A 57161-nucleotide genomic window follows, 5' to 3' on the forward strand; every position below is an offset into this window, starting at 1 on the left:
ACCCGGTGGCGGCGCGGGACTTCCGCAAGCTCATCGTCGAACTGCGGGACGAGGGCCGCACGATCCTCATCACGACGCACGACATGGACGAGGCCGAAGAGGTCTGCGACCGCGTGACGCTGATCGACAAGGGCCGGGTGCTCGCCACCGAGTCGCCGCGCGGCCTGGCCGAGATGTCCGGCCTGCACCGCTGGGTCGAAGCGGAGACCGCGCTCGACGTCACCGGCATCCCCGGCGTCGTGGACACCGAGACCCGGAACGGGCTGCTCCGGGTCAAGACGACCGACGACCGGGCGGCCCGCGCCGTGCTGGACTTCCTGCTGGACAACGGCGTGCGCTCGGTCCACGCCGTGCCGCCCCGGCTGGAGGACGTCTACCTGGACCTCATCGGCCGCCGCGGCATGGAGGTCTGACCGTGCGCCTGTTCCTGTCCGGCGTCCGGACCCAGTTCTGGTTGATGGGCAGGCAACCCGACGACCTGCTGACGCTGTGCACGATCCCGTTCACCGTGGTCATGCTGCTGTCGATCGTGATGCACGCGGCCCGTCCCGACCTGGTGGCCAACGCGTTCCTCGCACCCACCCTGATCGGGTTGTGGGGCTTCTCCACGGGACTGGCGGCGGAGGTGCTGCTCGGCGAGCGCTGGAACGAGACGCTGAAGCTGGGCATGGCCGCGCCCGGCGCGCTGCACCCCGTCTACCTGGGCCGGATCACGGCCGTGATGGCGCTCGGCGTCGTCCCGCTCGGCGAGACGTGGCTGCTGGGGAAGCTCCTGTTCGGCGTGACGCCGGCGGTGCACCACCCGTGGGTGTTCTGGGCGGCAATGGCGGCGTCGGTGTTCGCGATGACCGGGACCAGCCTGCTGCTGGCGACGTCCATGCTGATGTCCAAGAACAGCAACCACTACCTGAACTTCCTCAGCTTCCCGATCTACGTGCTGTCGGGCGTGATGGTGCCGGTGCACCACCTGCCGGAGTTCCTGCAACCGTTGTCCCACTTCATCTTCCTGTCGTGGTCGGCTGACCTGATGCGGGACTCGATGGCTGTCGCGCCCGTGGCGGACATCGTCTGGCGGCTGCTGGCGATCGTCGGCCTCGGCGTCGCCGCGCTGGTCGGCGGCCGGTTCGTGCTGGCGGTGGGCCTGCGCCGGGCGCGCGAGCTGGGGACGGTGACGTATGCGTGACCAGTTACGGGTGCTCAAGCACGGGCTGATCGCGTCGTGGACCATGTACTCGGCGTTCCAGACGTGGAAGACGTGGACGTTCACCTGGCTGTCCCGGCTGCTGGTGCAGGCGTGCTTCTACGCGTTGATCGGCCGGATGCTCGGGTCGCAGCAGCAGGTCGACTACCTGCTCATCGGGAACGTGGTCGCGATCATGGCCATCGACGCGACCGTGGTCATCCTGCTGGCCGTGGGGGAACGGCAGTCCGGCACGCTGGCCCTGATGGTCGCCGCGCCGTCCACGCACCTGACCGTGTACTTGGGGCGGGGTCTGGTGAACCTCGGGTCGGGGGTTGCGGCGTCCACCGTCGCGTTCCTGGTGCTGCCGCCGTTGTTCGGTGTGCGCCTGCCGTGGCCGGCGGCTGTTTTCGTGCCGTTGATGATTTTGATCGTGGGCTTGTCGTGCTACTGCTACGGGACATGCGTCGCGTCGTTCGTGCTCGGGTTCCCGTCGGCGCGGTGGCTGGCGCTGAACTTGAGTTATCTGGTGCTGATGACGTTCTGCGGGGTGAACGTGCCGACGTCGTACTGGCCGGATTGGCTGCGCGCCATCACGTCCGTGCTGCCGATGACGCACGGGCTGGCGGCGATCCGGGCGTTCATCGCGGAGGGTCCGGCGTCGACCGTGCTGATGGAGCTCGCGCTGGAACTGTGCGTGGCGGCGGGGTGGTTCGCGGTGGCGGCGCTGAGCTTCAACCGCATGGTCCGCCGTGGCCGCCGTGACGGGACGATCGAGTTCAGCGGCTAGGCATCACACGGCGCGGTGCATGCAGACCAGGTCAGGGCGGTCGTCCCACGAACTGGTGATCGTGAAGCCGAGCCGCTCGTACAGCGCGATCGCACCTGTGCGCCAGCTCCACACGGACAGGCGGACGGTGGTCACGTCGGTGCGCGCGAGGTGGTCGAGGGCCTCGGTGATCAACGCGGTGGCGATGCCGTGGCCGCGGGCGGGCGGGGCGGTCCACAGGCGCTTCACCTCGGCTGCGCCGTTGACGGGCGCGGTGACGACCAGGCAGCCCACCGCTGTGTCGTCGGCGCGGGCCAGCAGCACCACGTCGTCGGCGAACGCGCTGCGCGGGTCCGCGATCTCGGCCCGGTAGCGCTGCGGCAATGCCTCCGCGTCGGCCACGGGCGCGCCCTTCTCCTCCTCGGTCCGCAAGTGGTACGCGGTGAGCAGTGCGGTCAGTCCAGGCTCGTCCCGCCAGTGCACGACATCGGTCATGGTGGAAGGATCACACGGCGGTGTGACACTCCGGCACCGTGCCCGATTCGGGGAAGGAAATTGGATCAGCCCTTTGTCCGCCCGAACCGGGAAAACAGCCTGCGGTGCTCGTGTCGCATCCGCCAGGCCTGCCACCACGTGGTCCAGGTTGGTTTGGGGGCGGGGACGCCGAGGGTGTTCGCCATCGGCTGGAGTGACGAGCCGATGCGGTCCAGGTGTCTGGGCCGGCGCTTGCGGAGAGCTGCGGAGAGCGTCGCCTCGATCAGTGCATCCCTGGCCGATGGATCAGTCAACCCCCACCACGCGACGACCACTGCGGCGACGTGGTGTGGCGGTGCGCCGGCGAGGTGGTCTTGGGCCGCCTGCTGATAGGCGGGCAGGAAAGCCCGACCGTGCTTGTCCAGCACACGGTCGAGCAGATCGCGGTGCAGTTCCGGGGCCGCGCGCAGAATGAACGACGCGACGGCGGCCAGCAGCCGGTCGCCCACGTCGTTCCGCAAGGCCACCGCCGTCGACACATGGGACAGCACGACCTGCTCGCTGCCGCCGCCGGGCGTCGACCCGTCCAGGTACGCGATGCTCTCGGCCGCCTTCAACCCGTCCCGGTCGCTCTTGCGCAGGTACGCCGCGATGGGTGACCGCAGCAGCGCTTCCACCAGCTTGGCCTCCGTGCCGCCGAACTCGTCCCCGCCCGCGAGGTCGAGTGCCCGCGCCACGATCCGCGTGCTCATCCTGCTGTCCACCAGCACCTGCTCGGGAACGTGCCGGAGCAGCCGGATCGAGTCCTCTGTGGACGGCTCATCCGGCCACAGCACCGACCCGAACTGCCGCCAGTCCGCGGTGAGGCGGCGCGACGGGTCGGCCATCACGCCCACCTTGTCCAGCGCGCCGTGCCGGGCCGCCGCCAGGTCGGTGAGCAGCCTGACCCGCTCACCACCCCGACCTTCCAGCAACCGCACGGCCGCCGCCGGCAGCACGGTCGCCAGCCGGGCGATCTCCCGCTGGTCGACCAGCCTGCGGTCCAGCACCCGGACCAGCGCGTCGACCAGGGGACGCTGCTCGGCCAGCCGCTCCAGCACCGCGGGAGCCGCCCCGGTCAACGCGGGCAGGACGGCGTTCTCCGCCATGTCCTCCAGCTCCGCCGGCGGCAGGTGCGGCAGCCACAGTCGTTCCGGCTCGGCCAGCGCGGCGATGACGTAGGCGCCGAAGAGCTTCGCCGGCACGGGCTCGCCCTGGTGCCGCGCCGTGCGCAGGACCGCGGACCAGGCGACCACGTCCACCGGGCCGCCGCTGTCCCGCACGTGGTCCGCGATCCGCGCCCACGCGTGCTCGGGCAGGCACCGGCGCATCCGGTCCACGGCCAGCCGCACGGCGGCGAGGAGCAGCTCTTCGCCCGGCGGGGCGGCCACCGGCAGGTCGGCCATCATCTCCAGCAGCACCGCGAACGTGTCCAGCTCCGCCGGGGTGAGGCGCGGGTCGGCACGTGCCGCGAGGTCCAGCGCGGCGGGCACGGCGTCCCGGTCCCACAGTTGGGCGAGAGCCGACGCGTACCGGGTGCTCTCGGCGTCCCGCGGCCGGTTCGTGGTCAGGTCGATCGTGGTGAAGTCACCCCGGGTCGGCAGCCGCACGTCCGGGGTCGTGCAGCTGACGAGCAGGGCCGAGTCCTCGGGCCGCGCGGTGTACGTGGTGAACGAGACGCGCAGACCCAGCGGGTGCGGCAACGACCGGCTGGTGGCGGCGATCCACAGCGCGGCCGACCGGTCGTCCGGCACCACCAGCACCAGCCGGCCCCGACCGGACACCAGCGCCCGCTGCGTCGCGCCGAGCACCCGCTCCAACGCGGCCGTCGCGCCCCGGCGGCCCAGGAACCGCCGGGTGCTCGCCAGGTTCGTCCCGTCGCCGGGCGCGAGCGACTGCAACTCGGGCAACGCGGTGGCGTCGACCCTGCCGTGCGCCCACGTCGGGCTGCCCCACAGGTCGATCGGCAGCACGTCGCCGAGGTCCCGCTCCACGTCGTCGAACAGCAGGGCGTGGGTGAAGTAGTTGCCCAGCCGGCCGGAGAAGTCCGCGCCCGCGTACCGGCTCTGGAACACCGCCGCCGCGTGACCGGACGCCACGTAGCCGAACGTGACGGGGAACCCGGTGAGGTCGCGGTCGGCCAGGCGTCCCACCAGGGCCGGACCCGGTTCGTAGACGCTCGACCTGACCGCGAGCTCGGCCAGGGGGCGAGGGGCGCCCGGCGTCATCGCGCTGACCTGGAAGCCCTGGATGCCGCCCAGGCCGTCCTCGCACGACGTGTAGTGCAATTGGCGGACCGCCACCACTACCCCCTCGCCCCGCTGCGCGTCATCGTTGCGCAGACGGTAACCAGGTCAGGGCGACACCGCCTCCTGCACGCCCGTGCAGAGGGACTCGATCTCCCGCGCGGACCCCCAGGACTGGCTGACGCCGAAACCGCTGTGCCCGTAGCAGTGCACGATCCGGCCGGCGGGCCGGTGCTCGACTTCGAGCCGCGCCTTGTTCCTGGCCGCACGCAGGCCGACCCGGTGTCCCAGGACTTCGGCGTCGCGCAGCCGGGGCTCCGCGGCGGCGCAGCGCTCCAGGATGCTCGCCGCGTCGGCGGGGTCGGGCAGCAGGTTCCAGTTGTGGTGCTGGGACACCCCGGCGAGCAGCACCTTGTTGCCGTGGGGGAAGAAGCCGGTCCAGAAAGGACTCTCCACGCCTTCCATGTACCAGTGGTCGATACCGGGGTTGCGTACCACCACGTGCTGCCCGCGGACCGGGAACACCTCGTCGTCGTCCGCCAGGTGCTTGGCGCCGACGCCCGTGCAGTTCACCACGAGCGGCGCGGCTTCGAGGCACGCGGACAGGTCGTCCACGTGCCGCTGGACCAGCCTGCCGCCCGCCTCGTGGAACCGGCGCGACAGGTAGGCGAGGTAGCGCGGCATGTCGATCAGGGGAACGGTCGACCACCAGCCGAGCGGGAACCTGCCCCGCAGCTCGGCCTGGTCCACCAGTTCCAGCTCCGGCAGGTGGTCGTGGAACTCCTGCGGGGCGTCGAACAGGTCGGTCACGCCCAGGCCCCGGGCCAGGCGCACCCCGGTGTGGTCGTCGTCGAGCAGCGCGGTGAACTCGGTCAGGCCGACCAGGCTCCAGCGCAGCTCGCGATCGGAGGTGTAGCCGGGCACCCAGAGCCCGCTGGCGGCGGCCGACGTCGACTGCAACGGGCCGCGTTCGGCCCATATCGCGACGTCGAGACCGGCCTCGGCGAGGCACACCGCCGTCGTGAGGCCGATGACACCTGCCCCCACTACCACCGCGTCCGTCATCTTCACTCCCGCTCTCTCGTTCGGTGGCCAGGGATCCGAAACCCGGTGACCGGCTCAGCGGCCGGCGGCCGGCGCGGTCGCCCGCTCCGCGGTCCCGACCTGGTACACGGTGGGGTCGAAGGTCTTGGTGCGCCTGCGGTAACGCCCCGACCGCTGCGGCCAGTTCGTCACCACGCGACCGGCGGCGTTCGTGTACCAGTTGCTGCAACCCGACGTCCACGGCGTGTTGCGGAAGTTCCGCTCGACCCAGGCGACGAACTCGTCGTGCACGGTGTCGCGCACCGTCAGCGAGGTGCCGGCGGGCAGCTCGGCCAAGTGGGTGACGGCCTGCTTGATGTACCGCATCTGGCTTTCGAGCATGTAGGGGATCGAGCCGCTGCCGAGGTCGGTGTTGGGGCCGTAGACGAGGAACATGTTCGGGAAGTGCTTGACGCTGATGCCCAGGTAGGCCTCCGCCCCCTCCTTCCACGAGTCGGCGAGCAGGCGCCCGTCCCGGCCGGTGATCTCGATGTGGCCGAGGATGTCGTCGGTGCGGAAACCCGTGCCGTAGACGAGGACGTCGTGGGACCGCGACTGCCCGTCCGTCGTCGTCACGCCGTCGGCGGTGATCTCCTCGATCCCGTCCACCAGGACTTCGACGTTCGGCTGCGTCAGCGCCGGGTAGTAGCGGCTGCTGAACAGCACCCGCTTGCAGCCGACCTGGTGGTCCGGGGTCAGCTTGGCCCGCAGCTCGGGGTCGGGCACCTGCTTCTCCAGCTGCTTGAGCGCCATCGACGCCATCATGTTGCTGATCTTCGGCGAGCGCGAGAAGGCGTACTGGCCGACTTCCATGAGGGCCCAGTAGCCGAAGCGGTCGGCCAGGCGCATGAACCGGGTGCCGAGGAAACGCTTGAAGCCCTTGTCGTACGAGTAGTTGTGCATCGGCATGACGTACGGCGCGGAGCGCTGGTAGACGGTCAGCTTGCGGACCTGGCGCTGCAAGTGCGGCACGAACTGCAACGCGGAGGCGCCGGTGCCGATGACCGCGACGTCCTTGCCGTCCAGGTCGACGTCGTGCTGCCACCGCGCGGAGTGGAACGCCGGTCCGGTGAAGTCCTCCCGGCCGCGGATCTCGGGCAGCCTCGGCCTGGCCAGGGTGCCGACCGCGGGGATCAGCACGTCGCAGTGCCGCCGCTTGCCGTCCTCGGTCAGAACCTCCCACTGCCCGAGGTCCTCGTCGAACGTGGCCCGGACGACCCGGGAGTCGTACTCGATCTTGTCCGTGACGCCGTGTTCCGCGGCGACCCGCCGCAGGTAGGACTGGATGTCCTTCTGCCCCGGGTACCGCATGGAGAACCCGGTCTGCTTGGCGAAGCTGTAGGAGTAGAGGGTGGACGGGACGTCGCAGGCCACACCGGGATACGTGTTGTCACGCCACACCCCGCCGAGGTCCGGACCTTGTTCCAGGATGGTGACGTCCCCGATGCCGGCATTGCCGAGGTTCACCGCCATCCCGAGACCACCGATACCACTGCCGATGATGATCACCCGCGGACCGCGGGTCGGCTGCCTGCTCTGCATGGTGTCCTTTTCTCGCTGGATGGATGCGATGCCTTCCACCCGCCGCGGACTCCCGGATCAGATGACGACGACCAGGCCCAGGACCGCCAGCAGGACGCACAGCGGCGAGTAGACGAGGCGATCCAGGCGCTGGTAGTCCGGGTTGGCGGGCTTGAAGATGTAGAAGATCGGCTCGGCGATCCCGCGCAGGGCCATCACCCCGACCACGACCCACAGGCCGAGGACGTAGAGCCAGTCGGCGACGAACGGCAGGCGCAGCGACGTCCAGACGCCCGCGAGCGCCAGGTAGGCCGCGCCGAGCAGCGCGGCGCCGACGCCGAGCGTCGCCACCGTCGGCGGGAGGGCTTCGGCGTCGGAGAAGACCTTGCGCAGCAGGTCGCGCTCGTCGCGGAACGGCCACATCACACCGGCCGCCCACATCAGGTGCAGGACGGCGGCGACGGTGAGCAGGACGGCGAGCAGGATGCCAGAGGCAACGATCACGGCTGGTGGCTCCGATTGTGCTGGGTCGGGTGGATGTTCAGCCCGCGGGGGCCGGTGTCCGGACTGTCGCCCGGCGCCGGGCCCGAAGCGTGCTGTACGCCAAAGGGTCCCACCCGTCGGGGCGGTGGGGCAGGAGGGACGGGTCGCCCACCACCGCCCCGGCGTACACCTCGTGCATCAACGGCCGGTCGAGGATCTGGCCGGCCGCGGCCACGCCGCTGCACATCACACCGGTGATCCCGCTGCCGTACCTCGTGCTCTGGCCCACGACCCACAGGCCGTGGACGCTGGTGGCGGTGTCGGGGCGGGCGCCCGCGCGGCCCCAGGTCGCGACGCCGAACGGCGTGCCACCGGTGGACAGCGTGTAGCGCTCCTGCGTCAGCGGCGTGCCCAGCTCGATGTGCGTCGCACGGTCGCGCAGCGGCCCGAGGACCCGTTCGCCCGCGTCCACCACGGCGTCGGTGAAACGCTGCTTCTCCGCCAGGTACCGCGCGGACCTGCGGTAGTCGTTCCCGGCGTCGGTCGGGCCGTCCTCGACGCCCCACACCTTCGGGTCCAACGGGCACAGGGTCATCAGCTCGATGCAGGACTCGCCCGACGGCGCCAGGTGACCGTCCTTTCGAGACCCCATGGAGACGAAGAGGAACTCCACCTCGTCCGGCTGCTCACCGGCGAGCAGGCGTTCGTAGTACGCCTCGATGTCGTCGCTGCCGTACCACCAGACGTTCGCCTCGTGCCGGTCCGCCAGGTCGTCCTTGAGCGCGACGTACACCGTGGCGAACGGCAGGCCCATGCGAGCCTCGCGGGTGAACCGGGTGATCGGGCCGGGCAGGTGCTCGGCGCCGACCATGTCCAGCATCGTCCGGCGGTAGTCCGCATTGGACACCACGATGTCCGCGGTGATCGTCTCGCCGTCGGTCAGCCGGACGCCGGTCGCCCGGCCGTCGGTGACGTCGATGCGGTCGACCCGCGCCTCGGTGCGGAACTCGCCACCGTTGGCGCGCAGGACTTCCAGCAGCGTCGCGGCCAGCATCTGCCCGCCTCCCAGGGGGAAGTAGGCGCCGCGGATGTAGTGGTCCGTCACCATGGCGTGCATGCCGACCGTGGCGGTGGCGGGCTCGATGCCGTAGTTGGGGGACTGGGCGGCCAAAGCGGTGCGTGCGGCGGGTGACAGCCCGCACGTGTCGAACAGCGCGCTCAACGTCCGGTTGTTCCACAGGCGCACGGCTTCCGAACCGGCCGGGTCGGCGGCGGCGGAACCGGCCACGAGCACGGCCCGCTTCGCCTCTCCCACCGCGCGCACGACGTCGATGAACCGGTCGATCCCGTCGGCGTCGGCGGGCAGCATGCGGCGCAGTCGTGCGCGGTACAGCTCCCAGTCCGCGGGCACGTCCAGCGTTCCGCTGGGGGTGATCACCCGGTCGAAGCAGTCGGGATCGAGCATCCGGAGCGGCACCCGGTCCCGCGCGCCGAGGCCGGAGAGCACCGCTGGGATGACGCCGTCCTCGCCGCAGTCGCCCAGGTAGTGGACGCCCGCGTCGAAGAGGTAGCGGCCCCGCCGGCGGAACGCGTGGCTGTTGCCGCCGGCGACGTCGTACTGCTCCAGCACCAGCACCTGTCGTCCCGCCGCGGCCAGGTACGCGGCGGCGGTGAGGCCGCCGAGCCCCGAGCCGATGACGATGACGTCCCAGTGCCGGTCCACCGGGCTCACCTGGTCCCGGTGTCGGGTTCGGCGGGCAGCAGGCCCACGTGCCGGGCGCGCACGCCGAGCTGGAACCGGGAACGGATGCCCAGCTCGCGCAGCAGGTCCGCCACGTGGCGGCGGAACGTGCGCACCGAGACGCCCAACCGGGCGGCAGCGGCGTCGTCCTTGAGGCCTTCGGCGAGCAGGGCGACCACCTGTGCGGTCAACGGCCGTTCCGCGATCCGCGTCAACCGCTCGTGATCGGCCTGCGAGATGCCCTCCGACCAGCGTTCCTGGAACAGGGTGCGCACCAGGTCCGAGGTGTGCGGGCAGTCGCTCATCATGGCCCGCCCGCCCTCCTGGCTCGGGCCGCTGAGCACCCTGTGGTCGTCCACGATGAGGAGGTCGCGCCCCTGTGCGGGCACGATGCGCAGCTGCATGCCGGGCTGCGCGCACAAACTCGGCGCGTGCCGCGCGAGGTCCGCTTCCGCGGCGGCGAGGACCGACACCGAGATCCCGTGCCGCGTCTCGCCGACCGAGCCGACGACCTTGGCGAACTGCGAGGTCGCGACCATGCACCGAACCGACTTCGTGGCGTTGGAGAGCAGAGCCCGGGTCGCCTCGCGCAGCGCGGCCACAGTCGGCAGGGGGGTGACCCCTCGGGTCGTGTTCCGCGTCACCGCGGAATCGACAAGTTGGCGTACTTGCAGCAGGACCGACGCGGCGTCGAGCTCTTGCTCTACGGGGCTCAGTTGGCCAGGGGGCATGCGAGGTGAATCCTCTTTCGTCCGACCGCGCCCGGCGATTGCAGCAGGGCATGAGGTACGTGAGTGCGGGCGCTTCGGTTGCCGCCCTGATGTCATCACCACTCTATTGGCACCTCTCGTCGGGGAAGAGTTGCGCATGTGAGGCATTCTCGTGGGCCCCGGTGCACAAACAGGAATCCGCCACGCTCGGCCGGACGGGTGTAATGACCTTGGCCGGACAGCCTAATTAGGAAGCCGACGGCGCACGGAGTGCTACCAAAAGTTCCATTGGACGCCTGATCACGATGCCCCGATCGACCGTCAGGGTCACATTGTTGTTCACACAAGTTCTGCCCGAAAGGACCATGGTGTCGCTTTGCGCCTTGTCGATCCGGACCGTGTGCACCATTGTGTCGCCGGGTGTCACCGGGCGGCCGAGCGTCACGTCGCCGTAGCTGCCGAGCATGGGCACCCCGACCTGCCGGACGGTCGTCGGCCGGTCGGCGGCCTCCTCGGCGGCCCAGGTCGCCAGCACCAGCACCGCGGCGGCCTGGTTCCACGACTCCAGCAGGAGCGGCAGGGGATAGGCCAGGTCAGGGCCGGTAGAGCCGCGGTACCAGGGCTCGGTGTAGGTCACCGCCTTGATCGCCTCGACCGACTCGCCGGGCGTCAGGGCGGTGACCCGGTCGATCAGCAGCATCGTGTCCCGGTGCGGGATGACGCCCTCGATCCACCCGATGTCGTGCCCACTCACGGCGTCGACTCGGCGGGCTCGTACCGCAGCCGGACCCGGGCGCTCTCACCGCGCGGATTGCCGACCACGGCCCGGCAGCGCCAGGCGCCGTCACGCCGCTGCCAGGACATGTCGACCGTGATCACGTCGTCCGGGTACACCGGCTGGAGGAACCGCGCCGTCTCAATAGCGGCGAGCCGGTGTTCGACGGTCGCCCGTTCCGGGTGGGTGGCCAGCGCACTGCGGTGGACGCTTTCGATGACGCAAACGCCGGGCAGGATCGGAAAACCCGGGTAATGGCCCTCGAAACAAGGTTCGTCGGCGGTGATGTGCAGGCTGGTTCGGGATCCCGGAGTTTCGGCAGTGGGATCTGTGTCCACCAGCACATTCACCGCCGCCCGGACCGCGCGAACTGACAGGTCGTTCACGACCGCGCCTCCGCCTTGGCCGAGACGAGCGCCCAGACCTCCGCGAAACTGCCCATGCTCGCCGTCTCCTCCTCGGCGAGCTTGATCCCGTATTCGCGCTCGATCGACACCATCACTTCGAGTGACAGCAACGAGTCGACGCCGAGGTCTTCGACGAAGCTCGCGTCGTCGGTCACCGAGGCGACCGGGACGTCGAGCGCGTCGGCCACGATCTCGCGCAGGCCTTCTTTGTCCACGTTCTGGGTGCTGGTCATCGTGTCCTCACAGGAGTCTCGGGTGGACGGTGTCGGGGTGGTGGCAGGTCAGGAAGTCGGCAGCGGCCGGAGCAGCGCGCAGCCCACCGCGCCGGTCGGGTCGATAGCGGTGATCAACGCGATCCGGCCCGCCGCGGCGTCGTCCTCGGCGGCGTGCACGAGCGCGGCGACGACGGCGAACATGGCGGCGGCGGCCGAGGTGTCGCCCAGCAGGTCGTCACAGGTGTGGGTGCGGAAGTCCGTGCCGAGCACGGACGTCACGGCCTCCGACTCCGTGCCGCCGGACCGGCTGGGCAGGTGCGCCCACACGTCACCGGGGGCGACGCGGGTGTCGTGCAACGTCCGGCGCACGCAGTCGGCCAGGACCTCGTGGGCGTCTGCGGGCCGCCGTGCCACGCCGAAGCGCACGCCGAGGATCTCGGCCAGGCCGGGACCGCTCTCCGGACCACCCTCGGGGCCGCCGATCTCCACGACCGCGCAGCCCTCGCCCAGGCGCGTGGTGTCATCGGGGTCGGTCAACGCCCGCAGGTCCGCGCGCGCGGTGGAGTGCTCCTCGGCCGCGCCGCACAGGACGGTCTCCGCGCGACCGGTGAGCAGGAGCCGGCGCGAGTAGTTCAGCGCGTGCAGGCCCGCGACCCGGCCACCGCCGACGGTCGCGTTGGGGCCGCGCAGCTGGAACCAGATGGCGGCCCGGCCGGCGGCGCAGTTCATCACCGTGTTCGGGAACTTCGCGGGGTCGACGAAGAACGGCTTCTCCCCGTCGAACGTGCTGCGGGTGAAGTCCATCATCGACTGGGCGCTGCCGGTGGTCGTGCCCAGCACGAGACCGCGATCGGCGACGGGCGAGTCGGCCTCGAACGGCGCGACGTTGGCCGGGTCGCCGGTGACCAGGCCGCCCACCGTAGCCACGGCGAGCGCCGTCACGCGGTCCAGCGACCTGGTGCCCTTCTTGCCCAGCAGCGTGCGCACGGGGAACGAGGGGATGACCGCGGCGCGTCCACCGTGCTCGGTGGCGAAGGCGTCGGTCGGGTCGGCCTCGGGCAGGGCTCGCGTCAGCAGGCCGGACCGGTGCGCGTCGGGTCCGATGCCCAGGGTGGAGATGGCCGACCAGGATCGGATGACCGGTGTGCGGGCGGGGCTGCTCACGACTCGTACCTTCCCAGGATGACGACGGAGTTGTTGCCACCGAAGGCCAACCCGTTGTTCTGGACCACTCGCAGGTCCGCGGTGACGGAGTGATTGGGGACGCAGTCCACGGCGCACTCGGGGTCGGTGTGCTTGTGGTTGATCGTCGGCGGGATGAAGCCGTGCTCGATGGCCAACGCGCAGCCGATCGCGCCCAGGGCGCTGGCCGCGCCCATCGAGTGGCCCAGCATCGACTTCATCGACACCGTGCGCGGCATCTCCTTGCCGTAGACGTCCCGGATGGCGCTGGACTCGGTGACGTCGTTGGCCGCCGTGCCGGTCCCGTGCGCGGAGATGAGGTCGACCTCGCCGGGCTTCACGCCCGCGTCGGAGAGCGCCAGTCGGACGCAGTCCGCGATCCGGTCCTGGAACGGCGCCACCGGGTGGTGCGCGTCGCAGTTGAGGCCGTACCCGAGCACCTCCGCGTGGATGCGGGCGCCGCGCGCGAGCGCCGAGTCCAGGGCCTCCAGGACCAGGATGCCGCCGCCCTCGCCGGTCAGGATGCCCTTGCGGTCGACGTCGAACGGCTGGCACACCTCGGGCGCGATGGTGCCGAGCCGGTAGAAGCCCGCGAAGGTCTTCCGGCACACGGCGTCCGCGCCACCGCACAGCGCGATGTCGGCCTCGCCCAGGCGGATCGCGTCCAACCCGTAGCCGATCGCGTAGTTCCCCGCGGCGCACGCGGTCGCGATGGTGATCGTCTCCGCCTGCGACAAGCCGAATTCCTGGGCGACCGCGGCGGACAGCGTGCCGACCGGCACGCGGCGGGCCATCGTCTCCGGCGAGTCGGCGACCGGACGGCCGACCTCGTGCTCGACGATGCGGTCCAGCTCGTGCGCCTCGCCGTCGGTGGTGCCCACCGCGATCAACGTGCGCGCGCCCGCGAGGTCCGCCGACGACAGCCCCGCGTCAGCGGTGGCGAGCCGGGCGGCGGCCAGCGCGAACTGGGTCGCCCGACCCACGTCCCCGACGGCGACTTCCCGCTGCCAGCGGGTCGGGTCGAAGTCGGCGACCTCGCACCCGTTCGAGTACTCGAACCCCTTGGTGTCGAACAACTCCATCGGGCGGGCGCCGCTTCTGCCCGCACGCAGACCGTCGAGGAAATCGGTGACGCCGGTGCCGATGCTGGACACCGGGCCGAGTCCTGTGACGACCACTCGGCGCGCGGTGCCGCCGTGACCATCGCTCATTTTCGGGCTCCCGGAGGCGTTCTGGACGGGCCGCGCCCGCGATCGGACGCGCCGGACGTGCAAGCCGCACAGTAGGGACCGCGCCGGGTCGGAACCTAGCGATGTGCCCGTCCCTCGCATGAAGCTGCTACCCGGCGACGTGCCGCGCTGCATGATCTTGACAACCTTGGGGCGCGGTGGGGCCAACTCGCCACCGGCGCGTCTACGGTCGGCCTTGATGCGATTCCGCTCCTTCTCCGAGTCGAGGTAGGCGATGACGAGCACTGTCGACGGCAGCACAGCGGCGTTAACCGGGGATGCCCCCGGACCCGCCGCTCCCGCTTGGCGTTTCGGGGAGTTCGCCGAGGGTCTGCGTCAGATCGGCCTGGGCCACATGCCGCACACCGAGGGCATGTCCGGTATCCCCGAGGTCATGATGGGCGGGCGCAAGCTCGTCAACTTCGCGCCCGTGAACTTCCTCAACCTGCACAGCCGCGAGGACGTCATGGGCGTCTTCACCGACGCGGCGCGCACCTACGGCCTGGCCACCGGCGGCGCCCGGATCAGCCAGGGCGTCACCAAGCCCCACGTGGACATGGAAGCCGAGCTGTGCCGCATCCTGGGCAAGGAGCGGGCCGTCGGCTACGCCACCGGCCTGGTGGCGAACATCGGCTTCATCCACGGCATGTCCAAGAGCATCAAGTGGACCGACGGCCTGGAGATGGACCACAGCGACGTGGTCTTCGTCTACGACCGCGAGAGCCACTGGAGCCTGTGGAAGGCCGCCGACCACCTCAAGTACGGCGAGCGCCTGTTCTCCTTCAAGCACAACAACGCCGAGGACCTGGAGAAGGTCCTGCAACGACTCCAGGGCAAGCGGGTCGTCGTGGTGTTCGAGAGCGTGTACTCCCTCGACGGCTCGGTGGCGCCGATGCACGACATCGTCGACGTCTGCGAGCGCTACGGCGCGCTGTCCTTCGTGGACGACGCGAACGGCTTCCTGGTCTACGGCCCCGCGCACCGGCCGTTCGCCGAGGAGTACGCGGGCATGCTGCGGTCCACGTTCATCATGGTGTCGCTGAAGAAGGCCGTCGGACTGGAGGGCGGACTGATCGTCGGCCCCAGCGACCCCATCTTCTCCCTCGAACTGCTCGGCATGACCTCGGCGTTCACAGCGCAGGTCCAGCCTCCCACCGCGGCCACCGCCGCCTACGCGATGCGCCTGCTCACGCAGGACGAGCCCAAGATCGTCGACAACTACCTCGAACGGGTCGAGAAGTTCCGCGGCCTGCTGTCCGAGGAGGGTGTCCGCCTCTACCCGACGCCGTCGATCATGACGTCGCTGCACGTCGGCTCCGAGGAGAAGGGCATGCGGCTCAAGGCGAAGTTCCTTGAGCACGGCTACCGCATCCCGATCTACGTCTTCCCGGCCGCCAAGAAGAACAACAGCGTCATGCGGCTCATCCTGAACGCTTCGCACACGGACGAGCACATCGACGGCTTCATGACGCTCCTGCGGAAGTTCAAGGGCGAGTTCGACCTCTGAACCCTGCCCGTCCCCCTTTGGAAAGCACTACGGAAGGAATACCCATGACCGCCAGCGTCGAGCAGCGAGTGGACCGCATCAAGGAGATCGTCTGCGACATCCTCGAACTGGAGCACGACGAGGTCACCGACACGGGCCTGTTCAAGGAGGACTACGGCGCGGACTCGCTGCTGTCGATCGAGATCCTCTCCTCGCTGGAGAAGGAGTTCGGCGTCGTCATCGACCAGGCCGAGATGTCCCGCATGGTCAACATGGAGGGCGTCGTCGAGGTCGTGACCGAGGCGATCGACCGCAAGTGACGTCAGGCGCGGCCCAGGGTGCTGCGGCGGTCCACGCGACCGCGCCGAACGAGTGGAGTTGGCGTGTGATGACCAGTTCTGTGGCAGGCGGACCGCGGTCGATCCGCGATGACGACGTCGTGGTCACCGGGATCGGTGTGATCTCCAGCATCGGCACCGGTGTGGCCGAGTTCGCCGCGGGTCTGCGCGCCGGGCGTAGCGGTGTCTCACCGATCACCGCGTTCGACACCTCCGGATTCGAGCACGCCAACGGGTGCGAAGTGACCGACTTCGACCCGGGCCCGTGGGTGCGCACGCTCGACCCCGCGTCCCTGGGCCGGGCCGCCCAGTTCTCCGTCTCGGCGGCCAGGATGGCCGTCGAGGACGCCGGCATCGACGCGGCCGAGCTGGCCGCCAAGCGGATGCTGGTGTCGATCGGCACCACCGATGGCGAGTCGTCCGACCTCGACCGCGTCGTCGCGGCGGAACTCGCCGGCGGCCCCGAGGCGGTCGACCCCGTCGTGGCCGGCCGCACGTCGGCGAGCAGGCTCTCCGTCGCGGTGGCCCGTGAGCTCGGCCTCGTGGACGTGGAGGCGATGACCATCGCCACCGCCTGCGCGGCCGGGAACTACACCATCGGCTACGGGTACGACGCCGTGCGGTCGGGCGAGGTCGACATGGTGCTCTGCGGCGGCGCGGACGCGTTGTGCCGCAAGACCTTCGCCTCGTTCTACCGGCTCGGCACCATCGCCCCCGACGTGTGCCGGCCGTTCGACGCCGACCGCCAGGGGATCCTCACCGGCGAGGGCGCCGGCGTGCTGGTCCTCGAACGGTGGGCCGACGCGCGCAAGCGGGGCGCGCGGGTCTACGCCCGCATCCTCGGCTACGGCCTGAACTGCGACGCCACCCACCAGGTGGCCCCCGACCAGGACAGCGTGGCGCGCTGCATGACGTTGGCGCTGGAGAACGCGGGCGTCAAGCCGGACGAGGTCGACCTGATCTCCGCGCACGGCACCGGGACCAGGGCGAACGACCTGACCGAGGCCGGCGCCATCCGCGAGGTCTACGGCGGCAAACCGCCCCGCACGATCTCGATCAAGTCGATGCTCGGCCACGCGATGGGCGCGGCGAGCGCGCTCGGCGCCATCGCGTGCGCGCTCGCGATCCACCGCGGGTTCATCCCGCCGACCATCAACCACCGCAAGACCGATCCGGAGCTGGGCATCGACTGCGTTCCCAACACCGCGCTCGACGTGGCGCCCGCGATCGTCCAGAACAACGGCCTGGCCTTCGGCGGGAACAACGCCGTGGTGATCCTGGGCAGACACGAGGAGGAGAACCCGTGAGCAAGCGATGGGCGATCGCCGGCGTAGGAGCCCTGTCCAGCGTGGGGCGGACCGCCGAGGAGATGTTCGACAACCTCTGCGCGGGCAAGACCGGGCTCGGTCCCCTGCGCGCGTTCACGCCGGAGTGGTACACCGCGCAACACCTGCACGAGATCGACGACCTCGACGCCTACCCGGACGTCGAGGGCCGGGCAACCCGCTTCCTCCTGGACGCGATCGGCCAGGCGCTGGACGACGCCGGGATGCCGCACGACCTGGCGGGCGTGCCCGTGCTGGTCGGCACCGGGCTGCGCGAGCTGCGCAGCGTGGAGCTGTGGGCGCGTGGCCAGACCAAGGCCGACGAGCGTCGCCTGCACTTCGGCGCCGCGCTGCGCGAGCGGTTCGGCGCCGACGACACCCACACGTTCTCCAACGCCTGCTCGGCGTCGCTCTACGCGCTGTCGCTCGCCGTCGACCTGCTCGACTCGGGTGAGCACGACACGGTCGTCGTGGCGGGCACCGACTCGATCACCGAGTCGATGTTCGGCGTGCTGGACCGGCTGCAATCCGTGCCGCCCGAGCGGTTGCGCCCCTTCGACGTCAACCGGAAGGGCACCATCCTCGGCGAGGGCGCGTCGGCGATCGTGCTGCGGCGCGAGCCGGCCGGGTCCGGTCAGGTCCGGGGTTGGCTGCGCGGTGTGGCGATCAACTGCGACGCCTTCCACGCGACCGCGCCGGAGGCGGGCAGCATCGCCGAGGTCATCCGGAACGCCCACAGCGCCGCGGCGGTCCGTCCCGACGAGGTGGACCTCGTGCTGCTGCACGGAACCGGCACCATGGCCAACGACACCGGTGAGGCGACGGCGATGGCCGAGGTCTTCGGCACCGAGGTCAAGCACCCGGTGATGACGGCCATGAAGTCGATGACCGGGCACACCTCGGGCGCGTCCGGCCTGCACTCGCTGATCATGGCGCTGACGAGCATCGCGCAGGACCGCGTCAGCCCGACGCTCCACCTCGAGGATCAGATCCCGGTGGCCGCGGACTTCCGCATCGCCACCCGGGAACACGTCGGCGAAGGGCCGATGGTGGCCCAGGTCAACGGTTTCGGCTTCGGCGGCGTCAACGCCGTCGCCATCGTGGAGGGAACGCGATGACCGCGGTACAGGAAAGCGCCGACGTGAAGGAACGCGCAGAGCAGGTCGGTTCTGGGCAGGTCGTCGTCACGGGCGTCGGCTTCGCCCTGCCCGGCGTGGCCGAGCCCGGCGAGGTGGAGCGCGGCCGTGATGCCGCCGCCGAGCCGGTGGACCCCGCCGCCCACCTGGGCAAGAAGGGCCTGCGGTACAAGGATCACGCGACCCGCCTGGCGCTGGTCGCGGCGAAGGCCGCGCTCGTGCGCTCCGGGCTGTGGAACGAGACCGACGGGCTGACCGTCGACCCGCGCGACGTGGCCGTGCTGGCCACCTCCAACCTGGGCAACCTCGACTCGGTCGCCGAGGTGGCCGCGCTCATCGGGCGTGAGGGCGGCACGCGGCTGGTCAGCCCCATCGCCACCCCGAACCTCTCCAGCAACGTGGTGTGCGCCGACATCGCCATCCGGTTCGGCCTGCGCGGGCCGAACATGATGGTGTGCAACGGCGCCACCTCCGGGTTGGACGCCCTGCGCTGGGCCGCGACCTGGCTGCGTTCCGGGCGGGCACGTCACGCGCTGGTCGTGGGCGTCGAGCCGGACAACGACGTGAGCCGGGCGTACGCCGGCGGTCAGGTGCTCGACGGCGCGGTGGCCGTCGTGATCGAGCGTGACGACAGCACGGCCGGGCGTGCGGTGCTCGGCGAACTCGGCCCGGTGGCGCGGTCCGGTCGGCTGGACGAGTCCGTCGCCGCCGCGGGCGGGACCGACGCCGGCTCGCGGGTGTGGTTCGTGCCCGAGGGCGACGGGATGTCCTCCGTCGTGCTGCCCGAGGCCGAGCGGGTGGACGTGTCCCGCGGTTGGGGTCGCACGTCCGGCGCGCACGGGCTCCTCCAGATCGCCGTGGGCACCGCACACCTGGCCGGCGGTGCGTCGAGCGTCGTGGCCACCTGTGGTGGACCGGCCGACGACGCGATCGCCTCCGTCGTCCTTCGCGCGCCGCGGAGCGAGCCGTGCCCGGCCTGACGGCCACCCGACCCGGCGTCGACAACCACACCCCGCTGATCCTGCTGCCGCGGACCAAGCCCCCGGGTGCGCCCAGAGTCCTGCTGCTGCACGGCATGGCCAACAACGGCAACGTGTGGCAGCCGGTGTGCGAGGAGGCCGGGGAGCAGTGGGAGATCTGGTCCGCCGAGCTGCCGTGGCGCAACGAGGGCGTCGGATCGTGGGCGCACGAAGAGGATTCCGCGCGGTGGGTGGCGGAGGCGCTGACCGGCGTCACCGACTCCGCGGGGCCGATCGACCTCGTCGTGGCGCACTCGTTCTCCGCCTCGCTGCTGCTCCGCGTGCTCGCCGAGGTTCCCGCTTCGAGCCCGCGCGCCGCCGTCCTGGTGTCGCCGTTCTACAAGCCGTCCCCGGACGACTTCGACTGGTCGATGCTCACCGGCCTGGCGACCACGTTCGTGGACGCCATGCGGGAGGGCATCCGGGTGGCCGCGGCCGGACGGGGCAACCCGGACCTGCACGACGCCGCGGCGCTGCGGGTGTGCGAGCGGATCGGTCCGTACGCGTGGACCAGGTTCCTCCAGACCTACCTGAACTCGCCGTGGGTCGACCTGGACCGCCTCGACCTGCCGTGCCTCGTCCTGGCGGGGGAGGACGACCTCATCGCCCCACCGACCGACGCGATGTCCCTCGCGGAACGGCTGCCGTCGGCGCGGCTCGAACTGCTGCCGTCGTGCGGTCACTTCCCGATGGCGCAGGAGGCCGGCGCCTTCACCAAGAAGGTCGCCGACTTCCTCGCCACCCTCCCGTCTTTGCCCTGACCCCGAACCCGTGAAACGGAGACGAGAACCGAGATGACCAGCATCGCGGTCAAGACGCTGCTGTCGGAGACGACGAGCGTCACCTACACGCCCGGCTACGAGGGCGCCAACATCGGCACCATCATCGGCTTCAAGCACGTGAACTACCTCGTGGAGAAGGCGGTCATCGAGCACTTCCGCCGCAGTGGGCTCGCGGTCGGCGCGCTCTACGAGAGCACTGGCGTCGGCTTCGACATCATCGACATCAAGACCAAGCTCAGCGCCGCGCTGCTGGTGGATGACGACGTCGACGCCGTGGTGACGCCCACGACCGGTGACAGCGGGAACGTCGCCTCCTTCTCCGTGGAGCTGACGGTCCAGCGTGACGGCGCGCCCAAGCGCGCGGTCCGGTCCAAGGTGCAGGTGCAGTTCCGCCGTGACGGGGACGAGCGCCGCATGACGAAGCGCGCGCCGCTGCCCGAGGGCTTGGACCGCTTCGTGGTCGACTACATCGGCGGTTCCGAGCCCGGCGCGGCGATCACCGAGTTCGGCGCGCCGCTGATGTCCGGCGCCTCCAGCGACGACGACCCGGTCAGCCGCAAGCTGGTCGAGGGCCGCAACGCCTACGCCTGGCGGTTCAAGGTCCCGTACCCCTACATCCACTTCTTCGAGCGCCTCCAGATGTCGGCCTACCTGCGGCTGATGGAAGAGGCGAAGTCCCGGTTCGTAGAGGCGCGGGGCTGCTCGATCGGCGGCATGCTCACCGAGCGCAACTGGATCCCGGCGGTGTCCGCGAACTCGGTGACGATCATGGACGAAGTCCTCATGGAAGAGGACCTCTACATCGTCTACTCGGTCAAGGACATCTTCAAGAACATGCTCTACACGGCGACGATGGACTGCTACGTCGTCCGTGACGGCAAGCTCGTCCAGACCGCCACCGGCGAGATCACGCACTGCTACGTGATGGTGGAGAACGGCAAGGAGGCCGTCATGGTCCCCTGGGACGAGCGTGTCGTGACCGCCTTCTCCTCCGCACCCGCGCAGGCATGAACGCGCCGGTCATCACGGCCTGGTCGGCGCTGTCGCCCTTCGGCGGGGACACCGCCGCCTTCCGTGACGGCGTCCTGGCCCTCCCCGCCACGTCCGCCGGGGAGTCGGGCCCCCTCGTGGTCCCGGGCTTCGACGTGAAGCAGGCGTTGGGACGGCGGGGGACCCGCGCCATGGACCGGGCGACGGCCCTGGCCGTGGTGGCCGTGCGCGACCTGCTCGACTCCGTCCCCGACCGGCGCGAGCGCGCCACGGGCCCCACCGGCGCGATCGTGCTGGGGACGACGACGGGCAGCGCGGCGTCGGCGATGCAGATCACCCGCGACTCCCTCACCGGGGAGAAGCCGTTCTACGTCGAGGCCGCGCGCGTCCCGAACGCGATCATGAACTGCCCGGCCGGCCAGAGTGCCATCTGGCAGCAGGTCAAGGGCCCCAACACGACGCTGGCGGGTGGCCGCGCCGCCGGTCTGCTGGGGCTGCGGTACTCGCGCCGACTGCTCGACGCCGGCCGAGCGTCGGCGGTGCTGTGCGGCGCGGTGGAGGAGTTCAGCCCGCAGCGGCAGCTGCTGGAGGAACGCGGGCGGCCCGCCGTCGACGAGCCCATCCGGCTCGGCGAGGGCGCGGCCATCCTGATGGTGGAGCACGCCCTCGCGGTGGAGCCCGACGACGTCCTGGCCGAAGTCCTGGCCGTGGAGTCCGGGGTGCACGGACCCGAGGACGCGGCCGAGCGCATCGCCAACTGCGTCACCAGGACCCTGAACTCCGCCGGTATCGCGCCGGAGGACCTGTGGGCGGTCAGCACGGTTCCCCGCACCGCCGAGGACCGGCGCGTCGAGACGCGGGCGTTGGACACCGCCCTCGGCTCGGCCACCCCGACGCGGTTCCCGCTGGAGTCACCCTGGGGCGACGCCGGCGCGGTCACCGCCGTGTTCCAGATCGCGTCGGTGCTGGCGACCGCACACCGTGAAGGCGGCGCGGGCAAGCCGGTGCTGATCCTCGCGGTCGACCCGGACGGCCTGCACGCCGCCGCGCTCCTGAGGATCGGAGAACCCTCGTGATCGACGCCGACGGCATCCGCGCCGTCCTCCCGCACCGCCCGCCCATGCTGCTGGTCGACCGCGTCGACGAGTGCGTCGACGGGGAGAGGATCCGCGCCGTCCGCCAGGTCGTGGCGACCGAGCCGTGGTTCGCCGCGTCCGGCGTCCCCGTCGCGGACGCGTACCCGCAGGCGTTGATGCTGGAGTCCTGGGCGCAGACGGCCGGGGTGCTGGTGACCAAGGAGTCGCCCAACCCCGATGTGCTGAGCGGCACCGTCATGCTCTTCGGCTCGGCATCGGGCGTGGAGTTCCACGGGCAGGTGACAGCCGGCCAGGTGATGGAGCACCACGTGACCATCGGCAGGGTCATCGGCGATTCCGTGGTCGCCGGCGGGAAGACCGTCGTCGACGGCGAGACGGTGATGACCGTGGACCAGATCATCATGATGTTCCAGCCCGCGAGCGTCTTGCGCCCGCAGGCTGTCGGCAAGGAAGAGAGCCATGCCTGACATGCAGGAAAGTGCCCCGGTCGCCTTCGTCAGCGGCGGTTCGCGCGGTATCGGGCGGGCAGTGGTCCGCAGGCTCGCCGAGGACGGCTTCGACGTCGCCTTCTGCTACGCCGCCAACACCGACGCGGCGACCGCGGTGGAGAAGGAGGTCGCCGAGCTCGGCCGCACCGCGCTGGCGATCCGCGCGGACGTCGCCGACGCGGCGTCGGTGCGCTCGGCCGTGGCGGACACCGAGTCCACCCTCGGCCCGATCACCGCGGTGGTGACGTCGGCGGGCATCACCCGCGACAACCCGCTGCTGCTGATGAAGGACCACGAGTGGAACGACGTGATCAGCGTCAACCTCGACGGGGTCTACAACGTCTGCCGTGCCGTCGTCTTCGAGATGATGAAGCGCAAGCGCGGCTCCATCGTGAACCTGTCGTCGGTGGCGGGCGTGTACGGCAACGCGACGCAGTCCAACTACGCCGCGTCCAAGGCGGGCATCATCGGCCTGTCGAAGTCGCTGGCCAAGGAGCTGGGCCGGGCCAACATCCGGGTCAACGTGGTGGCGCCGGGCTTCATCGAGACCGACATGACGGCCGCGGTCGACCCCAAGGTGCTGGAGAAGATGCTCGGCAACATCCCGCTGAAGCGGGTGGGCACGGCCGACGAGGTGGCCGACCTGGTCTCGTTCCTGACCTCCGACCGCGCGGCCTACATCACCGGCGGCGTCTTCCAGATCGACGGCGGCATCAGCATCTGACGGCGGCATCAGGCATCCGAGGAGCGACATGAGCAAGGCACCCAAGCGACCGCGCTGGTACTTCTCCCTCCGGAGTCCGTACTCGTGGTTCGCCTACCGCGACCTGGTGGAGAAGTACCCCGACGTCGCCGACGCGATCGAGTGGATCCCGTTCTTCGAGCCCGACGAGCAGAGCACCGGGATGCTCGGCGAGGCGGGCGTCGACCTGGCCGTGGTGGCCATGGCGCGGGCGAAGAACTTCTACATCCTCCAGGACACCGCGCGCATGGCCGCCGCGCGCGGCTGGAAGATGACGTGGCCGGTGGACCGCAACCCGGTGTGGGAAGTCGCCCACTTCGGCTGGTTCGTCGCCGAGGACGCGGGCGTCGGCCGGCAGTACTGCGACCGGGTCTACCAGGCCCGGTGGGAGCAGAACCTGGACGTGAGCGACCGGTCGGTCATCCACGGCATCGCGGCGGACCTCGGCATCGACGCGGACAAGGCCGCCAACGCGGCCGACGACCCGGAGATGCGTCAGCGCGGCCTGGACACCCTGGTCCGCTGCGCGAAGGACGGGATGTTCGGCGTCCCCTTCTTCATCAACGGCCGCAACAAGTTCTTCGGCGTCGACCGGCTGCGCGCCTTCGTCGCGGACGTGCGCGGCGACGTGTACTCCGAGGTCGAGCAGGCCTGGGACGCCGAGTACCTGGACTTCCCCGAATTCAGCGTCCCCGGCGCCGACCACGGCCACGCCGGTGGCTGCGGCTGACCGCCGACCTTCCCGAAAGGACATGAGATGACCGACTCCACCGCCACTCCCACCATCGACGTCACCGAGCTGCGCGAGCTCGTCGCGGACGTCCTGGACCTCCCGATCGAGAAGGTCACCGACGACGCGCACTTCGTCGAGGACCTGGGCGTGGACTCCTTGCTGTCGCTCGAACTGGCGGTCTCGCTCGAACGCCACTACCAGATCAAGATCGAGTCGAACGAGGTGTCGGACGTGGTGCGGATGCGCGACGTCATGCGCCTGCTCGACGGCAAGCTGGCCGGTCGCTGACCTTCCACCGACCACACCACCGGGGAGAAACGTGAACCACCTCTGGCATCCCTTCGCCGACATGGCCGCGGTCGAAAAAGCGGGCGAGTTCGTGGTGGACTCCGGTGACGGGGTCTGGATCACCGACTCGGACGGCAACCGCTACCTGGATGCCACCGCCGGGCTGTGGTTCGCGAACGTCGGCCACGGCCGCGGTGAACTGGCCGACGCCGCGGCCAAGCAGATGCGCAAGGTGGCCGCGTACTCGACCTTCGGCGACGTCGCCACCAGGCCGACCCTCGAACTCGCGGAGCGGCTGGCGGACATCTCGCCGATGGCCGACACGAAGGTCTTCTTCACCAGTGGCGGGTCGGACTCGGTCGAGACGGCGGTCAAGCTTGCCCGCCGCTACTGGCACGAGGTGGGCAAGCCCGACCGCACCCACGTCATCGGCCGCGGGCACGGGTACCACGGCATGCACGCCGCGGGCACGTCGCTGTCGGGGTTGCCGCTGAACAAGGCGGACCACGGGACGCTGGTCCCGGACACCGCGACGGTGACGTGGGACGACCCGGCCGACCTCGCCGCGGCCATCGAGCGGCTCACCCCGGAACGGGTGGCGGCGTTCATCTGCGAGCCGGTGATCGGTGCCGGGGGAGTGCTGCCGCCCCCGCCCGGCTACCTGGCCGAGGTGCGGCGGATCTGCCGGCACTACGACGTCCTGTTCATCGCGGACGAGGTCGTCACCGGCTACGGCCGCCTCGGGCACTGGTTCGCCAGCGGCCGGTTCGGGCTGGAACCGGACATGATCGTCACGGCCAAGGGGCTCACGTCCGGTTACGCCCCGATGGGCGCGGTGCTCGTCGGGCCGCGCGTCAGCGAGCCGTTCTTCCGGCCGGCCGGCGGGGTGTGGTGGCGGCACGGCTACACCTATTCCGGCCACGCCATGTGCGCCGCGGTCGCCCTGGCCAACCTCGACCTGATCGAGCGGGAGGACCTGGTCCGCTCGGCCGCGGCGTTGGAGGGCGTGATCGTGGATCACCTCGGGCGGCTGGCTTCGCACTCCGCGGTGACCGAAGTCCGTTGCGGCGTGGGCGCTTTGGCCGCGGTGCAGCTCAAGAACGCCGCGTCCGCGCAGGACGCCGTGCGTGCCGCGCGTGCCCACGGTGTGAGCACCAGGGCGATCGGGGCGGGCGCGTTGCAGGTGTCACCCGCGTTCGTCGCCACGTCCGTGGACATCGCCGCGATCGCCGCCGGTCTGTCCGCCGCGCTGGACACGCTGGTGGAGCCGCACATCCCGGATCCCCGCAGTGACGGAGCGTCCCGATGAGCACTGTGGCGGTCACCGGCACGGGCGCGTTGTCGGCGGTGTGCGCCGATCCGGCGGACCTGTGGCGGGCCATGACCGAGCGGCGGGAACCCGTCCCGGAGTCCGCACCCGGGATCGGTCCCGAGTGCGGCCCGGGGCTGTGGCGTCGGATCGCCGACCCGCTGTTGGATCAGGCGCGTTCGGAGCTGCCCGCCGCCGGGCGTTCGACCCACGCGGCCTGGGCGGCGGTGAGCCAGGCCGTGGCGCAGGCGCGGTTGACCGATGCCGACACGGCGCGGATGGCGGTCGTCGTGGCCGGCGGTGTCGGTGACGTCGAGCAGGCCGAGCGGTGGCGCGGGGGTGAGGTCGCGCCTGGGCACTGGCCGCCCACGCACCGGTCGGCCGCCGTGATCGCCGATCGTCTCGGTGCTCGACGGGCCGCCTTGGACCTGTCCAACGCCTGCGCCGGCGGTGCCTACGCGATGGCCCTCGGCGTCGGGATGATCGCGGACGGGACGGCGGACGTCGTGGTCGCGGCGGGGGTGGAGACCGCCTCCCGGCTGATCACGGCGAGCTTCAACCGACTCGGCGCCCTCGACCCGGAGGGCTGCCGGCCGTTCGACCGGAACCGGGCGGGCACGAGCCTCGCCGAGGGAGCCGGCGCCGTCGTGATCGAGTCGATCGACCGTGCGCGTCGCCGTGGTGTTCCCGTTCTGGGCACGGTGGCGGGCCATGGCTGGACGTGCGACGCCCATCACGCCACCGCGCCGGACCCCAGCGGTGAACGGATCATCGCGGCCATGCGCCGTGCGATGGAACGCGCGGACATCCGTGCCGACGACGTGGGTGTGGTGGTGCCGCATGCGACCGGGACACCGTTGAGCGACGTCACCGAATCGACCGCTTTGGGCGCCGTGCTGGGTGATCGGCTGGGTGAGGTTCCGGTCTACAGCACGAAAGCCGCCCTCGGTCACACCGGTGCGGCTTCGGGTCTGCTGTCGGCCGTCGCGGCATTGGCGGTGCTCCGGCACGGAGTCGTTCCGCCGAACATCGCGGTGAAGGAACCGGATCCGGATTGTCCGGTTTGGGTTCCTTCGGAAGAGGTCCCGGTACGCGGAAGCCACGCGCTCGTCAACGCGTTCGCTTTCGGCGGCCACAACATCTGTCTCGTCCTTGCCCCCGCGGAGGACCGACCGTGACGACACCCGCCCTTTCCCCGCTGCCGGTCGCCGACCCCGTCCGCGAACTCGTCGTCACCGGCGTCGGCGTGTGCGCTCCGCCTGCCGAAGGCGCCCCGGACTGGTTCGACTACCGGACCGAATTGGGCCCCCAGGGCTACAAATACGTTCCGCGTGCGGCGCAGTACCTGTTGGCGGCGGCCAAGCGGGCATTGATCGACGCCCGGCTGGAGTCGGAAGGGCCGGACGACCGGTGCGGCGTGGTGCTGGGTTCGAACAACTGCGCCTCGCGGTTGCACGCCGACATCGACCGGGAGGTCGCGGACACCGGTATCCGGTTCCTGCGCCCCGCCACGGTGCCGTACTTCTCGGTCAACCTCTTCCTCGCGCGCCTGGGTATCGAGTACGGCTGGCGAGGGTTCACCCTGGCCGTGCACAGCCCCGCGACGGCCGGAGTGGAGACGGTGGAACAGGGCTTCCGCGTCGTACGTGACGGCGACGTTGACTGGCTCGTCCTGGGCGCCACCGAGACCCCGCCCGACACAACATCCCCCACCCCACCCGCCACTCACCCCACCCCACCCGCCGCCGCGCCCGCCACGACCGCACCGGCAGCCACCGCGCCCGCGCCCGCCGGCGCTCTGTCGGCTTCAGCCCCGCCCGGTGCAGCCCGGCCCGGCGCCGATCTGTCCGGTACCGGCCTGACCGCCTCGGCTCCGCCCGCCGCCGCCACCGTGCCCGCCGCGCCCGGCGCCGATCTGTCTGCGGCCGGCCGGCCGGATCCTGATCGGCCCCGCCCCGACCTGCCCGGTGCAGCCCTGCCCGCCGCCGACGACGGCGCGGCCGTGCTGATCGTCGAACCGGCCTCACGTGCAGCCGCACGCGGCGCGCGGGTGTACGGCTCCTTGGCGTCCTCATCCCTGTTCATTCCGCCCTCGGCCGCAGTCCGTGACGCGGACGCCGAGGTCGACAGACTTCGTGCTGTGCTCGCCGACCACGGCGTCTCCGCGGACATCCCCGTCCGCCTCCTCCGCGATTCCTCACCAGTCGCCGACGTGGTGGCACGGGCCCTTCCCGGCGCCCGGAGTCGAACCGTCGGGCCGGGGTGCCTGAGCCCCGTCCTCGAAGTCGCCGACATCCTCCGCGCGGGCGGGCCGGGTACGGCGGTGGTGTGCGCGAACGCGCTGGGCACCGTCGCCGTGACCATGGTCGTTCCCGCCCGCCCCGCTTCGGGAGGAAATCCGTGACCGCTGTCGACATCCCGACCACCGCGCACATCCCGCCCACCGCGCACGCACCGGCCCGAGCCATGGCCGCCCTGGTCGGCGAACTCACCGCCATGCGCGAAGCCGCCGCGGCAGGTCCCTCACCGGAGGCGACCCAAGCGCAACACGCGCGCGGCAAGCTGACCGCCCGTGAGCGGATCGACCTGCTCTTCGACCCCGGTTCCTTCCGCGAGGTCGACCAGTTCCGCAAGCACCGGGCGACCGGCTTCGGCCTGGAGGACCGCACCCCGGCCACCGACGGCGTCGTCACCGGCTGGGGCACCGTGGACGGCCGGACGGTCTTCGTCTACGCCCACGACTTCCGGATCTTCGGCGGCTCGCTCGGCGAGGCGCACGCCGCGAAGATCCACAAGGTGATGGACCTGGCGGAGCAGGCCGGCGCGCCGATCGTCAGCCTCAGCGACGGCGCGGGCGCGCGGATCCAGGAAGGCGTCTGCGCCCTGGCCGGCTACGGCGGCATCTTCCGCCGCAACGCCCGCGCCTCGGGTGTCATCCCGCAGATCAGCGTCATCCTCGGCCCGTGCGCGGGCGGCGCGACCTACTCGCCCGCGTTGACCGACTTCGTGTTCATGGTCCGCGACATCTCCCAGATGTACATCACCGGCCCGGACGTGGTGCAGGCCGTCACCGGCGAGGAGATCACCCACGAGGCCCTCGGCGGCGCGGACGTGCACACCGGGATCTCCGGTGCGGCGACCTTCGTGTTCGACACCGAGGCGGAATGCTTCGAAGAGGTCCGCCACCTGCTCTCGCTGCTCCCCTCCAACAATCGTGAACTGCCGCCAGTGGTCCAGACCGGTGACGACCCGGAACGGCGCAACGACGTCCTGCTCGACCTCGTTCCCGCCGATCCCACCCGCGCTTACGACATGCGCGAGGTCATCGGCGAGGTCGTCGACGACGGTGATTTCCTCGAAGTGCACGCGAACTGGGCCTCGAACGTGGTCTGCGCGCTCGCCAGGCTCGACGGGAATGTGGTCGGAATCGTGGCCAACCAGCCCGCGGTGCTGGCCGGGGTGCTCGACATCCACGCGTCCGAGAAAGCCGCGCGATTCGTCCAGACGTGCGACGCGTTCAGCATCCCATTGATCACCCTGGTGGACGTGCCGGGATTTCTGCCCGGCCGCGGTCAGGAACACGACGGGATCATCCGGCACGGCGCGAAGCTCCTCTACGCCTATTGTTGCGCAACTGTTCCGCGAGTGCAGATGATCCTGCGCAAGGCTTACGGCGGCGCGTACATCGTCATGGACTCACGTTCGATCGGCGCCGATATCTCCCTTGCGTGGCCCACCAATGAAATCGCGGTCATGGGCGCCGAGGGCGCGGCGAATGTGGTGTTCCGCCGGGAGATCGCGGCGTCGGACGACCCCGCCGCCCTGCGCGCGCAGCGGATCAAGGAGTACCGGCAGGAGTTGATGCACCCGTACTACGCGGCCGAGCGCGGGCTGGTGGACGACGTGATCGATCCAGCTCACACCAGGGGCGCCCTGATTTCCGCGCTGGCCATGCTGCGGTCCAAGCGCGTCGACCTCCCGGCGCGCAAACACGGCAATCCCCCCGTGTGATGGATCACGTGAAAGTGGACGTGAGGTTGCTCCGCGGAGCGCCCACCGACGACGAGTTGGCCGCGTTGGTCGCGGCGCTGGCAGCCGTCCGACGCGCACCCGCACCGAAGCCCGGTGTGCGTGTTCCCGCACCTTGGACGGTTGCGGGTCGTTACGCTCCGCCCAGGTCATGGGCCGCGCGCGCTTGGTCACCGTGACGACCGGGACGGCTCCGGACGTGGTGCGATCGGATTCCGTTCGTAAATCGCGGAAAAAGAGGATATCTCACAAAATCGTCCGGCGAAGGGTGGGATAGGCGAAGCGCCAGGTCCGCATTGAACCCAGTAATCGTCGGCTTGCCCTTCCCGATCTCGTGCGCTTGACTGTCGAGAGGGTTCGGTCGTCGTCTCTGGGGGATAGGACCAACCGATGAATAATGCTGACATCCGTGGGCCATTGCTGGTTCGGCCATCGCTGGTGAAGCGCATGCGGGCCGCCCACGTCGACATCCTCGAAGACCTGTCCGACGGCATACTCGAAGGCAATGGGCCGCTGACGTCCGCCGGCCCGGCCAGCAGGCGGCTGTGGGTCTCCAGCGCCCGCACGGTCATGGAGGCGGGGCTGGACGTCTGGTCGGGCGCCGCCACGCTGCCGGACCAGGACTGGAACATCCACGTCGAACTCGCCCAGGACGCCGTCGCCAACGGCTTGCCCCTCGGGCACGTCCTGCGCGGTATAGAGATCGGGTACACGGCCCTGGTGACGGGGTACTGGCGGGTGGCCGAGCCGGGTGACCACACCGAACTGGTCGCCTACACGGCGTGGAACGGGAAACTGGCCGACAGCTGCCTGCAATCGCTGCGCGACGGGTACTTCCTGTCGGTGAAGTCCGACGGGAGGGTCGAGGTCGCCCGGCAGGCGTTCCTCGAATCCCTGCTCGCGGGCACTCCCCGCACGGACCTCGCGGTGAACGCGGGACTGGCGCTCTGCCCCGCGTACCTCGTCATGGCGGTTCCGTCGCGAACCGTGGCCACCGACGCCTTCCCCCGCGACGTGCTCGTCAACCAGACCGAACGCGGGTCCGTCGCCCTGTTCCCGACCGTCGACGCCCCGGACATGTGGGCGCGGACGGAGGTGCAGGCGCGGCGTTGCGCCCAGCTCGGCGGTGTCTCGTCCATGATCGTCCTGACCCGGGCGACCGAGCCGAAGAACATCCCGGCCGCGGTCGTCGACGCCGAACGCGCGTCGGCCCTCGCCTCGGCCCTCCAGCTGTCGGGCGTCGTGCGGCCCGAAACGCTCCGGATGGAGCAGGTCCTCGCCGAGGACGGGCTGCTGCGGCAGGACGTCAGCCAGGTGATCGAGCCGATCATCGACCAGTGCGACCTGATCACCACGCTGCACCAGCTCTACCAGACGGATCTCGACCGCAGCCGCACCGCCACGAGGTTGGGCATCCACCGCCGCACGCTGTCCTACCGGTTGCAGAAGATCGCGACCGTCACCGGCGTGGACCCGCTCAGCAGCCGGGGGATCAAGGCGTTCCAACTCGCCCTCGCCGCGCACCAGCTCGACGGCGAGCACCCCGTGCCGGAGTCCTTGCCCGAGGAGCTGCCGGGCGAGCGCGCGAGCTGACTCGTGTCCTTTGTGGACTCGCGGGTCCACCGCCGCCGAGCGGACGGTGGTGACCCGCGAGTCCAGTCGGCTCACGAGGCCTTGAGCATGCCGCCGTCGATGACGTAGTCGGCGCCGGTGATCCAGGACGCCTCGTCCGACACCAGGAACGCGACCAGGTTGGCGATGTCGTCGGGTGTCCCGGTGCGGCCGATCGGGATGCCGCCGATCGACTCGACCAGCGTGGCGCGGGCGTCGTCCCGGCTGCCGCCGGTGGCCGCGGCGATGTCGGCGATCACCCCGGCCACCGCCGGGGTCTCGGTCATGCCGGGGGAGACCCGGTTGACCCGCACGCCCTTGGCCGCCACCTCCTCGGCCAACCCCTTGCTGTAGGTGGAAAGCGCGCCCTTGGCCGCCGAGTAGTGCAGCAGCGCGCCGACCGGGACGTGTGCCGACGAGGACGAGATGTGGACGACCACCCCGGAGCCGCGCTCGACCATCGCGGGCACGAGCGCGCGGTCGAGTCGGACCGCGCCGAGCAGGTTCGTCTCCAGGATGTCCTGCCAGGTCTTGTCGTCGATGTCGGAGTAGCCGCCCGGTCGGGCCGCGCCGCCGCCCGCGTTGTTCACCAGGATGTCCACCCCGCCGAGTCGGCGGGTGGCCTCATCCGCCAGTCGCCGAACGGAGTCCGGGTCGGTGACATCCGCGGTCGTGAAGAGCACGCCGGGTGGCAGGTCGGTGGCGTTCGCGGACCGGGCGGTGGTCAGCACGGTCGCGCCCGCCTCGGACAGCTTGCGCACGATCGCCGCGCCGATGCCCCGCGTGCCGCCCGTGACCACCGCACGTCGTCCGGCTAAGTTATTTACCATGTGGTACAGAATCCAAGTTCTGTACCGCTTGGTCAAGAATTTTGTGACCGCGGTCACCGGGAAGGGCGGCGGAGTACCGTACTGATGAGTGCAGAAGTGAGGTGACCGTGCGATGGCCGGTGGACGTCCCCGCGAGTTCGACGCCGACGAGGCCCTGGACCGCGCCTTGCGCGTGTTCTGGCAGCGCGGTTACGAGGGTGCGGCGCTGTCGGACCTGACGGCCGCGATGGGCATCAACCGTCCGAGCCTGTACGCGGCCTTCGGCAACAAGGAATCGTTGTTCCGCAAGGCGATCGAGCGTTACACGGACCAACAGGCCACCCACATGCGGGACGCCCTCCTCCAGCCGACCGCCCGGGGCGTGGCCGAGCACATGCTGCGCGGCGCCGCCGACATGGCGACCCGGCCCGACTGCCCGCAGGGCTGCCTGGGCCTCCAGGGCGGACTGGCCATGGGCGAGGACTCCGAGTCGGCCCGTCAGCAGCTCGCCGACTGGCGCCGGACCGGGGAGATCGGCCTGCGGGAGCGCTTCGAGCGGGCCAAGGCCGAGGGCGACCTGCCCGAGGACGTGGACGCGGGCGACCTGGCCAAGTTCGTGGCCGTGGTGTCGCAGGGCATCTCCGTGCAGGCCGCCGACGGCGTGGGCCGCGAACAACTGCACCGAATGGCGGAGATGGCCCTCCGCGCCTGGCCTTCCTGACGCGCGTCAGACGTCGAGGACCTGCTTGGCCAGCTCACGGGCCGATTCGGCGTGCTTGGCGCCGGGGCGGGTCGCGCCGATCGCCAGGACGCCTTCGATCAACAGCTGGAGCTGGTCGGTGGCCCGGCCGGGGTCGGGGTGGCCGAGTCGTCGGACTTCGTGGTCGAGGAGTTGGCGGATCCGCTCGCGGTACTCGCGGGTGACGGCGTGCGCGGGGTGGGCGCTGTCGGCCAGGGCCAGGTCCGCCGCGAGGTAGCGGCAGCCCCGGAAGTCCGGTGTGGACACCACCGCGCCGAGCCGGTCGAAGACGGCGAGCAGTCGTTCGCGCGGGTCGTCGCCGGCGGCGGCGAAGACCGCCCGGTAGTCGGCTTCGTCCTCGGCCGCGCTGCGCCGCAGGACTTCGGCGATCAGGCCGTCCTTGCCGCCGAAGTGCTCGTAGAGCGAACGCCGCGCCACGTTCGCCGCCTTCAGCAACGCGTCCACGCCGATCGTCGCCCCGTGCGTGTAGCTCAGCCGCTGTGCCGCGTGGACCAGGCGTTCACGAGGGCCGGGTTCTGCTCGGGAGCTCACGTGAGCGAGGTTCGCACACCTTGACGAGTAGATCAACCGGTCTATATGGTCGAGTAGACCAGTCGTTCTACTCACCGCGAAAAAGGGAGCACCCCTGTGTCCGACATGGAGACCGCCGAGATCATGCGGCAGTTCAACCGGGCGTTCGTCGAGCACGACCCGGCCCTGCTGGCCGATCTGGTCGGCGCGGACTGCGTCATGGAGTCCATCCAGCCGGCCCCGGACGGCGCGCGCTACGAAGGCCGTGACGCCTGTCTGACGTTCTGGCAGGCACTGGCCGCCGATCGCACTACCAGGTTCGAGCCGGAGGACGTGACCGTGTCAGGTGACCGCGCGACCATCCGCTGGCGCTACCGGTTCGGTGACGGCGAGTCGGACTCCGTCCGCGGTGTGAACCTGATGCGCGTGGCCGACGGGGTCATCGTGGAGGCACTGGGGTACAGCAAGACCCCGGGCGACGCGACGCCGCTGGAGGAAGTGGTCGGCTGAACCCCGCGCCGCGCGGGACCGCTCAGCGGCGGCGCTTCTTCAGGTACGCCGCGAGTTCGTCGTACGCGCCCGCTTCGTTGCCGTACATCGCGTAGTTGCGGGCGGTTTCCATCCACTCGCCGATGCTCGGCCGCACGGACTTCGCCGCTTCCTGGAGGTGGCGCTGGGTGATCGGCTGCACCCGGCCGGACGCCATGGACGCCTCCATCGCCGTCTCCGTCGCCTGCTCGCAGATCAACGCCAGGTCCGCGCCGGACATCCCGTCCGTCCCCTTGGCGATCTTCCCCAGGTCCAGGCGCTCGGTCGGACGGCCGCGCAGGTGCAGCCGCAGGATCGCCTCCCGGGCCTCGACGTCCGGCGGCAGCACCAGCACGGTCCGGTCGAACCGGCCGGGACGCAGCAACGCCGAGTCGATGTCCCACGGGTGGTTGCTCGCGGCCAGGACGAACAGGCCCTCGTTGTCGGTGCTCGCGCCGTCCAGCTCGGAAAGCATCTGGTTCACCACACCGCGCATGGACGACCCGCCGCCGCGCAGCTGCGACCGCTTCTGGCCCAGCGCGTCCATCTCGTCGAAGAACAGCAGGCAGGGCCGGTTGCGGCGGGCGGTGTCGAAGATGCTGCGCAGGTTCCGCTCGCTGCTGCCGATCCACATGTCCAGGACGTCGCTGAGGCCGATCTCGTAGAAGCTCGCGCCCAGCTCACCCGCCAGCGCGCGGGCGATGAACGTCTTGCCGCAACCGGGAGGGCCCCACAGCAGCAGCCCGCCGCGCAGGGACTTGCCGAACTCCATGCGCAGCTCAGGGTTGCGCAACGGCGTCAGGAACGACATGTCCAGCCGCCGCTTCACGTCCGCGAGGCCGCCGACGTCCGCCAGCGTGAGCCCGGCCTGCCCGAGCGTGCCGATGGCGGGTTCCGCGACGGGCTCGCTCTCGGACCACTGCTGGAGGATCTCGTCGGCGGTGTCCGGGATGGCGGTCGCCGCCGTGTTCGGCGCCACCGAAGCGGGTGACGGCGCGACCGGCTTGGGTGCGGCGGGCTTCGGGTCGTGGGGTGGGTCCGCGGGGTCGAGCGCGTCCGCGAGCCGGCCGTAGGAGGTCGCCCTGGCCTCGTCACCGAGGGTCCGCGCCGCGGCGGCGGCGGTGCGCAGCGCCTCGACGTGGTCCGGCACGGCGGCGAGCACGGTGGTGGCGTTGGCCAGCGCCTCGTCCGGGCGGCCCGCGTCCAGCAGCAGCCGGGCGACGTGGGCCCGCACCGGGTGGTTGGCGGGGTCCGCGGTCAGCGCGCCGAGCAGTGCCTCGATCACCGGGTCATGCGTCACGCGCGGAACGGTACCCGATCGTATTCGTTCTACTTTGACCAGCGACTTCCCGTGTCTCTACGGTATGCCGGACGAGTACGGCGTAGCCGGGGTGGGGGATGGACGAGACTGCTGGTGTTGCGGTGCAGCGTGGTCAGGCGCTGCTCGATCTCGGTCGGGCACGGGAGGCGGAGGAGCAGTTCCGCACCGCCCTGGCCGCGGCCCCCGGTGAGCCCACGCTGCACGCGTTGCTGGCCCACGCGCTCCTGCGCCAACAGCGCTTCGAGGAGGCCCACGACGCCAGCCGCACGGCGGTCGGCGCGGCACCGGAGCACGTGATGGCCTACTCGACGCTCGCCGCGTCCCTGGTCGGGCTGAAGCGCCTGCCCGAGGCTGAGGACGCGGTGCGACACGCCCTCGCTCTCGCACCGGAGGCCTCGGTGCTGCACGTCCAACAGGCCCACGTGCTGCTGGCGCAGGACCGGCCGGCCGACGCGCTGGTGAGCATCGGCCGGGCGCGCGCCCTCGACCCGGAGGACTCCGACGCCGCCGCGGTGCAGGCCGCCGCGCTCTTCGAGGCGCACCGGTACGAGGAGTCCGAGGCCGCGGTGGACGAGGCGCTGCGCCTCGACCCGGAGAACGTCGACGCCCATCGCATCCGGGGTCTGCTGGCGCTTCGTCGCGGCGGTGGTGAGCCGGCCGTCCAGGCACACCGCACCGCCCTGCGCCTGTCGCCCACCGATTCGGACGCCCGGGAGGGCCTGTCCGTCGCGCTCAAGTCCCGCAACCCGCTCTACGGCCTCATGCTGCGGTACAGCATGTGGCTGAGGACGCTGCCGACCGGGCTGCGCCTGCTGGTGCTGTTCCTGCCGTTCATCCTGACCCGCGTGCTGCGGCCGTTCGACGGCGAGACGTGGGCGAGCGTGCTGATCGTCGTGGTGGTCGCGGCCGTCGTGGTCAGCTGGAGCCTCGAACCGCTGATGAACTGCGTGCTGCTGCTCAGCCGCGAACGCCACCTGCTGGGCCGTGCGGCAAGGCTGTCGACCTACGACTTCCTCGGGTTCGCGGCGGCGGCCCTCGTGGTCCTGATCGCCGGCCTGAACAACGGTCTGGACCAACTGCTGACGCTGGCCCTGGGCTTGTGCCTGTGGGCGATGGCCACCGGCTCCGCGCACACCATCCGGGCGGACCGCCGCAAGATCCTGACCATCGGCGCGCGGGTGGCCGCCGTCGTCGCCGTGATCGCGTTCGCCGGGACGGTGAGCGGTGTCGGCGGCTTGACCGTCGCCGTGACGGCCGTGTTCCTGAGCGGCATCGCGGCCACCTGGTTCACCGTCTTCGCCTGATCGACCTGCTTGACCTGGTGGCGGCGCGACGCGGCGGTGTCGTCGCGCCGCGAGGTCGGGCGCGGGGTCGGGCGGGCTAGGCCTCCGGCTTGTAGCAGTCCTCGAAGCCCTCCGGCTTGGGCTGGTTGCCCGCCAACAAGGCCACCACGTCCTGCTGCTTGAGGTTCTCCGGGTAGCCGGGCCAGTCCGGCTCCTGGCCGTTGACGTGCAGCTCGTCCAGCCAGTAGCCGGACTGGCCGGACACCTTCTCGAACTCCAGGTCGCAGCCCTTGACGTGGACCGTCACCTCGATGACCTTCTGCGACGACTTGACCGTCCGCTTGCCGACCTTCTTGCTCTTCTTCTCGGACTCGGTGCGGGGCTCGCCGATGCCGACGAAGCCCGCCTCGTGCAACTCCACGACGAACTTGTCGTCGTTGCTGGAGCACGCCACCAGGGACGCGGCGCAGCCCAGTGCCAGCAGCACGGACGTGACCTTCGTGTTCATGGCGCACAGCAAACAGGGGTGACCGAAGCACCCGCGCCCCGGTCGCCCAACCGTTACCGCGCTGTGACCTGCCCACGGGCCGCCGGCGGCTGGTCGGCCCAGTCCGGCATTCGTCCGTCCGGCCGCGAAAGCATTGCAAGATAACGCTTTCCACCGGACCGATTACCTATTTGTGCGGTGGCGTAACGAAAACCGCCGGGTCGAGCGAAACAGGGTCTGCGCCCCACCGGGCGTTGCCCACCTTCGTCAGGAGAGCCATGAGACGGTTCACCACATTCGTCGTGTTGTTACTGGTAGCCGCCGTCGGCGGCGTGCCGTTGGCGGACGCCGGTCCACTCGAACGGGTCACCCTGTGCCACTCACCGGGCACCCCGGCCGAGAAGACGCTCACCCTGCCCGCGCCCGCCGCCGAGGCGCACCTGAGACACGGCGACCGGCTCGGGTCGTGCGAGGACGGCGTTCCGTGCGCCGCGCCGCCGCCGATCCAGGAGATCCCGCCGGGCACCGAGCCGGCGGAGGAGCCCGAGTACGTCTCCGAGGCCGTCGCGGTGCTGGAGGGCGCGAGTGAGAACGGCTTCACCGCCGTCGGCGCGCCGGTCACGTTCCGCCTGAGCTGTCCCATGCTCGACCAGACGGCCGACTCCGTCGTGGTGTACGACAACGGCCGCCCGGTGCCGTTCGCATCGCTCGCCATGACCGCCGACACCATCACCGTCACCGGTGGCCTTGGTGCCGGCCGCCACGAGCTGGCACTGTCCGCGCGGGACATCCACGGCTACGGGATCGAAGCGGATTTCGTGTTCTGGGTGGGCAACTACACGGTGCCGGTCCTCGTGCTCGACGCCGGCGGCCTGCCGGTGGAGGGCGCGGCGGTCGTGGCCAAGCTGTCCGACGACCCGGACGTGTCGGCGAGCCTCGTCACCGACGTGACCGGCCGCGGTGCGTTCACGAACCTGCCCAACCGGTCGTACAACGTGATCGCGCAGGCCTCCGGCAACCGGTTCGCCACGCAGCCGACGAGCGTCTTCGACGGCACCGTCGTGCTGCGGCTGCTCGGCATCGGGGCGCCGAGCACGGTGGACAACAACGACTTCTCCCAGGGCAAGGCGGGCTGGGAGACCGGCGCCGCGCCGGTCTCGGTGATCCCGCACGTCGAGGGCTCGCCGTCCGGCTTCGCCGCTGCCTCGCAGACGAACCCGGCACGCACCGAGGAGGCGTCGGCGCAGGCCACCGCGGCCATCACCGGTTCGGCTCCCGCCGGGATGTCGGCCGAAGCCGCCGACTTCGACCTCGCCCTGGACACCGCGGGCGAGGGGCAGCAGTCGATCTCGCGCACGTTCGACGTCGAGGCGGGCGTCAAGAGCGTGACCGTGCGGTACCGGTTCATCACCAGCGAGGTGCCCGGCGGCTGGTTCGGCAGCGAGTTCAACGACTTCTACAACGTCTCCGTGCGCTCGTCCCAGGCCTCCGGCACGGTCACCAACGGCAACAGCATGAACGGCCTCGGCCTGGCCGCGTTCGACGGTGGCGGCGCGACCGGGTGGAGCGAGTCCGAACTGGCGGTGAACCCGCAGGGCGACACCGTGCGGGTGGACCTCGCCGTCGCCAACGTCGCGGACGGGCTGTTCGGCTCGCGCGTCGTGGTGGACGTGGTCAAGAAGAAGAAGCTGACCATCAGCCAGGTGCAGCTGCGGGACATCGACAACCAGGCGCTCCAGTTCCTCAGCGCGTCCAACCACCCGTACTTCGCCGGCCAGACCCGCGTGCACGGCACGATCACCGTGCAAGGCCCCAAGGACGAGTCGCTGACCGAGCTGGCACTGGAGGTGGTGGAGGGCGGCACGACCGTGCGCGGCACCCTCGCCGCCGCCGTCCGACCCACGCTGGTGACCACGTTCGGCGACGACGAAGAGAACAAGGTCACGACCAACCAGCTGTTGTTCGAGATCCCGGCCGGCCTGCTCAACGCCGTCAACCAGGGCACGAACGGCCAGTTGACGCTCCGCGTGAAGGCGACGTCGTCCAGCGGGGAGACGGCCGAGAAGGACGCCGGCACCCCGACCAAGCTGGTGCGGTTCACCGGCGGCAACCGCTACGGCGGTCGGGATGCCGGGGTCGGCGGCGACGACTGGGCGCTGCCCACGGTGCGCTCGTTCATCGACGGCGCGGGCCAGACGTGGGGCGACTTCTCCAACATGAACGGCGGGCCGTTCCCGCCGCACGCCTCGCACCGCGTCGGCACGAGCGCCGACGGCTGGTTCACCGGCTACAACAACCGTGACGCCGCGACCGCCGCGACGATCATCGGCCAGCTCAACACGCACGGCACCAGGATCCGATCGGTGTACGTGACCTTCGCGGCCGGCAGCGCGTTCGCACAGGCGATCGCCAACGTCACGCTCAACGACGGCCGCGCGGCCACCGCGGTGATCCGCAACATCGGCGGCCACACCACCCACTTCCACTGGGAGGTCAACGCCTGACAGCACGCGGGGGACGGCCCAGGTGGCCGTCCCCCGCGCTGTGCTTGTCAGAACAGCGTGCTTGTCAGTTGTCGGTTGTCAGTCGTCAGAACGAGGCGACGTTGAGCAGCGGTTCGTGCGTGGCGTCCGGATCGGTGGCCGTGTTCCAGGTGCCGGTGCCGGCCGCTTGGAGGGCGGACTTCACCGTGCCGGGCGACGCGGTCGCGTGCGTGGCCTTGTACAGCGCCGCGCCACCGGCGGCGTGCGGGCTGGCCATCGACGTGCCCGAGATCGTGTTGTAGCCGCCACCCTTCCAGGTGGACAGGACGCAGACGCCCGGGGCGATGAGGTCGACGTCCGCGCCGTAGTTGGAGAAGTCCGCGAACGTGTCGTCGACGTCGGCCCGGCAGGTCGCCGCCGCGCCGCCGCCGGGCAGGCCGTTGAAGTCGGCCAGCGCGCTGACCGTGATCACCTCGTCGTACGCGGCGGGGACGAAGGTCGCCGAGTTCGCCGCGCTGTTGCCGGCGGCCACGACGTAGGTGACGCCGGCCGCCACCGAGCGGCAGATCGCCTCGTGCAGGGCGTCCCGGTTGGAGCCGCACGCGCTGTCGCTGCCGGACCCGCCGAGGCTCATGTTCGCGACCTCGATCTCGTCGGCGTGCGCCGTGACGTAGTCGATGCCGCAGATGATGTCGGACCAGGAGCCGCTGCCCTGGTTGTTGAGCACGCGCACCGGCCAGATGCGGGCGCCCGGTGCGACACCGACGACGCCGTCGCCGTTGTCCAGCGCGCCGATCGTCCCGGCGACGTGCGTGCCGTGGCCGTTGCCGTCATCGGCGGTCCGGCCGTTGGAGCAGTTCTTCGCGCCGGCGGTGTGCACGTTGAGGTCCGGGTGGTCGAGGTCGACCCCGGTGTCGATCACCGCGACGTCCACGGCCACCCGCTGGTCGGCGCCGTCGATGCGGGCGGTCGCGCTCAACTCGGCGTCCACGCGGTCGACGCCGGTCGGTGTGGTCTGCGCGGTGGTGGTGGCGACGCCGTCGGGCTGGACCAACACGACCCGCGGGTCACGGGCGAGGCGGGCCGCGGCGGTGGCGGTCATCTTCGCCGAGTAGCCGCGCACGGCGCTGGAGTAGACGTGGTTCGCGGAGGTGCCGTGGTCGGCGGACACGGAAGTGGCTTCGACACCGTTGTCCAGCAGGACGATGTACCCGCTGGTTCGTGTGTCGGCGTTGGCGGGAGCGGCAGGGAGGACGGCGGCGAACAGGACGGCGGCGAGCAGTGACTTGCCGAGTAGGCGGCGCATGGCACTCCTGAAGGACGGGTGCAGGGGCCACGATGCTCTCATTGCGCGGTGGCCGATTCGTTGCGCCGTTCGGGCGACATGACCGCGCCTGTCCCCGACACTCCGCTCGTGTCGAAGGCGTTCGGAAGCGTAAAGTCGAGCCGACATCTGTCAAGGGGTGGAGAAACGTTGCCGAGTGCGCTGCGGGTCGAGATTTTCGTCGCCGACCTCGACGTCTGTGCGGACTTCTACACCCGCGTTCTGGGTTTCACCGTGACCAAGAGATATGACGGCTACATCGCGATGGACCGCGACGGCGTCCGGATCGGCGCCGTCCTCGCCTGGCAGCCGGTCGACCGCGCCTCGCGCTCCGTGCCGACCGGCGTGGAGATCGTGATCGAGGTGGACGACGTGCGTGCCGAAGCGTCCCGCGTCCGGGCCGCGGACTGGCCGGTGGAATCCGACGTCGAGGTCCGCCCCTGGGGCTTGACCGACTTCCGAATCCACGACCCGGACGGCTATTACCTGCGAGTGACGTCCGCCTGACCGTCGGGCTCAGGCGGGGACGAGTTCGCAGTTCGTCAACGTCACCCGGTCACCCAGGTCCTGGCCGACGTAGTAGCCGGACGAGACCAGGATGCTGCGGTAGACGGCTCCCGCGGGGCCCCGCCAGTAGTCGTTATACAACTTGCCGTCCACGATGGCGAACCGCGACGTGTACGCCGACGCCCGGTAGTACCAGCCCGTTGCCTTGAGGCAGAGGTGGTTCCCGTCTTCCTTGATCAGCCACTTCGCCCAGCCCCGGCCGTCCACGTCCTGCAACTGGAACTGGCAAGCGCCACCGATGCCGCCCATGACGACGTAGTCCCAGAAGGACTGGGTCGCATTGGACCCCAGCGGCGAGAGGTACCCGACGACGTCTTCACCGGACTCGTTGAGGTAGTTGGCCTTGAGGTAGTACCAGGTGTCGGGGCCCGGCGTCTCCACCACGCCGTCGGGCAACGGGAGGGGAGGGCCATCAGGGGTGAACGGCTGGTCGTTCTCGGACGGGGATCTGGACGGATCCGCCATGGATCTCACCCTTTCGATTCTGGGATGAGTAAGGGGGTGACAGTCACAGCAGACTGCTCGCGAATCACACCCAGAGGCAACAGTCGGCCACCCTTATCACTCCTTAGTGGCGGAATCCCTTGTCCCGAATTCTAGCCGGACAGACCGTTGGTGTTACGCTAATCACTATAGCTTCAGTGTTAACCAAAAGTTGTTGCCCGCTAAGCGTTGGCGCGACGGAGGCGTTCGGCGGCCTGTTCGCGGACGGCGTTGCAGGACAACGGGGTGTTGCCGTGGACGGCTTCCCAGCGGGCGTTGTGGGCTGCCAGCCACAAGCCGGCCGCCCACGCGATCTCCCGCTCCTCCGCGGTGAACCGGCGTCCGCGGAAATCCTGATAGCCGACGAGGAACGCGGCGGAGCTCTCGATCGGGGCCAGGGTCGGCGGGGTGGCGTTGGCGAACGATCCGCACGCCGCACCCACCAGTGCCGCCTCCGGCAGCCACGCCAAGCTGTCCCAGTCGTGCACCGCCCACACGTCCTCGCCGTGCCATCGGAGGTTCTGGGCTTCGAAGTCGCCGTGGCCAAGGACGCGTGGCAAATCGGTGGCCAGCAAGCGTTTGCGGGCACGGTGGGCCGTGTCGACGACGTACTCGGGCACGGCGCGCTGGTCCCGGTCGTCCAGCACGCTGATCGCCGGCCACAACCCTGAACCCGTGTGGTCCCAACGTATCCAGCGCGGATTCGGCAGTGGCGGCGGAAGGGCCACGTCGGCCAGTTCGGCCATCAACCAGCCGAACACCTCCGCGTAGCGCACGGCGACGTCCGGCGAGTCGCCGCGCAGCAGTTCACCGCCGGGTCGGAACTCCTCGGCGTGCACGGCCAGCACACCGACGTCGACTGCGGGCGTGAGGGGTCGGGCGCACGGAAACCCCCGTTCCGCCAACCTCGCCTGCGCGGCGACACACGACGCGGCCCGTCCGTCGTCGTTCCGCGCCTTCACCACGACGTCCCGTCCACCGGCCAACCGCAGCCCGAACACCTCCGACATCTGCCGCAGTTCGAACAGCACGCTGACCGGTTCGTCCCCCAAGTGGTCCACGCACCAGGCCCGTAGCCAGTCCGGCAGAGCATCCAACGGCATGGTGACGACTGTGCCATGGGTGGGCCGGCGCGGCGTTGTGTCAGTCGGCGGCTTGGCGCGGGAGGTCGCCGTAGCGCAGTCCGTTCATGAGGAGGGTGAGCAGGCGGTCGGCTCAGCGCGTGGATGGGCGCACATGCTCGCGTGGCCTTCGTCCTGAACGACGCGCCGTGGGCGTTGGAACACGAGCTCATCAAGCGGGAGACCCTTCCGCTGAACATCGCCGGGAACGCCCACAGTCCTTACTGCACAGCGCTTCGTGCGCTTCATGACGAACACAAGACGCGAGCACGCGGCCTGCCCATCGTGCCGTGAGCCCCGTAGCCCGGATCGGGCGTCGGGCGGTGAAGTGTCAGCGGGATGTGGCCAGTAACTCGGGTAGTAGCGACGCATGCACGACAACTTCCCGGCTGTTCGGTCACACCACAACTCCGTCCGCCGGCTCGAAGTCGAGGAGGCAGCGTTCGTCGGTCAGGATGGTCACGGTGTCGAGGGTCAGTCCGTGTGACGCGGCGAGCGTGCGGAACTCTTCGGTCCGGCGCTCGCGGCCGCCGTAGTGCGCGAGCATGACCAGGTCCATCTCGGTGTCGGCCCGAAGACCTCCGACCGCTTCGACCACGAGAACGCGCCCGGACGGTCGGGCGGCCTCGACGCAACGGGCCAGGATGCGGTGCGCGTGCTCGTCGTCCCAGTCGTGGAGGATGTCGAACAGCAAGTACGCGTCCGCCCCTGCCGGGAGTGGGTCGAAGAAGCTTCCCGCGGTCACTTCGGTTCGGTCGTCAAGACCATGAGCGCTGAAGGTCTTCCTGGCCACGGCGGCAGTCGCTTCGAGGTCGACCAAATGCCCGTGCATTCGAGGGTGGGCGGTCAGGATCGCGGCGAGTGGGGTGCCGTGGCCGCCGCCGACGTCGACGATGGTGCGGAACCGGGACCAGTCGAAGCCGGCCACGACCTGCGGCAGCTGTTCGCGGATCCGCTGGGTCATCTGCCGGTCGAACGTCTCGCGGAGGTGTGGGTGGTCGGTGAGGTCGGCCCAGAAGTCCTGGCCGTAACGGAGTGGGTAGGCCGCCTCGCCGGTGGCGATGCTGTGGGCGAGGTCGAAGAAGGACAGTTCGGCGCGGCCGGCGGCGGACTCGATGTGCAGGAGGTTGGCCAGGCCGTTGCCGGCGTCGGCGCGGAGGTTTCCTCCGTACTCGGTGGTCCGGTAGCCGGTGGACGTCCGTTCGACTATGCCGAGGGTGGTCAGGTGGCCGAGCAGCAGGTCGAGCCCGACCGGTGAGACGTCGAGTTCGGCCGCGAGTCGACTGGCGTCGGCGCCGTCTCCGAGGAGCCGGTCCGGCAGGCCCAGGGTCACCGCGACCCGCAAGGCCATCGGCGTCGCCAACCCGGCCATTCGGCGGATCTTGTCCACATCGGTGTCGTTTCGCACGAAGATTCACTGTGGCATGGGTGTCAATCGACAGGGTCTAAGGTGGCCGCGTGGAATCCCGCGAGGCCGTGGACCGGCAGGTGAAGTTCGGCACGGCACGACTGGCGCCGGCCCCGTACCACCCGACCGGCTGGGTCCTCATGGTCGACGGCGCCGCTCAGTCCTATGTGGACCTGGCTGACCCGACGTACCTGCACATTCCCTACATCGAGTGGTTCGGCCGGGTACTGGACCTGCACTGGCCCGCCGGCGAACCGGTATCGGCCATCCAGGTCGGCGGAGGGGGTTTCACGATCGCGCGGTACCTGGCCGCGACCCGCCCGGGTTCGCCCCAGACGGTCTACGAACTGGACGGCCCACTGGTCGACCTCGTGCGCTCGCACCTGGACCTGGACTCGATCGCGGACCTCCAGGTGCGCGTGGAGGACGGCGAGGCGGGAATCGAGCGCACGCCCGACGCCACCGCCGACGTGGTGGTCATGGACGCCACGCGGGCGGGCTTCGTGGCCGTCCACCTGGCCGCCGTCGAGTTCCTGCGCGAGATCGCCAGGGTCCTCCGCCCCGGCGGCCTCTACCTGGGCAACATGTGGTGCGAGCCGGACATGACCCTGGCACTGCGCGCCGTGGCCGCCCTTACCGAGGTGTTCCCGCACGTCGCGCTCCTCGCCAAGGCGGGCTTGCTCCTGGGCAAGTCCGCAGGCAACGTCGCCCTGGTCGCCTCCGACCGCGAGCTGCCACACCAAGCCCTCACCACGGGGCCGGAGGCCGCCGGCAACCGCGTGTTCTGCCTCTCGGCCGGCCAACTGGCGGAGTTTCGCGGTGTCGCGCCTCCGCTGACGGCCGACCACCCGGCGGAGGCGGTCACCCCTGTGACCCGCTGGACCCGGTAATCCCAGGGGTCTTCCTCAGGCGGTCAGGCGGTCAGGCGGACGACAGGTCGGCCGGTGCCGCGTTGGGCCGGACGGGTGGCTTTTGGTCATCTTCGGGACGTGCGCACCCGCCTCCGGAAGGATCGCCTTCCAGGTTCTCCGCTGGAGGGGCTCATGGATCGATCGTTGCCGGACATCGAGCGCATGGTCGACGACTGGGAGCGCAACGCCGCCGAGAAAGCGGCCCGCTACCAGGCGATGAGCCAGGAAGTGCAGCAGGTCTCCATAACCGGATCGGCGGCCGACGGGGCCGTCATGGTGACCGTCGGCGCGAACGGCATCCCCACCGCCGTCACGATGACGTCGAAGGTGCGCCAGCTGGAGCCCGAACGGATCGCCGCCGCGGTGATGGAGGCGATGCGGCAGGCGCAGTCCCGGTACCCGGAGCGGCTGGCGGAGATCATGTCGCAGACGGTCGGGGACGACTCCACCACCCGCCACCTGCTGACCGAGGCGCGGGCGAACTTCCCCGATCCCGAGCCCGACGCCGATCCGGGGGCGGCGCGGCAGCCTAGACCTGCCCGCGACCCCGAGGATCCCGACGACTTCAGCAACTCCAGCTTCATGGACGGTGGTCGCTGATGGCCGGCGGTTACGACGTCCTCGTCGACGAACTCGACGCGCACGCCCGCAAGGTCGACGGGTTCGCCGAGCGCCTCCGCGCGGCGGCCGACGCGGCCCGGCAGGTGACCATGAACAACGACGCCTACGGCGTGATCTGCCAGCCGTTCGCCGCGATGCTCCAGCCGTTCGAGGAGATGGGCGTGAACGCCCTGAGCAAGGGTGTCGAGGCGATCGCCGACACGGCCGAGCGGATGCGCAAGACCTCCGAGTCCTACGGTGAGCAGGAAAGCTCGGAAGCCGCTCGGTTCGGCGGCGTGTCGTGAACAACCCGTTGGTAGCGCAGGCCCAGTCCGACACCACGGCCGTCACCGGCATCGGGATCCTCGAAGCGTCCCAAGGGCTGGCTTCCGGCGTGGCCGGCGGTGACTGGGTCGCGGCCGGGCTCGGCGGTGTCGGCGTCGGCCTCGAAGTGCTGAGCATGGTGGTGGACCCGATCGGCACGCTCGCCTCCTACGGCGTGTCGTGGTTGATCGAGCACGTCCAGCCGCTGAAGGAGGCGCTGGACTGGCTCGCGGGCGACCCGCCGGTCATCCGCTCGTTCAGCGAGACCTGGGCGAACGTGGCCGCCGAGGTGGCGAGCGTCGCGCAGGACTACGGCAACGAGGCCAAGACCGGCACGGCCGGCTGGACCGGGTCAGCCGCCGACGCCTACCGCTCGCACTCGGCGCAGGTCGCGGACGCGGTGGCGGGGGCAGGCGCGCTCGCCGAGGGCATCTCCGCCGGTGTGATGATCATGGGCGAGGTCGTCGCGTTCGTCCGCGAGATGGTCCGCGACATCGTCGCCGAGCTGATCGGCCGGCTCATCGCGTGGGCGCTGGAGCTCGCCGCCACGCTCGGCCTCGCCACGCCGGTGGTCGTCACCCAGGCGGTGACCGCGATCTCGCGCGTGGTCAACAAGATCGGCGACCTGATCCGCAAGCTGGTCAAGACCATCGGCAACGTCGCGCCGCGCATCCGCAAGGTCATCGACAAGCTCGACGAGATCATGGCCAAGCTGGCGAAGCTGATGCGCAAGGGCGACGGCTCGACCACCCCGAGCGGCTCGACCAGCCCCGGCGGCTCGACCACCCCGAGCGGCACCACCAGCCCTAGTGGCACCACGAGCCCGAGCGGCACGACCAGTCCCAGCGGCACCACGTCGCCGTCCGGGGCGGACGGCCCGTCCACCCACCCGTCGGGCACGGACACCCCCAGCGGCCGGAGCCCCAACGGCACCGACCCGGGCGGCTCCACCAGCCCGTCCACGACTCCGGGTGACGGCACGCTGACCAGCCCCAACGGCAAACCCGACGCCACCAACCCGAAGGGCGACAACCCCAAGGGCGACACCGACGGCGGCGGTCAGCGCTCGGAGGGCAACGGCGGCTGCGACGGCAAGGGCGGCGACCCGGTCGACGTCGTGTCCGGCCAGATGATCACCTCCAAGGTCGACCTCGCGCTGCCCGGCCTGCTGCCGCTGACCGTGAACCGCGCCTACGCCTCGGACTACCGCGACGGACGCCTCCTCGGCCCCGGCTGGTCCTCCACGCTCGACCAGCGACTCGAAGTGACCGACGACGGCGTCCGGTACGTCGGCGACGACGCGCAGGTGCTGACGTACCCGAAGCCGGGGGAGGAGCCGGCGCTGCCGCGGCACGGCGCGCAGTGGCCGCTCACCCACGACGCCGAGACCGACACCTACCGCGTCGAGGACCCGGAATCCGGCTGGGTGCGGCACTTCGCGCCCAACTCCGGCGAACCGGGAACCCGGCCGATCACCGCCCTGACCGACCGTGACGGCCACGAGGTCGCCTACACCCGCGACCCGTCGGGACTGCCGCTCGCGGTCCGCCACTCCGGCGGCTACTACGTCGCCGTCGACATCGTGGAAGGGCCGGCGGGCCCGCGCCTGTCCGGCTTACGGTTGATCGACCGGCAGGGCCAGGGCGTGACGGTCGTGTCCTACCTCTACGACGACCGCGGCCGGCTGACCGGCATCGTCAACTCCAGCGGCCTGCCGTACCGCTACGAGTACGACGACACCGACCGCATCACCGCGTGGGTCGACCGCAACGACTTCCGCTACGAGTACGAGTACCGCGCGGACGGCCGGGTGGTGCGCGGGCGCAGCGACGGCGGCTACCTCGACGCGACGTTCCAGTACGACCTGGCGAACCGCGTCACGGCGGTCACCAACAGCCTCGGGCACGTCACGCGCTACCACTACGACGCGCACAACCACATCACGAGGGTGGTCGACCCGCTCGGCAACGAGGAGCTGACCGAGTACGACCGCCTGCACCGCCTGCTGTCGCGCACCGACGCGCTCGGCAACACCACCCGGTACGTGCGCGACGACGCAGGCGAGGTCGTCCGGGTGGAGCACCCCGACGGCACGGTCACGTCCGTCGAGTACGACGAGCGGTGGCGGCTGCCGACCCGGATCGTCCAGCCCGGCGACGTCCAGTGGCGGCACACCTACTCCGACACCGGCGCGGTGCTGACGACCACGGACCCGGTGGGCGCCGTGACCACGTCCGAACTCGACGCGCACGGCCACCTCGTGGCGACCGTCGGGCCGGACGGCGTGCGCTCGACGTTCACCAGCGACGGCACGGGGCGGCCGACGTCGGCCACCACCCCGACCGGCGCGACCACCCGGTACGAGGTGGACGGGTTCGGCCGGCTCGTCGCCACCACCGGGTCGGACGGCGCCGTCACCCGGTACGGCTGGACCACCGAGGGCAGGCTCGTCTGGCAGCTCACGCCGGACGGCGCCCGCCAGGACCTCTCCTACGACCCCGAGGGCAACCTGCTCGTCAGCCGTTCCGGCGACGGCGCGGTCACCACGTTCGAAGTGGGGCCGTTCAACCTGCCGGTGGCGCGCACCGGGTCGGACGGCATCCGCTACACGTTCGACTACGACACCGAGCTGCGGCTGGTCCGGGTGACCAACCCGCTCGGCCTCACCTGGGACTACGAGTACGACCCGGCCGGCAACCTGGTCCGCGAGAGCGACTTCACCGGTCGTGAGGTGACGTACCGCTACGACGCCGCCGGCCGCCAGGTAAGCCGGGCCGAAGCCGCCGCCGCGCTGGAGCTGGTGCGCGACAGCCGCGGTCGGATCCTCGTGCAGCGCATGGCGGGCGAGCGGCCGGTCGAGTTCGAGTACGACCGGGCCGGGTACCTGCGCCGGGCGGGCGACGGCGTCACCGAGGTCGTCTACGAGCGCGACGCGCTGGGCCGTCCCGTGGTGGAAGCGGTCGACGGCCGGGCGGTGCGCAGCGAGTACGACCTGCTCGGCCGCCGGGTCCGCCGCACCACGCCGTCGGGCGTGCAGACCACGTGGCAGTACGCGCCGACGCGGCAGCCGGTGGCACTGGTCGGCACGGCGGGCGCGCTGCACTTCGAGTACGACGCCGCCGGCCGGGAAGTGACCCGCCGCCTCGGGCCACGCGCCGCGTTGACCCAGACGTACGACGCGTCGGGCCGCCTCGCCGCGCAGAGCGTGTGGGCGCACCCGTCACCCGACCCGACCACGCCGGACGTGCCCGCCAACCACTACGTGCCGGTGCAGCAACGGACCTACCGCTACCGCGCGGACGGCGTGACCACCGCGGTCGGCGACCGGCTGCGCGGTGACCGCGTGTACGACCTCACCCCGGCGGGCCGCGTCGCCGGCGTCACCGGTGCGACATGGCGCGAGCAGTACGCCTACGACGCACTGGGCAACCTTGCGGCCACCCAACCCGCGACGCCGTCCGACACGGCGGGCCCGCGCGTGCTCGACGGCCTCCTGCTGCGCGGCGCCGGGCGCAGCAGCTACGAGTACGACGACGCCGGCCGCCTGGTCCGGCAGATCCGACGCACCCTGTCCGGGCAGCAGCGGGTGTGGACGTACCGGTGGAACGGCCACCACCAGCTCGTCGGCGCGACCACACCGGACGGCGCGAGCTGGCGGTACGTCTACGACCCGTTCGGCCGGCGGGTCGCCAAGCAGCGGCTGGACGAGCACGGCGCGGTGCTGGACGAGACGGTGTTCACCTGGGACGGCGCGCAACTCGCCGAGCAGCGGCACACCAGCGCCGGCCGGGTGACCGCGACGTCGTGGGACTACCGCAGCGGCGAACCGCTCACCCAGACCAGCCGGTCGTGGCTCGCCGACGCGCCCGCCGAGGTGATCGACACCAGGTTCCACGCGATCGTGTCCGACCTGGTCGGCACGCCCACCGAGCTGGTCGGGCCGGACGGCCGCGTCGCCTGGTACCGCACGGAGAGCCTGTGGGGCGAGGAACTGGGGCTGTACTCGCGCGGCGACGCCGACTGCCCGCTCCGGTTCCCCGGCCAGTACCACGACCGCGAGACCGGGCTGCACTACAACTTCCACCGCTACTACGACCCCGCGACCGCCCGCTACCTCAGCCCCGACCCGGTAGGGCTGCGGCCGTCCGCGAACCACTACACCTACGTCGCCAACCCGCTCGTGGTCTGCGACCCGTTCGGCCTCGCCGGCTACCGGGGCCCGAACGGCCAGTACGCCGTCGACCCCAACGCGCCGCCGAGCAGCACCCACAACCGCAGCACCGAGTACCCGCACACCTACTGGGACTCCACCCACGACACGATGGCCACCAACTGGACCCGGGAGGGGCAGGCGCTGGGCTCGCGGCCGGTCGACGCGAGCGGCGTCCCCATCCCGCGCGACCAGCTGACCTGGGTGGACGCGAACGGCACCACGATCCCGTTCGACCAGCTCACCTACGACCACAACCCGGCGGTCGTGCAGCACTGGAACCAGGAAGGCTACGATCAGTCCGCCTCCCAGCGGGAGGCCTGGTACAACCAGACCGACGACATGGAAGCCATGACGAGGAGCGAGAACTCCCGGCGCGGCGCCCTGTTGACGGAGCGGTACAGCGACACACCACCCGGGCCGAACTACTCCTGCACCTGACAAAAAAGACGAGACGCCCTCGGAGGACGGAACGTGGACCTGGCGGCGACCTTCGCGGCAATCCCCGGAGCCGTTCCGGTCGACGGGGTGCCCGATGCCTGGTTCTGGACGCACGCGCCGAAGTTCGGCAACACCGCCGTCCTCAGCCGCGACGGCAAGCACGCTTTCCAGTGCTACGCGCACAACTCGTACGACGAGGGCCTGGCGCGCGCGGTCGTCACGTTCGCGCGGGAGCACGACTCCGAGCTGATCGCGCCGCCCGAGCGTCCGCTGGTCGTGGTGGAGGGCTTCGCGCACGAGGGTTTCGGCTTCGACATGGTGGTCGCCGTCAGCCCGACCGTGCACAAGTACCAGGCGGACAAGCCCGAGGTGCACGCGGTGACCAGGGCGGTGTTCCCCGCGTACCGCTGCGAGTTCTCCGGCGCGGAGACCGAGGAAGACGCGGCGTACCGCTACACGCGCGCGGCCGGCGCGCAGCCGACCAGGTGGGACCGGGAACCCAACCCGTACCTGAAGATGCGCCACCGTGCGGCGTCCGGGCGGGAGATCCCGGAACGGGGCTTCATCAACCCGTCCAGGATCGTCAAGGAGTTCGCCGACCTGCCGGTGCGCGCGGACGGGTTCGTGGAGTTCGAGAACTACGAGCAGCGGGTGTGGCTGGTGACGTGGGAGGACGCCTACGTCGTCGCCTCGGAGGGTTCGGAGGGTTCGGAGCCGGCGCGGCTGGACTTCGACGTCCTGGTCGAGTTCACCAAGCAAGCCCTCTACGGCCCCAACCGCGCCTCGGGCGAGTCTGCGATCACCAAGCCCTGAGCCGCCGGTCTCGTCGCGGTCGAGTGAGCCCCAGCGTCGTGCCGTGTGGCACCGCGTGACGTCCTCGAAAAAAATCGGTCGAGAAATGTCGAGGGGGATGTCGAGAACCCGGACGCGGCTCCGTCTCTGAAGCGAACACGGTCACAGCGGCCGTACCGCACCAAGGAGAACATCATGGCCAAGTACCTGCTGCTCAAGCACTACCGCGGCGCGCCGGCGGCGGTCAACGACGTGCCGATGGACCAGTGGACGCCGGAGGAGGTCACGGCCCACGTGCAGTACATGCGCGACTTCGCCGACCGGCTGGAGACGACTGGCGAGTACGTCGACGGGCAGGCCCTCTCCCCGGAGGGCACGTTCGTCCGCTCCGACGGCGAGGGGCGTCCGCCGATCACCGACGGTCCGTTCGCGGAGACCAAGGACCTGATCGCCGGCTGGATGGTGATCGACGTCGACAGCTACGAGCGGGCGGTCGAGCTGGCCGGCGAGCTGTCCGCGGCTCCGGGCGCGGGCGGCAAGCCGATCCACGAGTGGCTGGAGCTGCGCCCGTTCCTGCACGCGCCGCCGACCATCACGGAGTGACACACGTGGACGAGGCCCTGCTGAGGACCCTCACCCCCACTGTGATCGGCATCCTCGTCCGCCGCGGAGCAGACTTCGCGGCGGCCGAGGATGCCGTGCAGGACGCCCTGGTCGAGGCGGTGCGGGTGTGGCCGGACGACCCGCCGCGCGACCCCAAGGGCTGGCTGGTCACCGTGGCCTGGCGCAAGTACCTCGACGCCGTCCGTGCCGACACCACCCGACGGCACCGCGAGGTGCGCGTCGAGAGCGAGCCCGTGCCCGTGCCCGGCGAGTGCGCGGCGGTGGACGACACGCTCCAGCTGTACTTCCTGTGCGCGCACCCGTCCCTGACGCCGGCGTCGGCCGTCGCGCTCACGTTGCGCGCGGTCGGCGGGCTGACCACGCGGCAGATCGCGCAGGCCTACCTCGTGCCCGAGACGACCATGGCGCAGCGGATCAGCCGGGCCAAGCGGACCGTCTCGGGCGTCCGGTTCACCCAGTCAGGTGACGTGGCCACCGTGCTGCGGGTCCTCTACCTGGTCTTCAACGAGGGCTACTCCGGTGACGTAGACCTCGCCGCCGAGGCGATCCGGCTCACCCGCCAGCTGGCGGCCAAGACCGACGACGAAGAGGTCTCGGGCCTGCTCGCGCTCATGCTGCTCCACCACGCACGGCGTCCGGCGCGGACCAGCCCGAAAGGCAGGCTCGTCCCACTAGCCGAGCAGGACCGGGGCCTGTGGGACACGCGCATGATCACCGAGGGCGTCGACGTGCTCCAGACGGCGCTTACCCGTGACCGACTGGGCGAGTTCCAGGCCCAGGCCGCCATCGCCGCGCTCCACGCAGATGCGCAGACGGCGGCGGAGACGGACTGGGTGCAGATCGTCGAGTGGTACGACGAGCTGGTGCGCCTCACGGACAGCCCGGTGGCCCGACTCAACCGGGCCGTCGCGGTGGGGGAGGCCGATGGCGCGCGGGCCGGTTTGGCGGCGTTGGCGGGACTCGACCCCGCACTGCCCCGCTACACGGCTGTCGAGGCGTACCTGCGCGAGCGTGACGGCGACCCGGTCACGGCGGCACGGCTGTACGCCGAAGCCGCCCGGTCGGCGCCCAGCCTCGCCGAATGCGAGCACCTCACGCGGCAGGCCGCCCGGCTCAACGCGGAGCTGCGCGGGTGAACGACGTGGCGGCGACCGGATCGGACTGCCCGGCCTGGGGCGCTGCTCCGGACGCTGCTCCGGACGCTGCCGTGGGTGCCGCTCCGATCGCTGCCGTGGATGCGGCCCCGGACGCTGCTCCGGACGCTGCTCCGGACGCTGCCCCAGGCGTCGCGGCCCCGTACCATCTACCGCGCCGTGCCGTCTACACCACCCCGCGACCGCGCGTCCGAACCGGCCCGGCACCCTTGCTACCGGCCCTAGTCGTATCCGCGCGGGGTTTCACCCGCTCTGCACCGAGGATCGACACGTGACACTTCCCTACCCTCCCGACGACGACCACGCCGCCGACCGCTTCGTCAACAACGCGCTGCGCAGCCGCGACGCCGAGACCTGGCGGCTCCTGGCCTCCGACGCCTACGTCGAGCAGACCGACCGCGTGCTGCGCGCGATGCTGGACCGGATCGCGGCCACGCGCGTGCACCGCACGGCCGAGCGCGCCACCGCCCGCGCCCGCGCACTGGACGGGGAGATCACCCAGTCCGAGTACCAGCGTGACGCGGCCGAGGACGCCACCAAGGCCACCAAAGCCGCCCACTTCGAGACGTTGGTGCGCGAGCACCACCGCCTGATCGCCGCCGCCGTGCGTCGGCTGCGTGGCGACGACGTGCGCGACGAGCTGACGGACCTGGTGCTCGCCCTCGCGTCCGCCATCGACGCCCACCGGACCGCCGTCCTCGCCGACGACTTCGAGCCCACCGCGACCGACCAGGCGTTGTGGGCGCGGCTGACCGAGCTGGACATGCCGGGCACGGACGGCGAGGGGCGCACGTCGGTGGAAGAGCTGGTCAAGCGCCACGCGGCGCGGCAGGACGACCTCGGGCACGTGCTGGCCGGGATCATCCTGGACGTGGCGGGCGACGCGCCGTCGGTCCCGCGCGCCGAGCTGCTGACCGAGTGGAAGAAGACGGTCGCGCCGACGCTGCCCCCCGAGGAGAAGAACGAGTTCGCGTCCAAGGGCAAGGGCTCGCTGGTGACCGAGAAGCTCCGCAAGACCATGGGCCACCTGGAACGCAAGGGCCTGGTCAAACGCTCGCAGGACGCGCAGCGACTCGACATCCTCGACCGGCCCGGCCTGGTGGAACTGGCCGACCGCGAGGCGCCGTAAGCCCCCGGACACGAACTACGCCGCTCCCGTTTTCCGCTTCGCGGCGGACAGCGTCGCGGAGCCGAGCGCGGCCTCCAGCTGCTCCCACCGCGTGACCAGGTCCGACATCATGAGCATCATGACGTCGGGGAAGGCGTAGAGGAAGCTCTGGTACCGGTAGTGGTCCAGGTAGAACACCACGACGTCGTCGCCGACCGCCGTGACCGACGCGGTGCGGGCGTTGAAGAACAGGTCGTAGTGGCCGAGCACGGTGCCGCGTCCCAGGACCGCGCGTTCGTAGATGCCGCCGAAGTCGACCTCGACCTCACCGCGAGCGACGAGGAACACGCCGTGCGCCACATCGTCCTCACGGCAGATCGAATCGCCCGCGCTGAACGGGATCTCGTCGAACATCGAGGCCAGCGTCTCCATCTCGGAGTCGACCAGCGAGCCGAACAGCCGCACCCCGTGCGGGTCGACGCTCTCCCGCAGGCACGCCACCCGCTCGCTCAACTCGCGCTCGGTGATGTGCGTCATCCGCAACCGCACGAAGCGCAGCATCCGGTCGGTGTTGCGCGTCTGCCGGCGGGAGGTCCCGGCGCTCGGCGGGGTGTAGACGGCCGAGTTCCCGCTGATCCGCGCGGCTTCGCGCCGGCCGGACTCGTAGGCGCTGTGCACGCAGCCCCAGTGGTAGGGGTTGGTGCCCTCACCGGCGAAGAACAGCCGGTCGCCGACCGGTTCGGCGAGCGCGCCGATGTCCTTCGAGGACGCGTCGACGCCGATGCACGTGTACGAGCCCCGCGCGAAGGGGTCGGCGGACCACGCGGTGCGTGAGACGTGTTCGGGCGCGGGCGCGTCGGCGCCGAACATGTCCTTCACGATCGTGGTGGCGTAGGTGGAGACGTCCTCGTCCGACCAGGTCTCCATCTCACGGCCGAGCGAGGCGCCCAGCAGCATCACCAGGATCGGCTTGCCGTGGGACTTCCACATGCTGATGACGACCGTGGGGTAGCGGTCGGTGTCGCGGCACAGGTAGCCGAAGACGTACTGGTCCGTCGGCCAGAAGGGCTCGTCGTAGTGCAGGGCGATCTTGTTGAGGGTGCCGAACCCCAGCCGTGCGATCGCCGACCGCTTGGCCTCGGGCAGCGGCGGGTCGAAGCGCACCGACTCGGCCTTGAGCACACCGAGCGGCAGGGTCACCAGCACCTTGTCCGCCTCGAAGAGACCCTGGTCGGTCGTGACCCGCACCGGCCCGTCGCCGCTGTCGATCCGCGTGACCACGTGGCGCAACCTGACGTCCAGGCCTTCGGCGAGGGCGTCCACCACCGAGTGGTAGCCCTGGTGCAGGATGCTGTCGCCGTAGCCGTAGACCAGGTAGCCGTCCTCCCAGAACTTCAGGGACAGGTTGTCCGCGTCCTCGGCGACGTCCTCGCGCAGGATCACGTTGAGGTGGTAGCGGACCGCCTGTTCGTCGTCGGGGGACAGCCGGCGGTCGGCGAGGATCTGGCGGATGGCCGCGCCGAGCGGGATGTCCGGCTGCTCGCCCTTGCGTGCGGTCTCGGCCCGGTGTTCGAGCTCGTGCAGCACGTCGTCGGCCAGTTCCAGGGTGCGGCTCTTGCGGCGGTGGTTCGCCAGGCGGTGGTCCGCGCCGAACATGTCCAGGCTGTCGAAGCCGCCGGTGTAGGCGCTGTCGCCGCCCACGTAGCTGTACGGGATGCCCAGGTCCTCGACCAGCTCGGTGATCGGATTGCCGTCCGTGCCGTGGATCCAGTGCGCGCCCAGGTCGACCCCGTGCTCGTCGGTCCAGATCCGCCCGCCGACGCGGTCGCGCGCCTCCAAGACGGTCACGGCGTGGCCGAGTTCGCGCAGTGCCCGCGCCGCAGCCAGACCCGCCATCCCGGCTCCCACGATCAGGACGCTGGGTGGCCGGTCCGAGCCGGCTCTTCCGGACATCGTCCGATTGTCCGGCAGTCGACGCCCGCTCGGACAGCCCCGGATCGTGTGGTTGCGGCCGACGCGCCATCGCGCCGGCCGCAACCACACGAGCGCCGTTACTTGAGCCGAACGGGCAGGGATTCGTGGCCGTTGGAGATGAAGGACCGGCTCGGCTTCAGCTCGTCCGGCGCCACCGCCAGCTCCATCTCCGGGAACCTGGCGAACAGGGCCGGGAGGGCGATCTCCGCTTCCATGCGGGCCAGCGGGGAGCCCAGGCAGTAGTGGGCGCCGTGACCGAAGGCGAGGTGGGTCTTGTCGGCCCTGGTGACGTCGAACTGGTCGGCGGTCACGCCGTGGATCGCCTTGTCCCGGCCCGCCGCCGCGTACGCCGCCAGGATCGCCTCGCCCTTGCCGATGACGACACCGTCGCCGATCTCGATGTCCTCCACGGCGTACCGCAGGGGCAGGTTCGCCACGGGCGCCTGCCAGCGCAGGGTCTCCTCGATCACGTCCGCCCAGCTGCTCGTCCCCGCGCGGACCGCGGCCAGCTG

Annotated in this window: 56 protein-coding genes and 1 pseudogene (2 of these 57 cut by a window edge); 35 read left to right on the forward strand and 22 right to left on the reverse strand. The window is 70.7% G+C overall.

The window, feature by feature from the left end:
* The 3 genes in view from F4560_RS03120 to F4560_RS03130 are tightly spaced (at most 2 nt apart) and all read left to right on the forward strand, a layout consistent with a single transcriptional unit that may run on beyond the window.
* Positions 1–413, forward strand: partial view of an ABC transporter ATP-binding protein gene (locus tag F4560_RS03120; RefSeq protein WP_184915930.1) — the 3' portion only. It extends 526 nt beyond the left edge of the window; 413 of the gene's 939 nt are visible here — the last part of the coding sequence; its start codon lies beyond the left edge, outside the window; it ends in the stop codon at positions 411–413.
* 2 nt (positions 414–415) lie between these two features.
* Entirely contained in the window at positions 416–1183 is a 768-nt protein-coding gene (locus F4560_RS03125; protein WP_184915933.1) for an ABC transporter permease, read from the forward strand.
* Complete coding sequence (locus F4560_RS03130) at positions 1176–1970, forward strand: ABC transporter permease (protein WP_184915936.1); 795 nt, start codon at positions 1176–1178, stop codon at positions 1968–1970. Before F4560_RS03125 ends, F4560_RS03130 begins: the two co-directional genes overlap by 8 nt.
* 3 nt (positions 1971–1973) lie before the next feature.
* Here F4560_RS03130 and F4560_RS03135 read toward each other — a convergent pair whose 3' ends face one another.
* The 12 genes from F4560_RS03135 to F4560_RS03190 all read right to left on the reverse strand — a co-directional run bounded on the left by F4560_RS03135 (position 1974) and on the right by F4560_RS03190 (position 14036).
* Positions 1974–2444 carry a GNAT family N-acetyltransferase gene (locus tag F4560_RS03135; protein WP_184915939.1) on the reverse strand — a complete coding sequence of 157 codons (471 nt, stop codon included), beginning with the start codon at positions 2442–2444 and terminating at the stop codon, positions 1974–1976.
* 65 nt (positions 2445–2509) lie between these two features.
* Positions 2510–4765 carry a GAP1-N2 domain-containing protein gene (locus tag F4560_RS03140; protein ID WP_184915942.1) on the reverse strand — a complete coding sequence of 752 codons (2256 nt, stop codon included), beginning with the start codon at positions 4763–4765 and terminating at the stop codon, positions 2510–2512.
* Positions 4766–4816: 51 nt separating this feature from the next.
* On the reverse strand, positions 4817–5773 hold the full coding sequence (locus F4560_RS03145; RefSeq protein ID WP_184915945.1) for an FAD-dependent oxidoreductase: 957 nt from the start codon (positions 5771–5773) through the stop codon (positions 4817–4819).
* Between the two features lie 54 nt (positions 5774–5827).
* On the reverse strand, positions 5828–7372 hold the full coding sequence (locus F4560_RS03150; protein WP_312868289.1) for a flavin-containing monooxygenase: 1545 nt from the start codon (positions 7370–7372) through the stop codon (positions 5828–5830).
* Between the two features lie 18 nt (positions 7373–7390).
* The gene (locus F4560_RS03155) at positions 7391–7816 is read right to left on the reverse strand and encodes a DUF3995 domain-containing protein (RefSeq protein ID WP_184915948.1); all 426 of its coding nucleotides are present in this window, start codon (positions 7814–7816) and stop codon (positions 7391–7393) included.
* A gap of 37 nt (positions 7817–7853) precedes the next feature.
* Positions 7854–9518 (reverse strand): phytoene desaturase family protein, encoded by a 1665-nt coding sequence (locus tag F4560_RS03160; protein WP_184915951.1) that lies wholly within the window; start codon positions 9516–9518, stop codon positions 7854–7856.
* A 5-nt stretch (positions 9519–9523) separates the two neighbouring features.
* Positions 9524–10267, reverse strand: coding sequence for a helix-turn-helix transcriptional regulator (locus F4560_RS03165; protein WP_184915955.1), 744 nt, complete (start codon positions 10265–10267; stop codon positions 9524–9526).
* A 226-nt stretch (positions 10268–10493) separates the two neighbouring features.
* Positions 10494–11000, reverse strand: a complete 507-nt coding sequence (locus tag F4560_RS03170) for a 3-hydroxyacyl-ACP dehydratase FabZ family protein (protein WP_312868294.1) — start codon at positions 10998–11000, stop codon at positions 10494–10496.
* Positions 10997–11407 carry a 3-hydroxyacyl-ACP dehydratase FabZ family protein gene (locus F4560_RS03175; RefSeq protein ID WP_184915962.1) on the reverse strand — a complete coding sequence of 137 codons (411 nt, stop codon included), beginning with the start codon at positions 11405–11407 and terminating at the stop codon, positions 10997–10999. The genes F4560_RS03170 and F4560_RS03175 overlap by 4 nt, the downstream gene beginning before the upstream one ends.
* Positions 11404–11661, reverse strand: a complete 258-nt coding sequence (locus F4560_RS03180; protein WP_184915965.1) for an acyl carrier protein — start codon at positions 11659–11661, stop codon at positions 11404–11406. Before F4560_RS03180 ends, F4560_RS03175 begins: the two co-directional genes overlap by 4 nt.
* Before the next feature lie 48 nt (positions 11662–11709).
* Entirely contained in the window at positions 11710–12807 is a 1098-nt protein-coding gene (locus F4560_RS03185; protein ID WP_184915967.1) for a beta-ketoacyl synthase N-terminal-like domain-containing protein, read from the reverse strand.
* Positions 12804–14036 carry a beta-ketoacyl-[acyl-carrier-protein] synthase family protein gene (locus F4560_RS03190; RefSeq protein WP_184915969.1) on the reverse strand — a complete coding sequence of 411 codons (1233 nt, stop codon included), beginning with the start codon at positions 14034–14036 and terminating at the stop codon, positions 12804–12806. The genes F4560_RS03185 and F4560_RS03190 overlap by 4 nt, the downstream gene beginning before the upstream one ends.
* 253 nt (positions 14037–14289) lie before the next feature.
* Here F4560_RS03190 and F4560_RS03195 point away from each other — a divergent pair, with 253 nt between their 5' ends.
* The 18 genes from F4560_RS03195 (at position 14290) to F4560_RS03280 (ending at position 31409) form a co-directional block, all read left to right on the forward strand.
* A complete protein-coding gene (locus F4560_RS03195; protein WP_184915972.1) occupies positions 14290–15561 on the forward strand; it encodes an aminotransferase class I/II-fold pyridoxal phosphate-dependent enzyme in 1272 nt (423 codons plus the stop codon).
* Between the two features lie 44 nt (positions 15562–15605).
* Complete coding sequence (locus F4560_RS03200; RefSeq protein ID WP_033439539.1) at positions 15606–15860, forward strand: acyl carrier protein; 255 nt, start codon at positions 15606–15608, stop codon at positions 15858–15860.
* A gap of 68 nt (positions 15861–15928) precedes the next feature.
* Positions 15929–17185: a beta-ketoacyl-[acyl-carrier-protein] synthase family protein gene (locus F4560_RS03205; protein WP_184915974.1), complete on the forward strand. Its 1257-nt coding sequence runs from the start codon at positions 15929–15931 to the stop codon at positions 17183–17185.
* Positions 17182–18321, forward strand: a complete 1140-nt coding sequence (locus F4560_RS03210) for a beta-ketoacyl synthase N-terminal-like domain-containing protein (RefSeq protein WP_312868297.1) — start codon at positions 17182–17184, stop codon at positions 18319–18321. The genes F4560_RS03205 and F4560_RS03210 overlap by 4 nt, the downstream gene beginning before the upstream one ends.
* Positions 18318–19319 carry a beta-ketoacyl synthase N-terminal-like domain-containing protein gene (locus F4560_RS03215; protein ID WP_184915975.1) on the forward strand — a complete coding sequence of 334 codons (1002 nt, stop codon included), beginning with the start codon at positions 18318–18320 and terminating at the stop codon, positions 19317–19319. Before F4560_RS03210 ends, F4560_RS03215 begins: the two co-directional genes overlap by 4 nt.
* Positions 19307–20119 (forward strand): alpha/beta fold hydrolase, encoded by an 813-nt coding sequence (locus tag F4560_RS03220; protein WP_184915977.1) that lies wholly within the window; start codon positions 19307–19309, stop codon positions 20117–20119. The genes F4560_RS03215 and F4560_RS03220 overlap by 13 nt, the downstream gene beginning before the upstream one ends.
* Positions 20120–20152: 33 nt before the next feature.
* Complete coding sequence (locus F4560_RS03225) at positions 20153–21151, forward strand: thioesterase family protein (protein ID WP_184915979.1); 999 nt, start codon at positions 20153–20155, stop codon at positions 21149–21151.
* The gene (locus tag F4560_RS03230; RefSeq protein WP_184915981.1) at positions 21148–22206 is read left to right on the forward strand and encodes a beta-ketoacyl synthase N-terminal-like domain-containing protein; all 1059 of its coding nucleotides are present in this window, start codon (positions 21148–21150) and stop codon (positions 22204–22206) included. Before F4560_RS03225 ends, F4560_RS03230 begins: the two co-directional genes overlap by 4 nt.
* The gene (locus F4560_RS03235; RefSeq protein WP_221483310.1) at positions 22203–22694 is read left to right on the forward strand and encodes a 3-hydroxyacyl-ACP dehydratase FabZ family protein; all 492 of its coding nucleotides are present in this window, start codon (positions 22203–22205) and stop codon (positions 22692–22694) included. The genes F4560_RS03230 and F4560_RS03235 overlap by 4 nt, the downstream gene beginning before the upstream one ends.
* The gene (gene fabG, locus F4560_RS03240) at positions 22687–23439 is read left to right on the forward strand and encodes a 3-oxoacyl-[acyl-carrier-protein] reductase (protein ID WP_246477710.1); all 753 of its coding nucleotides are present in this window, start codon (positions 22687–22689) and stop codon (positions 23437–23439) included. Before F4560_RS03235 ends, fabG begins: the two co-directional genes overlap by 8 nt.
* Before the next feature lie 28 nt (positions 23440–23467).
* Positions 23468–24187 (forward strand): DsbA family protein, encoded by a 720-nt coding sequence (locus tag F4560_RS03245; RefSeq protein ID WP_184915983.1) that lies wholly within the window; start codon positions 23468–23470, stop codon positions 24185–24187.
* A gap of 27 nt (positions 24188–24214) precedes the next feature.
* Positions 24215–24478, forward strand: coding sequence for an acyl carrier protein (locus F4560_RS03250; RefSeq protein ID WP_184915986.1), 264 nt, complete (start codon positions 24215–24217; stop codon positions 24476–24478).
* 61 nt (positions 24479–24539) lie between these two features.
* Entirely contained in the window at positions 24540–25787 is a 1248-nt protein-coding gene (locus F4560_RS03255; RefSeq protein WP_184915989.1) for an aminotransferase family protein, read from the forward strand.
* On the forward strand, positions 25784–26965 hold the full coding sequence (locus tag F4560_RS03260; protein ID WP_184915991.1) for a beta-ketoacyl-[acyl-carrier-protein] synthase family protein: 1182 nt from the start codon (positions 25784–25786) through the stop codon (positions 26963–26965). The genes F4560_RS03255 and F4560_RS03260 overlap by 4 nt, the downstream gene beginning before the upstream one ends.
* Positions 26962–28191, forward strand: a complete 1230-nt coding sequence (locus tag F4560_RS45375; protein WP_184915994.1) for a beta-ketoacyl synthase N-terminal-like domain-containing protein — start codon at positions 26962–26964, stop codon at positions 28189–28191. The genes F4560_RS03260 and F4560_RS45375 overlap by 4 nt, the downstream gene beginning before the upstream one ends.
* A 92-nt stretch (positions 28192–28283) precedes the next feature.
* The gene (locus F4560_RS03270; RefSeq protein ID WP_246478067.1) at positions 28284–29798 is read left to right on the forward strand and encodes an acyl-CoA carboxylase subunit beta; all 1515 of its coding nucleotides are present in this window, start codon (positions 28284–28286) and stop codon (positions 29796–29798) included.
* The gene (locus F4560_RS03275; RefSeq protein ID WP_221483311.1) at positions 29798–29995 is read left to right on the forward strand and encodes an acyl-CoA carboxylase epsilon subunit; all 198 of its coding nucleotides are present in this window, start codon (positions 29798–29800) and stop codon (positions 29993–29995) included. The genes F4560_RS03270 and F4560_RS03275 overlap by 1 nt, the downstream gene beginning before the upstream one ends.
* A 268-nt stretch (positions 29996–30263) precedes the next feature.
* Positions 30264–31409 carry a PucR family transcriptional regulator gene (locus F4560_RS03280; RefSeq protein ID WP_184915997.1) on the forward strand — a complete coding sequence of 382 codons (1146 nt, stop codon included), beginning with the start codon at positions 30264–30266 and terminating at the stop codon, positions 31407–31409.
* A 71-nt stretch (positions 31410–31480) separates the two neighbouring features.
* Here F4560_RS03280 and F4560_RS03285 read toward each other — a convergent pair whose 3' ends face one another.
* Positions 31481–32257, reverse strand: coding sequence for an SDR family oxidoreductase (locus F4560_RS03285; protein ID WP_184916000.1), 777 nt, complete (start codon positions 32255–32257; stop codon positions 31481–31483).
* A 112-nt stretch (positions 32258–32369) separates the two neighbouring features.
* Between F4560_RS03285 and F4560_RS03290 the strand changes: the two genes are divergently transcribed.
* The gene (locus tag F4560_RS03290) at positions 32370–32957 is read left to right on the forward strand and encodes a TetR/AcrR family transcriptional regulator (protein ID WP_184916003.1); all 588 of its coding nucleotides are present in this window, start codon (positions 32370–32372) and stop codon (positions 32955–32957) included.
* 6 nt (positions 32958–32963) lie between these two features.
* Here the strand turns inward: F4560_RS03290 and F4560_RS03295 are convergent, their stop codons facing one another.
* Positions 32964–33527, reverse strand: coding sequence for a TetR/AcrR family transcriptional regulator (locus tag F4560_RS03295; protein WP_184916006.1), 564 nt, complete (start codon positions 33525–33527; stop codon positions 32964–32966).
* Between the two features lie 105 nt (positions 33528–33632).
* On the opposite strand from F4560_RS03295, the gene F4560_RS03300 reads away from it, so the two are divergent.
* Positions 33633–34016: a nuclear transport factor 2 family protein gene (locus F4560_RS03300; RefSeq protein WP_184928870.1), complete on the forward strand. Its 384-nt coding sequence runs from the start codon at positions 33633–33635 to the stop codon at positions 34014–34016.
* Positions 34017–34038: 22 nt separating this feature from the next.
* Here F4560_RS03300 and F4560_RS03305 read toward each other — a convergent pair whose 3' ends face one another.
* Positions 34039–35334, reverse strand: coding sequence for an ATP-binding protein (locus F4560_RS03305; protein ID WP_184916008.1), 1296 nt, complete (start codon positions 35332–35334; stop codon positions 34039–34041).
* Between the two features lie 98 nt (positions 35335–35432).
* Between F4560_RS03305 and F4560_RS03310 the strand changes: the two genes are divergently transcribed.
* Entirely contained in the window at positions 35433–36659 is a 1227-nt protein-coding gene (locus F4560_RS03310; RefSeq protein ID WP_184916011.1) for a tetratricopeptide repeat protein, read from the forward strand.
* A gap of 76 nt (positions 36660–36735) precedes the next feature.
* Here the strand turns inward: F4560_RS03310 and F4560_RS03315 are convergent, their stop codons facing one another.
* Positions 36736–37146, reverse strand: a complete 411-nt coding sequence (locus F4560_RS03315; protein WP_184916036.1) for a hypothetical protein — start codon at positions 37144–37146, stop codon at positions 36736–36738.
* Between the two features lie 281 nt (positions 37147–37427).
* Here F4560_RS03315 and F4560_RS03320 point away from each other — a divergent pair, with 281 nt between their 5' ends.
* On the forward strand, positions 37428–39629 hold the full coding sequence (locus F4560_RS03320; RefSeq protein WP_221483313.1) for a carboxypeptidase-like regulatory domain-containing protein: 2202 nt from the start codon (positions 37428–37430) through the stop codon (positions 39627–39629).
* 85 nt (positions 39630–39714) lie between these two features.
* Here F4560_RS03320 and F4560_RS03325 read toward each other — a convergent pair whose 3' ends face one another.
* Positions 39715–40914 (reverse strand): S8 family serine peptidase, encoded by a 1200-nt coding sequence (locus F4560_RS03325; RefSeq protein ID WP_184916044.1) that lies wholly within the window; start codon positions 40912–40914, stop codon positions 39715–39717.
* A gap of 168 nt (positions 40915–41082) precedes the next feature.
* Between F4560_RS03325 and F4560_RS03330 the strand changes: the two genes are divergently transcribed.
* Positions 41083–41439 (forward strand): VOC family protein, encoded by a 357-nt coding sequence (locus tag F4560_RS03330; protein WP_184916047.1) that lies wholly within the window; start codon positions 41083–41085, stop codon positions 41437–41439.
* Between the two features lie 9 nt (positions 41440–41448).
* On the opposite strand, the gene F4560_RS03335 is transcribed toward F4560_RS03330, so the two are convergent.
* Positions 41449–41964 carry a hypothetical protein gene (locus F4560_RS03335; protein ID WP_184916050.1) on the reverse strand — a complete coding sequence of 172 codons (516 nt, stop codon included), beginning with the start codon at positions 41962–41964 and terminating at the stop codon, positions 41449–41451.
* 200 nt (positions 41965–42164) lie between these two features.
* The gene (locus F4560_RS03340; protein ID WP_184916053.1) at positions 42165–43085 is read right to left on the reverse strand and encodes a phosphotransferase; all 921 of its coding nucleotides are present in this window, start codon (positions 43083–43085) and stop codon (positions 42165–42167) included.
* Positions 43086–43205: 120 nt separating this feature from the next.
* On the opposite strand from F4560_RS03340, the pseudogene F4560_RS46465 reads away from it, so the two are divergent.
* A pseudogene (locus F4560_RS46465) lies at positions 43206–43397 on the forward strand (GIY-YIG nuclease family protein); the annotation flags it as partial.
* 103 nt (positions 43398–43500) lie between these two features.
* On the opposite strand, the gene F4560_RS03345 reads toward F4560_RS46465, so the two are convergent.
* Entirely contained in the window at positions 43501–44475 is a 975-nt protein-coding gene (locus tag F4560_RS03345) for a methyltransferase (protein ID WP_184928871.1), read from the reverse strand.
* A gap of 86 nt (positions 44476–44561) precedes the next feature.
* On the opposite strand from F4560_RS03345, the gene F4560_RS03350 reads away from it, so the two are divergent.
* The 8 genes from F4560_RS03350 (at position 44562) to F4560_RS03385 (ending at position 54696) form a co-directional block, all read left to right on the forward strand.
* Positions 44562–45401, forward strand: coding sequence for a spermidine synthase (locus F4560_RS03350; RefSeq protein WP_184916056.1), 840 nt, complete (start codon positions 44562–44564; stop codon positions 45399–45401).
* Positions 45402–45554: 153 nt separating this feature from the next.
* Entirely contained in the window at positions 45555–46022 is a 468-nt protein-coding gene (locus F4560_RS03355) for a YbaB/EbfC family nucleoid-associated protein (protein WP_184916060.1), read from the forward strand.
* Complete coding sequence (locus F4560_RS03360; protein ID WP_184916062.1) at positions 46022–46327, forward strand: type VII secretion target; 306 nt, start codon at positions 46022–46024, stop codon at positions 46325–46327. The genes F4560_RS03355 and F4560_RS03360 overlap by 1 nt, the downstream gene beginning before the upstream one ends.
* Positions 46324–50997 (forward strand): DUF6531 domain-containing protein, encoded by a 4674-nt coding sequence (locus F4560_RS03365; RefSeq protein WP_184916065.1) that lies wholly within the window; start codon positions 46324–46326, stop codon positions 50995–50997. The genes F4560_RS03360 and F4560_RS03365 overlap by 4 nt, the downstream gene beginning before the upstream one ends.
* A gap of 33 nt (positions 50998–51030) precedes the next feature.
* A complete protein-coding gene (locus F4560_RS03370) occupies positions 51031–51810 on the forward strand; it encodes a hypothetical protein (RefSeq protein ID WP_184916068.1) in 780 nt (259 codons plus the stop codon).
* A 174-nt stretch (positions 51811–51984) separates the two neighbouring features.
* Positions 51985–52392: a YciI family protein gene (locus F4560_RS03375; RefSeq protein ID WP_184916071.1), complete on the forward strand. Its 408-nt coding sequence runs from the start codon at positions 51985–51987 to the stop codon at positions 52390–52392.
* 5 nt (positions 52393–52397) lie between these two features.
* Positions 52398–53549: an RNA polymerase sigma factor gene (locus F4560_RS03380; protein ID WP_184928872.1), complete on the forward strand. Its 1152-nt coding sequence runs from the start codon at positions 52398–52400 to the stop codon at positions 53547–53549.
* Positions 53550–53838: 289 nt separating this feature from the next.
* Positions 53839–54696: a hypothetical protein gene (locus F4560_RS03385; RefSeq protein WP_184916074.1), complete on the forward strand. Its 858-nt coding sequence runs from the start codon at positions 53839–53841 to the stop codon at positions 54694–54696.
* Positions 54697–54711: 15 nt separating this feature from the next.
* On the opposite strand, the gene F4560_RS03390 is transcribed toward F4560_RS03385, so the two are convergent.
* Both F4560_RS03390 and F4560_RS43975 read right to left on the reverse strand, forming a co-directional pair.
* A complete protein-coding gene (locus tag F4560_RS03390; protein ID WP_184916077.1) occupies positions 54712–56628 on the reverse strand; it encodes an FAD-dependent oxidoreductase in 1917 nt (638 codons plus the stop codon).
* 98 nt (positions 56629–56726) lie between these two features.
* A protein-coding gene (locus F4560_RS43975; RefSeq protein WP_312869834.1) for a cytochrome P450 family protein crosses the window boundary here: on the reverse strand, positions 56727–57161 show its final stretch. Its footprint extends 717 nt past the window's final position; 435 of the gene's 1152 nt are visible here — the last part of the coding sequence; its start codon lies off the right edge, out of view; its stop codon occupies positions 56727–56729.

Origin of the sequence: Saccharothrix ecbatanensis (assembly GCF_014205015.1) — a bacterium.
Lineage (GTDB): Bacteria > Actinomycetota > Actinomycetes > Mycobacteriales > Pseudonocardiaceae > Actinosynnema > Actinosynnema ecbatanense.

Bases quoted from the DNA above. Each gene is read 5' to 3' on its own strand.
- F4560_RS03130 (WP_184915936.1), top strand. From the start codon at position 1,176: ATGCGTGACCAGTTACGGGTGCTCAAGCACGGGCTGATCGCGTCGTGG.
- F4560_RS03135 (WP_184915939.1), bottom strand. From the start codon at position 2,444: ATGACCGATGTCGTGCACTGGCGGGACGAGCCTGGACTGACCGCACTG.
- F4560_RS03145 (WP_184915945.1), bottom strand. From the start codon at position 5,773: ATGACGGACGCGGTGGTAGTGGGGGCAGGTGTCATCGGCCTCACGACG.
- F4560_RS03165 (WP_184915955.1), bottom strand. From the start codon at position 10,267: ATGCCCCCTGGCCAACTGAGCCCCGTAGAGCAAGAGCTCGACGCCGCG.
- F4560_RS03180 (WP_184915965.1), bottom strand. From the start codon at position 11,661: ATGACCAGCACCCAGAACGTGGACAAAGAAGGCCTGCGCGAGATCGTG.
- F4560_RS03190 (WP_184915969.1), bottom strand. From the start codon at position 14,036: ATGAGCGATGGTCACGGCGGCACCGCGCGCCGAGTGGTCGTCACAGGA.
- F4560_RS03195 (WP_184915972.1), top strand. From the start codon at position 14,290: ATGACGAGCACTGTCGACGGCAGCACAGCGGCGTTAACCGGGGATGCC.
- F4560_RS03200 (WP_033439539.1), top strand. From the start codon at position 15,606: ATGACCGCCAGCGTCGAGCAGCGAGTGGACCGCATCAAGGAGATCGTC.
- F4560_RS03205 (WP_184915974.1), top strand. From the start codon at position 15,929: ATGACCAGTTCTGTGGCAGGCGGACCGCGGTCGATCCGCGATGACGAC.
- F4560_RS03215 (WP_184915975.1), top strand. From the start codon at position 18,318: ATGACCGCGGTACAGGAAAGCGCCGACGTGAAGGAACGCGCAGAGCAG.
- F4560_RS03225 (WP_184915979.1), top strand. From the start codon at position 20,153: ATGACCAGCATCGCGGTCAAGACGCTGCTGTCGGAGACGACGAGCGTC.
- F4560_RS03230 (WP_184915981.1), top strand. From the start codon at position 21,148: ATGAACGCGCCGGTCATCACGGCCTGGTCGGCGCTGTCGCCCTTCGGC.
- fabG (WP_246477710.1), top strand. From the start codon at position 22,687: ATGCCTGACATGCAGGAAAGTGCCCCGGTCGCCTTCGTCAGCGGCGGT.
- F4560_RS03245 (WP_184915983.1), top strand. From the start codon at position 23,468: ATGAGCAAGGCACCCAAGCGACCGCGCTGGTACTTCTCCCTCCGGAGT.
- F4560_RS03250 (WP_184915986.1), top strand. From the start codon at position 24,215: ATGACCGACTCCACCGCCACTCCCACCATCGACGTCACCGAGCTGCGC.
- F4560_RS03255 (WP_184915989.1), top strand. From the start codon at position 24,540: ATGGCCGCGGTCGAAAAAGCGGGCGAGTTCGTGGTGGACTCCGGTGAC.
- F4560_RS03260 (WP_184915991.1), top strand. From the start codon at position 25,784: ATGAGCACTGTGGCGGTCACCGGCACGGGCGCGTTGTCGGCGGTGTGC.
- F4560_RS03270 (WP_246478067.1), top strand. From the start codon at position 28,284: ATGCGCGAAGCCGCCGCGGCAGGTCCCTCACCGGAGGCGACCCAAGCG.
- F4560_RS03275 (WP_221483311.1), top strand. From the start codon at position 29,798: ATGGATCACGTGAAAGTGGACGTGAGGTTGCTCCGCGGAGCGCCCACC.
- F4560_RS03280 (WP_184915997.1), top strand. From the start codon at position 30,264: ATGCGGGCCGCCCACGTCGACATCCTCGAAGACCTGTCCGACGGCATA.
- F4560_RS03285 (WP_184916000.1), bottom strand. From the start codon at position 32,257: ATGGTAAATAACTTAGCCGGACGACGTGCGGTGGTCACGGGCGGCACG.
- F4560_RS03290 (WP_184916003.1), top strand. From the start codon at position 32,370: ATGGCCGGTGGACGTCCCCGCGAGTTCGACGCCGACGAGGCCCTGGAC.
- F4560_RS03300 (WP_184928870.1), top strand. From the start codon at position 33,633: ATGGAGACCGCCGAGATCATGCGGCAGTTCAACCGGGCGTTCGTCGAG.
- F4560_RS03310 (WP_184916011.1), top strand. From the start codon at position 35,433: ATGGACGAGACTGCTGGTGTTGCGGTGCAGCGTGGTCAGGCGCTGCTC.
- F4560_RS03315 (WP_184916036.1), bottom strand. From the start codon at position 37,146: ATGAACACGAAGGTCACGTCCGTGCTGCTGGCACTGGGCTGCGCCGCG.
- F4560_RS03325 (WP_184916044.1), bottom strand. From the start codon at position 40,914: ATGCGCCGCCTACTCGGCAAGTCACTGCTCGCCGCCGTCCTGTTCGCC.
- F4560_RS03335 (WP_184916050.1), bottom strand. From the start codon at position 41,964: ATGGCGGATCCGTCCAGATCCCCGTCCGAGAACGACCAGCCGTTCACC.
- F4560_RS03340 (WP_184916053.1), bottom strand. From the start codon at position 43,085: ATGCCGTTGGATGCTCTGCCGGACTGGCTACGGGCCTGGTGCGTGGAC.
- F4560_RS03345 (WP_184928871.1), bottom strand. From the start codon at position 44,475: ATGGCCGGGTTGGCGACGCCGATGGCCTTGCGGGTCGCGGTGACCCTG.
- F4560_RS03355 (WP_184916060.1), top strand. From the start codon at position 45,555: ATGGATCGATCGTTGCCGGACATCGAGCGCATGGTCGACGACTGGGAG.
- F4560_RS03360 (WP_184916062.1), top strand. From the start codon at position 46,022: ATGGCCGGCGGTTACGACGTCCTCGTCGACGAACTCGACGCGCACGCC.
- F4560_RS03375 (WP_184916071.1), top strand. From the start codon at position 51,985: ATGGCCAAGTACCTGCTGCTCAAGCACTACCGCGGCGCGCCGGCGGCG.
- F4560_RS03390 (WP_184916077.1), bottom strand. From the start codon at position 56,628: ATGTCCGGAAGAGCCGGCTCGGACCGGCCACCCAGCGTCCTGATCGTG.